The organism is Sphingobium fluviale (assembly GCF_004122115.1).
GTDB classification, from domain to species: domain Bacteria; phylum Pseudomonadota; class Alphaproteobacteria; order Sphingomonadales; family Sphingomonadaceae; genus Sphingobium; species Sphingobium fluviale.
Window position 1 is genome coordinate 1 of the sequence record NZ_SBKP01000006.1, and the last position, 52,887, is coordinate 52,887.

Genomic DNA, 52,887 nt, shown 5'->3' on the forward strand with positions numbered 1-52,887 from the left:
ACCAGTCCGCTTCGACCATGTTTCGGCATAGCAATGATCGCACCCCGGCCCGACCTTGGTACAACCCCACCAGAAATTGACGGTCGCATCAGTCCATTCAATAGTAGTGCGGTCAGCCATCGCTATCACTCCAATCTACTTCCTCATCATCCACAAGGAACGACGGCAATTCCTCATTGGATGGCAGCGCGATCGGCGGGATGACCGCGGCAACGCTAGGCGGAAGCTGATAGGTCTGCTGCGGCCGGCGCGCATAAGCGATGGCTGCGCTGCATGGCGTAAACTGATAGATCGACCCGCCGCCAAGCAGAACCGGCCCCAGCATCACGTCGCCGAACAACAGCTCGACCTGGAGCATCTTCGTGCCGAACCGTTCGATCTCCAGCACTCGTCCTACGAGCGTGCGGTGGCCGAGAGCCTCGACGATGGCATATTCGCCTGCCGGCATGTCGGACGCGGTGATTGGTTGGGTGTCAGCCATTGGCAGCCTCCCGCTCTGGCAAAGGCATCCATCTCAACGGTTGCGGATCCATGTCGCCCCAGCATCAGCCACAACTCCCGTGGTTCGCCCAGCGCCAACGCATGACTTCTCGCGGATCGTCATCGTCATCATTCCACACATATGTGGACTGGCACTCCGCTTCACCGATGCGATCTCCATCATCGACGATTGCGCAAAATCCCTCTTGTAATGGCGCGCTACTGATGTCTTGCCAGTCAACCATAGGAAACGCCCCTCCCCATCACCTGCCCCGACAGCGCCGCAAGTGTCGCCTTGTCGAGATAATCACGCTGCTTCACCTCGCGCGGGCGACGCTCGGCGGCCAAAAGTGCGCGGCGACGTTCCTCGCGTTCGCGCTCGACCTGCTCCACCCGCCGTAGGATCTCGTCGCGCTCATCCATCTTCCGGCGCGTGGCATTGCGGGCAATGGCGTCCCTCCATCGCTCAAAGGTGCCGGGGTTGCGATACTCGTCGATCAACTTCGAGAGATGCCGAAGGAAATCGACCTGCATCATGCCGCCATCAAGCAGTTTGCTTATCAGGCAGGCGTTGATGTTATGCTCGTTGACCATACTCATGGCGGTGGCGATCTGGTTCAAAGACCATCCGGTACGCTTGCGCCATTCGATCAAGCTCTGACGCGCGCTTTCGCTGCGCCGTGCCAGACGGCCATTGAGGTCATTCCAGGGGGTAGAGCCAAGCCCCGTAACGGTGACGCTGTAGTCATAGTCGTTGCCGACCCGCATCGTGGTGAATGTGACCGCGCCCGCCGCGCTCAGCTTGCGCATGTGGTAGCGGATAGCCTCGTCGGTGCACTTCAAGGCCTGCATGGCACCCTCATAGGTAAAGGGTCGACCCTCGTTCACGAGCTTCGTCAGGTGATCGAGCAACATGGGGGACCGGGAGGGGATATTATTCATAGATCGCCCCCGCATCCTTGCCGTAAGACCTCACCATTGTCGCGGTGCCGACGGAGCGGCGAACTCTCCGATCGGGGAGGTTGATCGGCGGAGACCTGTCGCCCTTGAGGTGGACATTGCGCCAATACCGCGCGCTTTCGGTTTCCTGTCTCATGCTGCCGCTCGCTCAAACAGCGACTTGAACCGTTCGCCATAGCTACCGAACACCGCATTCAGCACGGTTTCCAGAGGGAGTGCGTCGGCATCACTTGGAAGGCCAGCTTCCGCCATGCCCTGCCGCGTCCCAGACTCACACGCCCCGGTAATAAGCCGGAAATCGTTGATATGGACCGTGCCGCGCTCCTTGATTTCCTTGACAAGCTCCTCCTCGTCGAAATCATGCTCCATCATCTTGAAGCGGACATCGCGCATGGCCTGCTCAACCGTATCGCCGTGGGCGAAATATTCACCTTGAGCCGCGACGTAACAGGCCTTGAGGTCGGCTATTTCACCGCCGCCAAAGTAGGATGCCGCATAAATCGTGGCGTCGCCCAACACCCTTTCTGATCGGATGAGCATCGTGGAGCCATCGACGTGTTTGAGACGGATGCGCTCGCCGCGATAGACGTGATACTCCTCCGTCAGCCCCCTCAGATCGACGTGGCCACCGTTGGAGAATGTCACGCCCTCGGGCAGCGTGGTCAGGCTGCTCAGATAGACGTGGCCACCGTTGGAGAATGTCACGCCCTCGGGCAGCGTGGTCAGGCTGCTCAGATAGACGTGGCCACCGTTGGAGAATGTCACGCCCTCGGGCAGCGTGGTCAGGCTGCTCAGATTGACGTTATGGAAGCTCTTTACGTCGATCGTGGTTTCAGTGCGATCGTAGACATATCCGCCACGATCAAGAATGGCAGAGAATTCATCCAGAGTCATGATGTTGGGTTTAGGCATTTCTATTCCTTTCCGCCCACCCGATACCCCGGTTGGTGGGCAATGTGCGCCGGGGCGCGTGTTCGGTTAAAACTCGATGCGTACAGCGGGCACTTCTCCCGCCTGAATCGCCAGCACGATCTTGCGGGCGGTTTCCTCGTCGGCGCCGCAGGACATGATGGCTTCCTTGGCGGCCCGGCGGACGGCGGTGCGGTGTTCCTGGTCGGCCTCACGCTTGGCCTTTGCTTCCGCCTCGCGACGGGCCTCAGCTTCGGCGGCAGCCTTCTCGTCGGCAATGCGCTTGCGCTCCGCAGCGGCTTCCTCTTCGGCCTTACGCGCCCGCTCATTCGCGGCGTCGATTTCGGCCTGCTTCTCCCGCTCAATCCGGTTCAATTCCTCCTGATGGGCACGCGCTGCGGCCTCCTCGGCATCTTTCCGGGCTTGCTCAGCCGCGGCGTCAGCGCGTCGCTGTTCCTCGGCCTTGCGCTGCTCCTCAGCCCGACGGTCCTCGGCCTCCTGACGCTCCCGCGCCTCCTGCTCCTCGCGCTCGCGTGCAACCCTGCGCAGACGCTCCAGCTCAGCGCGGTCGGCTTCCTGCTGCTTCAACCGGGCAAGAGCCTCGCCCAGAGCCTTGACCGCATCATCGCGCAGATCGACTGCCATTTCGATGCGCGGGCCGAACAGTTCGTCATTGAGGTTGATGCCCCGAATACGCTCCAGCCTGCGCTCCACATCCTCCGCCGTCTCGTCGGCGCGGACAATGGCTGCGTCGCGCAGGTTGGTGAGGATAAGATCGGCCTCGGCCTTGCGGGCCTCCTCGCGCTCCTCCCAATCGGTGAGCGGCTGGCGCACCCGGAGTTGCAGAGCGGCGAAGCGGTCCACCACCAGCTTGCCGACGGCATTGATGGTAGCGGTCTTGCGCCGGTAATCCTCGGTCAAATCTTTCCGCGTCTTGTCGAACGTGGTTTTCTTGCGGGCGATCTCACTGGCTGTTGACCGGATCCTGTCGCGGCCGGCGGTGGTGGACAGGTCAACCTTCACGCTGAGGGCTTGCTGCTCCACATGAGCGTAATAGGTCTCAAAAACTTGCTCGTCGGTCAGGACAAGCGCGGGATTGTCCTCCACCTGCCGCACGATGTCCGTGGAATCGTTGGCGGGCATGGCGGCTTCTTCTTCAATGCGTCGGGCGCGTGCGGCCATTGTCAGTCTCCCTGATTGCGAAGGATGCGGGCCTCGGCAGCGTCGAGGGCGGCGGTGAGGCGCGCGGCCAGTTCATCGGGCAGCGCGGGCAGGTGCTTGTCGGCTTCGGCCTGCACAAGCGCGAGTTCGTCCATATTCTCGGCGGAAACCGTGAGGCTGATGAGATCGGCGGCTTTGCGCTCGGCTGGATTGCCGTCTGTGCCATCGTGCTGGTCGCCATGCTGCTCGTCGGAGCGGCCGGTTTCGGGTTCGTCGTCGACGATGCCATTGATTCGGCCATACGAGCTGGCGGCAACATAATCCTTGTCCGCAGCTTCGCCATTGGCCTGCGATGCCAGCATGGCCGAGGTGAGTGCGGGGCGGGTTGCTGTTGCTGTCAGACGCCCTCCGTCGACCGGGGGCATCTCCTGCACCTCGTCTGGGGTGTAGACGCCCATCAAGACCTCTGGGGTGTACAGCCGCGCCCATGCTCGCGTGGCGTAATAAGCGAGCTGCTGCTCTGGATCCTGCTTCCACAGCGGGGAATTGCGCGTCGTGATGTTCTTGATCGGCACGCGCCGGGTCTTGATGTCGGGGTCGCCCTTCACAAAGCCGGAGACGACACAGACCAGATCATTGCCATCACCCTCCCACGACACCTTGAGGCGTCCGTTAAGCGCGTTGGACGAGTTGACCACGGCGTTCACAAGCTGGCTCTCGAAAGCCATGCGGTCGTTCACAAAGAACGTCTTGTTGCCAACAGCGAACGGGTCCATGCCCCAGCGCGTCGCCTGCATGACGATCGCCAGACAGTCTCCAGCCTTCGACCTCATATGTGGCGGCACGAAATTGCTGGCGGCCATGAGCTTGGCCAGCTCCATCGCCTCGCCCATATCGCCCGGCAGGAATGTGGAGCGCGGGGTTGTCCCATCGACTGAGGTTGAGCCGATCGACTTCAATACGTCGGCATCGAACTTGCGGAGGGGGTTTTCGGCTTCAACTATTTCGTTCGCCACGATTATTCTCCTGATGCTTGATTCAAGAGGGCCGCCGCTGCGGCGAAGGGATCGGCCGCATGGCCAGTGCCACGGATAGCCTTTGTCGATACGCGCGGGCGGGCGCCCCCCGCTTTGAACATGGCTACCCCACATTCATTCACCAGATGGTAGAACACGCGGGCCGTAGCCGTGATGTCGACGAGAGCGTCGTGCGCGCCAACCAGTGGCTCACCGAAGAAATACTCGTAAGCCTCCTCCAGTTTCGGCGCTTTCGGTCCCGGCATCCCGGTCGCGATCATGCGCGGCGTCGGCGGCAGGTTGATGATGAACTTTGACTTCCACATGGTACAGAAGCTGGGCGCTTCGGCTTCCCACTTGACCGACCTGTGGCGCGCGGAATGTATGCGCATGATGCGACGGTCGAACGATTCGTTATGACCAACCCGCAAGGTCGCTCGATCGACGAACGCCATAAACGCATCCAGCGCAACCAAGGGGTCGCAGCCTTCGTCCATCGCGCGCTCCAGCGTGATACCGTGAGCCTCCAGCGCCTCTGGGGCGATCACACATTCATGGACGCCGGGGCGAACGATGCTGACGAAGCGATCGACCTCATTCCCATCCATATCGTGCAACAGCATGGCGAGCTGGAGCAGGTGGGGCTGGTGGGGTGCATCGGACGGGTCTCCGAAGGAAGGCAGCGAACTGGTTTCGCTGTCATAAAAGAGGATCATTTCATTCTCCTGATGTGGCGTTGATGAGCGCAGCGTCTTGCCGCGATCCGAATTGGTCGATTGTCTTGCGCGCCCAGCCCGGCAGGCCGACCTCTGTGGGCTCGTCTGCATATGCAGGCCACTTGTCGGCGCTCAGCGCCTCGGCAAAGCGCGTGACGGCCATGCGCATCTGGTGCCTGCCCCGCTCGATGTCGGCAGCGGGCAGTGGGTAGAGCGACACGCTGTAGGGAAACTCCTTCTCCACCACGAGATGCAGCCAGTGCGTCGGCTCCTTCCCGTAGGCGTGCTTGATACCCTCGAAATAGAACGCGGCCGCCAGATGGTAGCCGAAGCGGTCGATCGCGCTGGAAAAGCCCGCTGGCGAGCAATATTCCGGCGCCATGAACTTGAGGTCCGTCACCACGCGCACATCGGCGCCCTTGATGACGGGATGGGGGAGCCAGTCAGGACGGCACCGCAGCCACACGCCGGTTTCCTTGTCCTGCCATGCGATCGTCACCTCCGCCTCGCCGTTCGACAGCGCATTGCGGGCAACGGATTGCAGGCCTATCGCGTCCGCCATCGCCAGCACTTTCTGGTGCTGACCGTGAGACAGGATGCTCTTGCCCCTGCTCTCCGCATATTCGACAGCCTCGATTTCCTCGGCCCATCTCCTCGTCGCGGCGCGGCTGAATCCTGCCGGCGTGACATGGTACAGCTTGCTCCACTGGTCCGGCAGCAGCAGCATATCATGCGCGGCGCGGCCCTCGACGAAATGCGGCTTGTCGCTATCCGCTGGCCGTTGCGGGTTCATCGGGCTGTCTGCCCAGAAGTGGAACAGACTGTGCGAGAGGATGGTCTTAGCGCCGCTGGCCGACAGAGAGAAGTCCGGCAACAGGTGCGGGTTGCGGTGATAGTCGGAGTTTGAGATCCCCGAATACGCGCCCGGCTTGGTGATGAGCGGCGTCATTGCTCACCTTCCCCGATGATGAGATTGTCGATCAGGTAGAACAGCCCAGCCAGCAGCGCGAACACGAGGCCGACCAGCATGAAGGGGATGGAGATGGCCCTGCGCAGCTTTTTCATGCCGATTTCCGATCGACAAAAAGCCACCAAACGAACCTGCAAAACAGAATAGTGCAGAATGTAAGCACCAAGGATTTCCACCCCTCGACATCGCTTTGCATGCACGTGCTTAACATCGCCGACATCAGGGCGAGGGCTAGAGCCTGGTAGTATGTCATGCCGCCAGACTCCCGATCTGCCGGGCCAACTCGCGGTGATGGCTGATCGCCTGCTCGATCGTCGGAGCCGCATCATCAAGCCGGGCGTATTCCTCGAATGCCCGCCGCCCAACGTCACCGCCGAAGTCCGCCCATTCGCGCTTGAAGCCCGCCTCGATCATGCGCAGCGTGATCCACTCGGAGCGCACGTTTGCAAGGTTGTCCCACAAGCTTGTGAGCAGCACGCCCGATGGACGCAGGGCAGTCGTATCCTGCGCGGCATCGAATACGGACCTCACCGCCTCCCGCTTGAAGCAGCCAAACGCATGTCTGCACTCGGCAGCAACGGAGCCTTCAAACGCGCCATTCGCGGAGATCGTCATGCCCAGCTTCTCGGCCTGGATCATCGCGGCACAGATGCGCGCCACCAGCAGACAGTCGTTCCAAGGGCGGATTGCGGGCGCGGTCATTGGCCACCCGCCACGGGGGCGATGGGTGCCAGCATCTCGACGATTGCCGAGCCAAGCCAGAGGTAGAACAGGAGGGCGGCGACGATGGCGATGGTCGAAACCCAGCCGCCGTCATCTATTCGGTGATGGGTTTTGAACTGCTCGTGATTTTCGGGTTGGGACACTGTTGCCTCCATTCGGTGATGGAGGTTGTTTATGCGATTATCGGAACAATCGCAAGCTCAAAAATGCGTTAATCGGATTTTTTATCGCATGACGACACTGTCTTTGCTAATAGACAGAAACCCGCGCGAGGCGGGTGAGGAGATTTAGCAATGCTACAAAAGCCGGTGGAAGCTATTTGCGAAGAACCCGCCGCAGATTCTCAGGAGGTTCCGCAGCTACTCGCGCTAGAACAGCGTATGCGCTTTCTAGAGCTGCGTCTTGCGCATCTCGAATCGAAGTGTCGTGGCCTATTGGAAACGCCACCTCAATTCTGATTGCCGGGCCCAGCACGCCGCCACCATCTACATCCGTCAAACGAATCTCTACAATCGACGAAACTGCATCGGTCGCACCAACTTTGTGCGCTATGACACTGCCCACAGCAACACTGGCGATCCCGCGCTCCCTGTAATCAAGCGGCATATCAGCCTTCCGCCGCAATCTTAGAGGTAAACTCATGCCCGCAATGCTTGCATACACTGGCATCTGGCTTCACCAGTTCGGCGCATCGTGGGCATTTCTTGGAGACACCGGCCTTGATTTGGCCCCGCTCCACCTCTTGAGAATCCCCCATGAAAAATGCAGCAACAATGCCAAGCGGGCCGAGCAGGGCGCCTACGAGAAAGCCTGCCACGCCACTGCCGCCGCGATCGCTGGTAATCATCGCCGCTACGCCGCCGCAAATGAGCCAGAATATAACAATCGCAACCATAAAACTCCCCCTACAAACGGCGACCAAACCAAACAGGTCTGCCTATGATACGTGTAGCTTCGTGCTGGATTTCTGCGGGGCTGTATTTTGAGTTACTGGAAAACATACGGACTCGCCCGCCGGGCAACCGTTCAATGTTCTTCACCACATACTCTCCCCATTCACCATCCCAAACTGCGAATGGCCCTGGCTGACTAGGGGATACATCTCGCCGATCTACGAGCAACTGGTCTCCGTGATGAAAGTCCGGCTCCATACTATCGCCACGGATGTTGATAATGACAAAATCTTCAGCCCGGCCCCGCAGCATATCTTCAACCAAAATGCGAGAAATTAGGGCGTTCTGGCTGTCTCCATCTCCATTGCCACCCCCGCCTGCGCCCGCGTATGTAGGCAAAACAGACACCCGGACATACTGATCATCCTCATCTGGCAGGGGTAGATCCGGCTCTGGTCTGTATGCACCAACCTCCATCCTTTTCAGCCATTCACGCGCAGCAAGCAGTTCATGCGCCTTGAACTGACGCTCTCCGGCTTTCGTCTTAGATATCTTGTTTGCTTCTAATCCGAGCGCGTCGGCCAACTCTTTCTGTTGCAAGCCGAGCGCCTCCATACGCTTAAAAACCTCGGCAATCTCTGGCCTAAGATGGAGTTCGGAAGTCATGCCATTATTGGACACGGCCAGCCGATTCTGGCAATCGCGATTATCGGATATTTTGACTTGCGATTTAAGTCCGATTATCGCACATTGCCTCATATGAAAAATTTAGCCGACCAGATCATCGATGCACTCGGTGGAACCACAGCCGTAGCGAAGATGGTGAAAGCGCCAGTCTCAACCGTCCATAGCTGGCGGAAGATCGGAATTCCTACATCACGCATGGCGCACTTGGAGCTGATAGCGGAGGTGAATGGAATCACCCTCCCCTCCACGGAGGCCGCTGCATGATTTACGCGTTGACCTCTCGCTCGTCGGTGGCCCCACATGCTTCGCATGTCCATATTTCGCGCCTGATACCAAGCATCGCCAGCGGTCCAGTTGCCGCAATTGAACTTGTTCGCCGGAGCGCATCTTTCCCGCACGAGGGGCATCTTTGTCCCGGAGAGGTAATTGGGGGTTTTTCCAGCGCAGCCAACCGCCGCTCCATCTCGTCGATACGGTCTGGAGCCGCGCGAATGCGCTTCCATTCGCCCCAGCGATCGAGCGCGGCGAGCAAATCCTGGAGTAATGACAATGGATAACCTCCTCATTTGGCGAATGGTTTTGGCGAATGACGGAACGACTGAGATTCGCGTAGCCCACCACGGTGACGGCGACATCTCCATAAAATTGACGTGCGGCGCAATAAGCGTCGTGGCGGTGGTTTCTGCGTCAGATGCGGAGGCTGTTTTCGGCATAGTCCTCCCCTCCACGGAGGCGGCGTAGATGGTCATCACCTCAATTGATGGCGTCGGCACCCTTGCCATACTTCGATCTGACCTTGAGCAGCGCAAAGAGGGCGCGTGCTTCGGTCTCGACGTTACCATGGTGCCGCATACACCATTCGAGCATTTCGTCGGGGTCGACATGGACCTTTTCGATGCGGCTCGGATCGATGCCATTCGCGCGCAGGGATGTGAGAGCCTGCTGGACGAATTCGAGATAGGTATCGGGAACATCCGCCGTTCCACAGATTTCGAGGAAACGCGGATAGTCTTCTGGCCTAGGCCAGACAACGGCAATGATTTTGTCCATTTGCATATGCTCTCTGTGGTTGCTGCACACTCCACAGTGGCCAAAGCCGGGGCGGAGTCAATCCGCCTCGGCGGAGGGCTGGCCGCATGACCTGTGCCGTCTGCCATAAGCCCCTCTGCCAACACAATGACATGGAATATTCGGGCCTCGCGCCCGCACGCCATGCAGGAAGCCCAACGGGTCGCACCTGCGGGGCTGGCACCTCCACTGCCCACCGGGACGATGCCAGCCCCAATTCCATTGCTGAAAAGACCTCCTTTCATGTCTCCACCTTCAACCAGAGCGAGGCAAATGTCTGTGTCGGATAACGCATTGATTGAGCAGCATTGTGCATCGCAGCAAATTGCGCGGGCTATTGGCCTGTTCATGGGCGCGGGCCGGAAGTATTCGGTGGCCGACGTGTCGCTGGGCACCGGCATCCCCTCGCGCACCCTCTCCAGCTACATCGCATCGGGCGAGGAGCGGCGCACCCCGGCGGCCGACAAGCTGCTCGTGCTGATGCACTTCTTCGGCACCGAGTTCGCATCCAAGGTTCTCGGCTCGATCGGCCTCGGCGCGCATGAGGTTGTGGTGAAGCATGAGCGGCCCGGCGCGGTGATCGCGACCCTCGCAGCCGCCACCTCCATGATCGCCGACATGGCGACGGACGGCTTTATCGACCATCGCGAGCGCGCCCAGCTTGAGCCGGTTGCTGATAACGTCATCGCGACGTTGCAGCCCTTCGCCACGCGCAAAACGGCGGAGTGAGATATGGCGGGGGGCAACGCATCTCAGAATTATCGTTCCACCGATTACGAACGGGCGGACAAGGACTGGTATGCGGAGCCCCATTGGTGTGTCGAGGCACTGGCCGATGCTCTACACATCGTGCCGGGGAGCTATGTTTGGGATCCTTGCTGTGGTGGCGGCACTATACCAGAGGTGTTCGCTAAACGCATAGGCCGCGGCAATGTGTGTGCAACCGATATAGTCGATCGAGGCTTTGGGCAGTTCGACGAGGCGTTCGACTTTCTCAGTTTCGGTGTGCCGATCTGTGTCCCGGTGAACGGCCGGATCAATATCGTGATGAACCCGCCCTTCCGCCAGGCCGAAGCCTTTGTGCGCAAGGCGCTGATGGTCGCTGACTACAGCGTCGCCATCGTCCAGCAACTTTCATTCCTCGCCAGCAAAGGCCGTCACACACTGTTCTCGGAACACCCGCCTGAGCAGGTACTGGTGATGTCGCGCCGTCCTTCCATGCCCCCCGGCCACCTTGTCACCGAAATGGGCGACAAGGCTTTCAAGGGTGGCACCTCCGATTTCTGCTGGATCATTTGGAACAAGTCGTACCGCGGCGAAACGCGGATGCGATGGCTCAACCCGGAGGCCGCATGAACCTGCTCCGCTCCCTCTTTGCCCGCCAGCGCCATTCGCGCCACCCCGCCGCCATCACACGCCGCGAGGAAGCCAAGCGCGCGCACGAGGCCGCTGTGGTGAAGCGCCGTAACGAACTGCGCATCGCCCGCCTGACTGCCGCCCAGCTTATGCCGGGCAGCGCGCCCATCGCGCCGCGCGAGCAGGTGGTGGCCGATGTCCGTCGCAAGCGCGAGGCCAAAGTAATTTCCCCGGCGTCCGGTGGCGCCGAAACAGGGGGGATGGGAGTATGATGGACGCCTCTAGGACGGAGGGAACGCGGGGGGCAACTCCTACCCTGCTGTCCTGCACGACAGCAACCGCGCCGGTGAAATCCCCCTCCACCGGACATCGCTCATGAGCGGCGGGTCTCTCCAGCTTCGGATGTTCCGTCGCGCGATCCGTGAGGGGAAAACCTTGATGACCGCCTGCGCCGAGTCCGGGCTGTCTCTTGCCGAAGCAAAGCTCACCATCGCCGCGGATGCCGCCAATCCACCGCCGGACGACGCCTATGAACTGATTGGCTCAGCGAGAAAGGAAGACGACATGGCACGAACAGCCAAGAAGCAACAGGAAGTGGAGGAAATCGGCAAGCCCGACTTTGAAAGGGCTGTCAGCATCTACCGCAACGACATTAAGCCAGCGCAGGCGCGCGTTGGCGAATATGCCCAAGAGCAGTCGACCGCCTACAAGGAAATTAAGAAGGGCTGCAATGTACACCCCGGCGCCGCCAAGCTGGCGTTCAAGCTCGACGCGATGGAAGATACCAAGCGCGATGACTTCCTGCGCTCGCTCAAGGGGCTGATGTCGGCGCTCAATATCGGCCTGTCGGCTGATCTGGTCGACAAGGCCGAGGGTGAGGACGACGAGGATGTCATTCCCGTGAAGGCATCAAGCCGTCCATCGCTAATGCCGGTGCACTGATGCAAATACTCGCCCTCGACATGTCGAAGGCGCGCACAGGTTGGGCGTCCTGGTCTGATGAGCAGGACCGCCCCACCTATGGCTCGTTCTCGCTCGGCTCGGATATGACCGACAAGTATGAGGTTCTGGTGAACCTGCATAAGCGGTGGCTTGAGCTTACGGCGTTTGGATACCCCACGCATGTCGTCATGGAGGCGCCTGCAAACACACGGCATTGGGATAGGCCGACCAACTTCGACAACGACTGCCTGTTGATACGGATCACCGGGCACCTCGGCTATCTCGCCCGCATTTGCGGCATCCGCTATATCCGCGAAACCGATGGCGCGAAGTGGTTTACCTATTTCAACGCGCAGCCTCGATCAGCGAAGCGCGCCAAGGGTGTAACCACCAAGGACATCACGCTCGAAACATGCCGCCGGGCTGGCTTGAGGCCGCAGAATAACGACGAGGCCGACGCGATCGGGCTCCTCACATACGAGATGAGCAATCTCGGCATCAATGCGCCTTGGATGAATTTCAGAATCCCGCTGCTGGCGGAGGTGAGCGCCGCATGAGCACCCCAGAGGAACGCCGCAAGCTGATCGCCGAGCTGGACCATATCCTGCCCGAAGATCTGAAAGCCATTGCGGCCATGCCGATCATGGATCCGGGCCGGGTCTATCTGCCCGCAGGCAAGATCAGCGAAGCCGAATACCGCGCGCGCCAGGCCCGCATATTGGCCGGAGAACAGCCATGACCAAATCGAAGCCAATCCAGCGGATACGCCTGTTCAACGCGATGGTTGGCCGCGCTCAGGCGGGCAGGCCCGGCCTTACCCTCACCACATGGATGAACAGCCTCGGCTTTGACGACCGAGATCAGGTTATTGATGCGATGGCTGAGCTTGCCGGCACCGGGCACATCCGCGTCGACATTGGCGGCGAGCGTCCGGCCATCGTCTTGCTGCGCGACCGATACAAGCTGCCCGGCGAGCCGCTGGCGCGCCCACTGGTATTGGGCATGGCTCCCCTGCCCACATTCAAGGTGGAAAGCACGCCCGGCAAAGAAGTGCCCGCGTCGCCGCTCACTGATCTCGTTCCCGCCAAACCCGATTATGTGGACGTGGTGCAGGAAATCGCCGCCGAGGTTATGCCGCCGGTCGCGCCGCCCGCTCCGCAGCCCGTTGCCGTCACGTTCGTTCTGGACGCCGACGACATGGAATATCTCTGCGAGCGGCTGGACCAGCACAAGGAGCCGATGAGCCTCGATCACTACGCCAAGGAGCTGTTCGAGGAATATGTCCACCTCCTGCGCGCCGAGGATGGGCCCAAGCATCGCCTCTCCGCCGAAGTTCTCCGGGCCGCCAAGAGCGATGGGCGCCCGCTGCCGGAGTTTGTGACCGCGCTGATCGAAATTGGGCTGGCTGCGTACCGTATGAACGGGGAGGCGGTATGAGTAATCCCGTCACCATCGGCAACGCTGAACTTTGGCTAGGCGATTGCAGGGACATTCTGCCGACCCTAGGCAAGGTGGACGCGGTTATCTGCGATTTGCCCTATGGTACGACACAAAACAAATGGGACTGCCCCCTCCCGCTTGACGAACTCTGGCGGGAATATCGTCGCGTCTGCAGCGGCGCTGTCATTCTTACCGCCGCCCAGCCTTTCACGGCACGCCTTGTTGCATCGAATGAGAGCGGTTTTCGGTATTCGTGGGTATGGCATAAAAGCCGCCCAACAGGTTTCCTGAATGCGAAGCTGCAGCCTTTGCGAGCTCATGAGGATATCTGCGTCTTTTACGACGCCCAGCCAATCTACAACCCGCAATATGGGTTTGGCGCTCCAAACCACGTTAGCAAAAGCGGTAAACCGCGCACCAAAGGGCGATCCGAAAACTACGGCGCGCAATACGAGATAGTCGAGGAAGATACCGAGCGGAAATATCCAACAACCGTTCTGTCATTTCCAGCAATTTCGCCAACCGATGTCCTTCATCCAACACAGAAGCCGGTTGGATTGATGGAATATATGGCCCGAACCTACACGGACTTTGGCGGCGTCATTCTCGACAACTGCATGGGAAGCGGCACAACCGGCGTTGCAGCCGTTCAGATGGGCCGCAAGTTCATTGGGATTGAGCGGGAGCCAAAGTATTTCGACATCGCCTGCAAGCGCATCGAAGAAGCGCAACGGCAGGGTGACATGTTCATCAATGGAGCGGCAGTATGAACGAGCACCAGCAATGGCAGCGCAGGACCGCCCTCGCCAAGCGTGAGCGCGACAAAGCCGAGGCGAAGAACAGCAACCTACCAATGAGCGACGACATGCTGGACGCAGCCGCTGCGGCCTATGTGGGCGCTACAGCGGCACAGGTTAAGGCTTGGAGGAGTGGGCGGTGAGTCGTAAGCAAATAGGTAAAAAGCAGCGTTTTGAGATTTTTAAGCGCGACGGCTTTGAGTGTCAGTATTGCGGCGCCACTCCCCCAGGTTGCATACTTCATGTTGACCATATCATACCGGTCGCCCTAGGGGGCGCGAACGATGAAGACAACCTCATCACCTCTTGCGATTCATGTAATCTTGGCAAGGGCGCGCGAAGCCTAAATGTAGCCCCTCTTACGGTCGAGCAGAAGGCTGCAATCATTCTCGAGCGGGAGGAACAGCTTCGAGGCTACAATGCCGTACTGGACGCAAAGCGCGATCGGATTGAAAGCGATACATGGCGAGCGATTGAATATTGGCAGGGCGACGTTGATAGCGTCCGGCACGAGGTGTTTGCTTCCATAAAGAAATTCATCGAACGGCTGGGCGTTCATGAGGTCTTGGATGCGATAGATATTATGCGTGGTGCCCGCATTTGGGGCACAAGGCGTCAGCTCAGCTATATCGCCGGCGTTTGCTGGAACAAAATCAGGCGCGCAGAGCAATGAGCGGCTTCGTCGCCCTTCATCGTGCAGCGGTCGATCACCCGTTGTTTGCGGGCGATTCCTCGCGCCTGGGCGCATGGTTGTGGCTTGTGACCAAGGCATGTTGGAGGCCGACGAAATACGACCTCAATGGAAAGATAATCACGCTAGACCGAGGGCAATTTGTCGCATCACGCAGCCAGTTGGCGAAGGCGTGGGGATGGTCCGACAGCGCGGTCGAGCGGTTTTTGACCCGATTGCAAACCGAACAGATGATCGGACGGGAAACCGGACAGGGTCGTTCTATCATAACTATATGTAATTACGCCAAATATCAGGATGTAGATCATGATGCCGGACAGGCCACCGGACAGGAAAGCGGACAGCGACCGGACAGCGACCGGACAGCAAAAGAACAAGGGAACAAGGGAACAAGTTTATCCTTAGTCGCTAACGCTCCTAAGGATTCGTCGTCTGGCGACGACGCGGACGGCGATCAGTTCCAATTGGAAATCGAGGAAGATACTCCACCAGACCCTCAGGCTGTCGTGATAGCAAAATGGACGGAGGCCGCGCAGCAATGCGGATGGCCTATCCCCAGAACAATTTCCGCCGATCGCAGGAAGAAGCTCCAGTCCCGTATTCGAGAGCACGGCGTCAAAGGGTTGGCCGAGGCGATAGCCCGCGCGAGCCAATCCAACATGCTTGGCCGCGACCCGCCGCGATGGTGGGATTTCGACTTTTTCGTCCGCAGTCAGGACAGTGTGAACAAAATCTTGGAGGGTAAATATGACAAACAATTTGGCTCCAAGGGAGCAAACGGCGCTGAGCCTGCCGGAATCGGCCGAACAGAGGCGGCAGCGATTGCAGCGATGGATGATGTTGAACGAATCTTCGCCGCTGCCGGAGCGGGCGTTGGAGGACGCGCAGCTGGTGCTAGCCGACATGGACAGGACGTTGGCGCCGGCGACCGCGGAACAGTTCTCGGCCCAGGTGATGCCATGCCTGATGCTTTGCGGCGGGTCGGGAATGCACGCCCATGATCGCACTGAATGGATCAAGGCGGCAGCAATAACCTTGGCCGGGATCCCATATGATCTGTTGGCCAGAGGTTGTGATGTAGCGCGGAAATATGCCGATCACCCTTCCAAGATCGTCCCGACCATCATGAGGGAAATCGAGGAAGCATGGAACTACCGCAAGATTGAGCGAAACAAGCTCAAATTCAGGATAGATCCGCCTTGGAAACTCACCCGCGAAGAAACCTTCGACCCTGCGACCCGCTGCAAGCCGGAGGAGGCTGCGGCCATCCTGAGAGAGTATGGACTGGATCAGCCTGTCGTCCGTGACCTCGATGTTGGCCGCGACTGCTCGAAGCTGCGGCAGCCGACGAAGGAGGAGCTTGAGGCGCTGGCAGCGGAGTTCAAGGCTGCCCACGCCACGAAGCCATCTCAGGACAGCGAGACGCAGGCCGCATGACAGAGATCACACGCCCCCTACTCCGCTGGCACGGCGGAAAATGGATACTCGCTCCCTGGATCATAAGCCATTTCCCTACGCATCGGGTTTATGTCGAACCGTTCGGCGGCGCGGGGTCTGTTTTGATCCGTAAGCCGCGCACCTATGCCGAGGTATGGAATGATCTCGATGGCCATGTCGTAAACCTGTTCCGCGTCTTGCGCAGTGACCGTGCCGACGAACTGGTGAACATGCTTCGCCTGACACCATTCGCGCATGATGAATTCCGCGAGGCATATGAGCCATGTGATGATCCTGTTGAAAAAGCGCGTCGGCTTGTTGTTCGGTCTTTCATGGGGTTTGGCAGCAACGGACATAACCGCTCCACGGGTTTTCGATCAAACTCAAATCGTTCTAGCACAACGCCAGCGCATGACTGGATGAACTACCCCGACTCTTTGTCGAGAGTGATCGAGAGATTGCAGGGTGTTGTTATTCTTAACCGTGACGCCTGCGAAGTTATGGCGGGCCATGACGGCCCCCAGACCTTGCATTACGTTGATCCCCCATATGTGTTCGCGACGCGCGCCGATTTGGCCAAAGATTATGCCCACGAGATGACTGACGACGATCATGTCCGTCTGCTGGCGTTTCTCTCGACACTAAACGGCATGGTTATTCTCTCTGGCTATCCAAGCGACCTATACGACAACGCCCTAACAGGGTGGAGGCGGGTTGAGAGAAAGGCTTTGGCAGACGGCGCTCGCGAGAGAACCGAAGTGCTGTGGATCAACCCGGCGGCAGCATCACACGGGCGCGATTTGTTCTCGGAGGTGGCCGCATGAACAGCCCGCTCGCCCGCTACGCCCATCTCGGCCACGAGCCGGACCCGGACGGTGCCCGCAAGCGCGCTGCCAAGGCGTACCACGATACCGGCTTTATCGCGCTCAACCCCGATTGGATCACATCGTGGGAAGATCGGGCTTACGTTCAAATGGTTGCCGACAAGGTGCATGGCAAAAGGGGGAATAAGTGATGCCGATTGAAGCGATGTCGGGTGCCGACCGTGTGGTGTTCGGGGCCATATCCGAGGGGCTGGCGGACTATCTGGGCCATGTCGAGGATTACAACTCCCTGCTGGAAAAGCTGGTGCAGGCGCGGGCCGCCAAGACGGCGAGCGAGCAGCGCCTGATGTCCCTGCTGGAGCGCGATGCCAAGGACCGCGAGGAGGAGCGCCGGCGCCGCATCGCTCTTGCCGACATGGAGGCTGGGATCGACACGAACGTAGGCGACGCGCTGGTGAGGCCAACGCCGGAGCAACTGCGCGACCCCGCGTTCATCACGCGCAAGGTGGCTGCGAAGCATTGGGCGGATGGTGGGGCAATCGGGTATCGGCGCCTTCACATCGACCAGATCACATACCTGCTGAGCCGGGGCGTGCTGGACGATCAGACATTCGCGGCCTGCAAATGGTATCGCGATCGGTATGAGGCATCCGAAATGGAGCCATCGGCGGCCGTCGCTCAATATGGCGAGACGGTGCGCGGTGATCCGGTCTATGGGCATTTGCCGCGCTCCGAATGGGCGGCGGAAGCGCGAACCGATATCCGCTGGGCGCGCGGCTTCATCCCTGCCGATGTCCTCAGCTTATTTGAGCAGGTGGTGCTGCGTGACGTGGGAATAAGCGAGGTGGCGAAGCAATACCGTGGGCCATATGCGAACGTCCGCGCCGCGTTCATCCACGCCTGCCACAAGCTCTATGATGGCGTGTCGCACCGGCTCGAATCGCGCTTTCAAAAATGATTGTTGACAGAAAATGAAAGTCGACTCATACGGATATGCAATCGATAAGAATTGCCCCTGCGGCAACCCCATGAAAATCAGCCATTTTTCCCTAGCGACTCGGAGCGCGTGATATGGCGCGTCCCCACGGCAACCCTGACGACCTGATCCAGCGGATCGAAGCCGCGCTCAAGGTCGCCAAGCCTGCGGACGTGGTGGGCGCCAACGAGATGTCGGCGATCCTCAAGATGTCGTGGCGGAACCTGCTGGTGACGCATATCGAACCGGACAACAAGTTCCCGGTCCAGAAGCGCGGCATGGAAGGGATGGCGTGGGAGTTCCGCGTCGTCAAAGTGCTCAAGCACATGCTCAAGCGGGCGAACGAGCGCAAGGCGGCGAATGAAGCCAAGGCGCGGCGCTTGATGGAGCTCACCGGCTTCACGGTGCCGGAAAACGCCGAAGCGATGAACATCGCCGAGATTGCGAAGCTGATCGACGTGAACGCCAAGGCGCGCGCGGAGAAGGTGGAGCAGGGCAAGCTGCTGAGCGTCGATGAAACACTGACATTCCTGACCGGCTACAACCGGACGGTGTGCGCGGCGATCCTTAACGCCGGCCAACACCTCGATCCTACGGGATCGCTCCCGCCGGAGATTTCGGAAGCCTTGAAGGACTATCTGCGCGACCATGCCATGAACGTGCATCAGGCCGCCAGCGACTATCTGGAGAAATGGCGTGCGGCTGCTAAGCCTGGAGGAATTGCTTGATCTAGCCGAGGTCATAGCATCCGAAGGGTTTTGTGCCGACATAACCAGCGTAGCGGACGCCGCGCTGATAGACCTTCTCCCACCTGAGAAGATTTCCACGGTCGATTGTGCGGAGCGATTCCGCAAACTGCCCGGCAATGAGGATGGCGCGGTTGTCGCCTACGACCGGCTGCGCACACCTTACAATGTCGGGCCGATGAACAGCCTCGACAATCCGGCGTGTAATCTGCTGGTGATGGTGAAGCCGTCCCGCTCCGGCGGCACCACGGTTGTCGAGAACTATGAGTTCAAGATGATGCGGTTCGGCCCGATGGGGCATATCGCGCACGTGTTGAACAGCGACGAGGCTGTCACCGATTATTGCCGCTCGATCGTCAAGCCGATGTTCGAGCTTAACCCGGAGTTGCAGGAGCGCGTCGGCAAGATGCGCGGCGACGACACGGACAGCTTCAAGCGGGTGGCGAACTATCCGGTTGAATGGCTGAGCGCCAAGGACTCGACGTTCCGTAACCGGCAGCCGATCTTTATGGTGTCGGACGAGACGGACGGCTGGGCCAAGCGATACGCCAAGACGCCCAAGGTGCAGATCGACGGGCGGCAGAAGCAGATCGGCAACCGACGCAAGGGCGCGATCCTGTCTCACCCCGATCTGGGGTGGAACTCCGGCGTTGCGGCCTGCTTCGAGGACACGACGCGCGGGATCTACATCATGCGCTGCGTCGAGTGCGAAAGCTATGCGGCGGCCTATGCGACGAAGTTCTGGGACAATGTGCCAGAGTTCAAGCTGTGGTGGCCGCGCGACAAGGAATTGCCGAACGACGAACGGCTTCGGAGAGCCGAGAGGGAGGCCGCGATGCTCTGCCCGCATTGTGGCGCGTGCCTGACCGACGAGCAGCGCAAGCAGATGGTCGACGAGGCGCTGACAGACCCGCGCTGCGGCACCGACGGTTGGATGCACCGGGGCCAGACGCTCGACGCGCTGGAGGGCGTGCTGGGCGAGATGGAGCACCATCCCAGCCACGGCTACTGGATCCACGGCCTGATGGTGAAGGCCGAGGCGCTGGGCAAGCTGGCGCGCGAATACGAGGCGGCGCTTATCAAGTTCGAGCGCACCAAGGACACGGAAACCTTGAAGGAGTTCATGTCCAAGGCGCTGTGCGAGGTGTTCGAGGGCGCGGCCACCACCGGCGGCGTTTCGGCGCGCGGCCTCAAGCAGCGGGTGCAGGAATCAACCATGCTGCGCGGGGTGTTCCCGCAAGGCCCGCTGTTCATCACGGCGGCGGTCGACACCGGCGGGCGGCAGTTCGATGTGGCCTGGATTGCGTGGGATCTCGAAGGTCGCTCCTGGCTGCTCGACCGGCTGGTTATTCGCCAGCGGGTGCATGACGATGGCATCGCCCGCGACATTCGCCCCAGCGGCAGTGTCGACGACTGGATGGTGCTGCTCAGTCAGGTGCTTGATCGCCGGTTCCCGATTGCGGGGCGGCCGGGCTGGGAAATGCCGGTCGCGGCAATGGCGGTTGATAGCGGTGACGGCAACGTGACCGAAAAGGCCCGCGCCTTTGCACGCCGCGCCGAACGCGCAGGCTATGCGTGGGGCGGCTGGTCGAAGGTGAAGCTCATCAAGGGTGTGGCGGGCAAGCGCCCGATGCTGCCCGACGCGCCGCGCAAGATCGACAAGGATGAGATGTCCAAGCCGATCACGCCGGTCATCTTTGAATATTCGCTTGGCGTCGATCAACTCAAGTCGCTGACGCTGGAGCGTCTGGCGGTGAGCGACGGGACGCCGGGCCAGTGCTACTTCCCCGCCGAATTGGAGGGGAACTACATCGAGCAGTTCTTTGGCGAGAGCCTGATCGACGGCAAGTGGGTGCGCTCCGGGCCGAACGAAAGTCTCGATCTATACGGTTACGCCGAGGCGGCGCGGCTTATGCTCAAGCCTGACCGCCAGAAAGACCCGATACTCTGGGATCAGTCATGTATGCCCGCTGGCCGGACATGGCATGAAGGGTTGCTGCCCATCTGGGCGCGGCCGATCCCCGTCAGCACGGAAGGAGGTGATCCTGCGGTTGGGCGCGAGGGCGCGCCGATACAAGCACCTCCGGCCAAGAAGAATATTTTTGAGCGGTTTGACGCTCTCAATCGCAACGAAGGATAGTCTCACCCATGGCAACTGCCGCTGAAATCGCTGCTGATCTTGTAGATCTGCGCGCCGCGCGCATGGCCCTAGCCAAAGGCGAGCGCATCAAGGACGTGTGGCGCGATGGGCGTCGGCTGATCTTCTCGGAAATCAGTATGGATCAGTTGAACAGCCTCATCAGGATATACGAAAGCGATCTGGAGGCCGCCACTGCCGCTGAGGCGGGACAGCCGCGCCGAAGGGCTATCCCATTGAATTGGGCGAACTGACATGGGTATCATGGACGGGCTACGCTCAATGTTCGGTGTAGCCTCGAAGCAGGCGTACACAGGTTCCCAGCGTGATGCGTCCAGGTACGACTTGACCGAGTTCAGCGGATGGAACCCAAGCCTCGGCTTTGCCGGGTCGGATATGTTTGGCGAGTGGGATGTCATCACCGGGCGCGCCCGCGACCTGGATCAGAACAATGGCTGGGTAAATGCCGGCATCGACCGCCGCGTCGAGTCCGTCATCGGCGGCCAGATACGTTTGAGTGCGCAGCCACAACATGAACTGCTTAACCGCGATTATGAGTGGCGGATGGGATGGACCGCTGATGTGCAGGCTCGGTTCAAGTCATGGGCCAATGACATTGAGCACCGCAATGACGCGCGCCAACGTCTCAATTTCGGGGCACAGGCAAAGCTCGCCTATTTGACATATGTGCGCGACGGGGAATCGTGCGCGGAAATCCGTGACGATGCCCGCGGCATACCGAACACCACAAACGTCCTGTTGATCGAACCGGAGCGGGTCTGCCAGCCTAACAATCAGGCTGAAAGCTCGACGTTGCGCCGCGGCATCAGGTATGATCGGAACGGCGCGGCCATCGGCTATTACGTCCGTAGCGGCAATCCGAACGACCCCGTGCCTGACAGCCAGATCCTGCGCTGGGATTATATTCCTGTGCGGGGCAAGACCGGGCGCGCCAAGTTTGTGCATATCTACTCCCCGCGCCGAGTGGAGCAAAATCGCGGAATTTCGCGCCTCGCCGAGGTCATGCTGCCGGCCAAAATGCTGGACCGGGTGGACCGGGCAGAAGTCAACGCGGCGCTGAAATCTGCAATATTCTCGCTGTTTATCAAGTCGCCAGGAACGACGCAGGATCTTGAGGCAGCACTCGCTCCGTCAGGAAGCGGGGCGACGATGGATCCGTGGATTGAGGCTTACCTAGACCAGCGAAGCAAGAACCCGGTTCGCGTTGAAGGCGCGCAGGTAAACCACCTGCTGCCGGACGAAGATGTTGTTACGCCGGAACGATCGAGCCCGAACACCAACTATTCCGAATTCGCGCAATTCATCCTGCGAAAAATCGCGGGATCGCTCGGCGTCGCGACACCGCAACTTACGGGCGACTGGTCAGCGATCAACTATTCAAGCGCGCGCGCTCTTCTGAACGAAATCTGGAGGTCATTTCTGGAGGATCGTCACTATTTCACCCAGCATTTCCTGACGCCGATTTATGCGGCCTGGTTGGAAATGGAAGTGGCGCTGGGCACAGTGAAAGTGCCGGGCGGTCCCGTAAATTTTTATCGGAACAAGACCGCTATCTGCATGGCTGAATGGATCGGGCCGGGACGCGGCTCGGTGGATCCGCTTAAGGAAAGCAACTCCAACAATCTGGATGCTGCCGCAGGCCGCGCTTCGACGGTCGAGCATATTCTGGAGCGCGGACGTGACCCGTCCGATGTTCTCGCCGAGGAAGCGTGGTGGCTGGAGGAACGCAGAAAGCGTGGACTTGATGCGCCGAACTACAACACCAAGGCCGCTTCTGACGCTGTTGCGGCAGACGGTGGCGATTCCGGCACTGGTACGCAGGATGACCGCGACGGTGATGGACAGCCCAACGAGGCAGAAAAGGGCAAGTCGAAACAGAAGGAACCGGCACAGTGAGGGCAATCGGCACGGGGCCGCGCAGCTTCCCACAAATCGCGCAACAACTGCTTGACCGGCCCCTACTGATCCACCCTCACAAAGCTGAGGTTCTGATCTGTGCGCTCCAGCAAAAGCTGGGCATTGTCAGCATGGATACGATCGACGGCATAACACTTGATGCCAAGGCGATGCTTGATCGGGCCGCGCTTGCCAGAGACGCGGTGCGCGACCGTGCCAACGGCAAGACATTCCATGTCGACGGCGACATCGCCGTCATCCCGATCGAGGGCGTACTTGTCCAGAAGTTCGGCTGGCTGGACCCTATGTGCGGCTTCACCGGCTATGACGCGCTCGCGATAAAGCTGCGCGACGCCATGCGCGACCCGGATGTCTACGGCATCTGGCTTGACATCGACTCGCCCGGCGGGGCTGTCGCCGGACTTTTCGCTTTTGTCGAGGAGTTGGCGCAGTCGGCGATGAGCGAAGGCGGCAAGCCCATCTACGCATGGGTCAACGAAATGGCCTGCTCTGCGGCCTATGCGATCGCAAGCGTATGCGACAAGGTTTATGGCCCACGCACTGCCATGTGTGGATCAATTGGCTCTGTCATTGTTCATACCGAAATATCGGAAGCCCTCGACGAGAGTGGTGTCAAGGTGACGATCATCCGTTCCGGCGAGCGTAAATATCGCGGCAATATGTATGAGCCGCTGGATAAGCAGACCGCAGCGAAGTGGCAGGCGTCAGTCGACGAGGCGGGGCAGTGGTTCGCGAAGCTAGTGGCCATGGGCCGTGGCGTCGATGCTGATGCTGTTATGGCGACGGAAGCGGACTGGTTCGAGGGGGCTGAGGCGGTTACGCGCGGCCTCATGGACGAAATCGTCGCAGAGAGGGAGGCATGGGGCCGCCTGGAGGAAGAATGCGACCGCATCAAACGTGACAGGAGGAATGGCCGATGAGCCGTTTTCACAATTTCAGCCAGCGGCTGCACGCCACTGGCACCGAACTCACGCCGGACGACGAGCCGGAAGAGGATTGCACCACGGGCAAGGGCGACAAGTCCAAGCCCAAATCGAAGAAGAAGGATCCCGACATGAGCGAAGAAACCAGCGCGGAGGCCTTGTCCGCCGCGAAGAAGGAAGGCTTTGACGCTGGCTTCAAGGCCGCGATCGATCGCCAGAACACTGTCATGGCAAGCGAGCATTACAAGGGCCGCGAAGCGCAGGCCGCCACGATGCTTGGCAAGCAGTCCATGAGTGCGGAGGATATTGTTGATGTCCTCGCTAGCAGCCCCAAGGTCGAGCAGTCCGCATTGACCGAGGAGCAACAGCGCGCCGCAGCCGAAGAGGCTGGCCGCAAGGAAATGCGCGAGCAGATTGGCCAACAGGGCAACAGCGGCGTCGACGCCGATGCTGGCGGGAAGGCCACCGAACCCAATCACGGATGGGATGCAATCCACTCCGACATCCGTTCGCGCCGCGGCTGATTGAGCCGCCCGCCTATCCCTTGAAAGGAACATTCACATGACCACTCTCACCGAAGGCATTTACGCCACCGAGTCCTTTATCAGCGAAGCGCCGGGCGATCGTTCGCGCGAGGCTATCGTTGTCAAGTCCGGCCAGAACCTCAAGGCCTGCGCCGTCCTCGCCACCATCATGTCCGGCACCGTCGCATCGGCGGCGAAGTCTGGTGGCAACACCGGCAACGGCACCTTCACGCTGGACGCCACCACCCCGCTCCTGCTGGGCGCCAAGCTCGGCGTTTACACCCTGCGCTGCATCGCTGCGGCGACCAATAACGGCACGTTCCGCCTCGAAGATCCTGATGGCGTCGTTCTTGGTGACATCGTGATGGCCGGCGGCGCGGCTACCGTTGCCGAGCAGATCAAGGGCGCGCTTGCTGACGGCGGCACCGATTTCGTTGTTGGTGATGGCTTTGACATCACTGTCACCGTCGCGACCGAAAAGGAGGTCGAATACAATCCGGCCGGCACTGACGGCTCGCAGATCGCGACCGGCATCCTCTACGGAGCCATCAACGCCACCTCCGCCGACACGCGCGGCGTCGCCTACAAGCGCGATTGCGAGCACAACGCCGACATCGTGGTCTGGAAGACCGGCATCACCGCGACCCAGAAGGCGAAGGGCACCTCCGACCTCAAGCGGCGCGGCATCATCCTGCGCTGATAACCCATCACGACACGACGCAAGGGCGTCGGGGCACTGCTCCGGCGCCCTTTCTCGTGCCTATTTGAAAGGACAATCCCACCATGTTGACCATGGACGTATTCAAGCAGGACGCCTTCTCGGCAATTTCGCTGACCGAAGCTGTCCGCAAATCCCAGACTATCCCCGGACTCATCGGTTCTCTCGGCATCTTTACCCCGAAGCCGGTGCGGACCCGTACTGTTGCGGTCGAGGTGAAGGGCAACACGCTCAACATCATCCAGACCAGTGAGCCGGGCGCCCCGCGCACCAAGCGCGCGAACAACAAGGGTGACATCCGCGACCTGCGCGTGCGTCGCATCGAGGAGTCCTCGACAATCACCGCCGAGCAGTTGCAGGGCATCCGCGCATTCGGTTCGGAAACCGAACTGAAAACTCTCCAGAAGGAGGTTGCGGAACGCCAGCAGGATTGCATCGACGACCTCTCCGCCACGGTCGAGCGTCTGCGCCTGTCGTGCATCAACGGTATTCTGGTCGATGCGGACGACACCACGATCTACGACTATTACGCGACCTTCGGCATCTCCCAACCCGCCGAGATCGACTTTAGTTGGGCATCTCGCACCAAGTGCAAGCAGTTCGTCGCGCAAAACGTCAAGCGGCCTATTCTTCGCGCGCTCGGCGGGCGGGCTGTGCCGGGCATGCGCATCCTCGCTCTCTGCGGCGACGAGTTCTACGACGAGTTGCAGGAAAACGGCGAGTATCGCGACACCTTCAAGAACACCGAGAAGGCCAGCACATTGCTGGAGGATAGTGTTTTTGATGCGGTCGACGCATGGGGTGTGACCTGGTTGAACTACCGCGGCACCGATGACAACTCCAAGGTTGCGATCGGCGTCGACAAGGTGAAGTTCCTTCCCATTGGTGTGCGCGGCCTGTTTCAGGAAGCGTTCGCCCCGGCCCCGACCTTCTCGCTCGTCAATACGATGGGCCAGGAGTGGTACAGCCGTATCGTCGTCGACAAGGACCGCGAGGAGTGGGCCGACATCGAGATGGAAAGCCACCGCCTGCCCATCTGCACCCGCCCCGACGCACTGCTCCAGGGCAACAAGTAATCTCCCCCACCTCAAGGCCGCCCCTCACCGGGCGGCCTTCTCTTTTGCAAGGATTACCGTGATGACCCTCGTAAAATGCAAGGCTGTCCGGGTGTTCACAGAGTTCGTGTCGAATTTCGGCATGGTGCATGGCAACCCCGAAGGCTCTGACGAACGGGCCCGGTTCCCGATGGTTCCCGAAGCTGCGGTGGCGAAGCTCGCTGCCGAGGGCAAGATCGAGACCGACGCGGGTGATGCGCCCCTGCCCCAACTTGACCACGACGGAGACGGCCACCCCGGCGGCAGTGTCTCGGCGACCGGCAACGACATCAAAGCCCTGCGCGCGCTCTATCGCGAGACGTTCGGCAAGGCGCCGTTCAATGGCTGGGATGCGGACAAGCTGCGTGCGCTCATGGCTGAAGCCCGCACCGGCACCGAAGGCGCTCCCGCCTGATGCCAGTCGATCTGGAGTCTCTGACTTCCACCCTGTTTTCCAAGTGCGACGAAAAGCTGGGCGATACCGTGACGATCACGCCGCCCGCCGCCGCGCCCATAACGACCAAGGTTCACGCCGCGCACCGTGACCGCCGAGCCGATTTCGGTCTGTCCGCCGGCACGGTGCAGGACGCCATGCTCGATGTCAGCAAAAGCCTGCTGCCCGGAAAGCCCGGCGTGGGATGGACGGTCACAGTGCCCCTCATCCCCGGCAAGACATTCGAGCCGCGCGATGTCCAGTCCGATGACAGCGGGCGCCGCTGGGAGTTCGGCTTGAAGGAATTGAAGGGTGGCTGACGCGCCCATCACCAAGATCCTCACCGCGATCAAGGCGCTGGTCGAGACGCCATCCCTGACGTTCCACATCAACCGCACGGACGACGAGCCGCTGGATGAGAGCGAGCGCCCCGGCGTCATCGTCCGCGTGCCGCACATGGCGTTCGAGGACTATTCCAATCAGGGGCAGGATCTCGTGCGCGCCACGCTGCACTTCGATTTCATGAGTTCCGGCACGGCTGGCGAGACGATCGACGAGCAGAACCAGACCGGCATCGCCGACACGCTCAAGCTCATCGCGGCTGATCGCACCCTCGGCGGGCGTCTGCACCGCTGGGAAGCCACAGCCGTATCCGGCTCCGAACAGAACGGGGCGGACCTCGGCACCGCCATTCTTGAGATGGAAGTCGTCTTCTTTGTCCTGCGCGACGACCCGCTCCTCATCGTCGGCCTGTCCGGCGTCACCTTCTGACACTTGCATAAAGGAAAGTAACTCTCATGGCGATGCGTTCCCAATTCACCTCGGTAGCGGTCAAAACACAGTCCGCCGTGGACACATGGGGCTCCCCCACGTCCTCCGATCTTTTTCCCTGCGCAAACGTCAACCTGCGCAGCGAATCCATCACCGCTGAAAACCCGGAGTATCTGGGCGCGATTGACCGCCCCGGTGACTTCGTTCTGGGTGAGCGGGTGTCCCTGACCCTCTCGATCCCGATGCGCCCGCCCGGTGGCGCCAGCCCGCCCGCCGCCGACGCCTATATTCCGGGCCGCTTTCTGAAAGCTGCCAACTTCACCGAGATTGTGACCTCGGCAGCGGTCCCCACCTCTCCCGCCGCTGTGTCGGCCGGCACCACCACGAGCGCAACGCTGGGCGCCGCCGCATCCTCTTCCGCGCAGGCTTATAAGGGTTTTGGCCTGAGTCTGTCCGACAACGGCAGCGGCTACAATCGCCAGTTGACGGCGATCAAGGACTATACCTCCGGCAAGATCGCGACACTGCCCGAGACGCTGAGCGGCGCTCCGGCGGCGAACTACCAGATCCCGAAGCAGCTTTCCTACCACAGCGGCGCGACCGGCAACCCGCCCGTCCTGTCGCTGAGCGTCTGGTATGACGCGGTGCGCTTCGACCTCATCAACATGGCGGTCTCCAGCCTGCGTTTCACCTTCCCGGTCTCGACCCGCAACTCGACCGAATACCCGATGATGGAACTGACGCTCGATGGCGACATCTATCAGTGGGCAGACGAGGCCGCGCCGACCGTGGGCGCTCTGGGCGCTATCCCGACATTCAAGGACGGCGATATGTGGATCGCGAACAAGGCGCTGGGCGGATCCAGCTTCTCGGTCGATATGGGCATTCAGGTCGGCTATCCGCCCAACCCGAACAAGGCGCAGGGCAATGACGCCGCGCAGCTTACCCAGACCAAGCGCACCGCGCAGATCACGCTTAACCACAACACCAAGGCGACGATCGACTTCCGCGCGCTGGCGCTGGCCCAAAGCTATCACTCGCTCTGGGCGCAATATGGCTACACCGCCGGGAACATGGTGGGCTTCCTCATCCCCAATGGACGCTTCACCTATCCCAACCAGGATGTCGGCAGCGAGTTCGTCAGCCAGACGATCGACATGCTGATCGACGACGTAAGCCGGTCGGTGAACCTCTACTTCCCGTATTAAACCCCAATCCCCGGAGATACCCCGTGACAAAATATCCCCTCGAAGGCGGGGAGTTGGTCGAATACACGCCCGACTCCCTCGCCTCCATTCCCGTGCCTCCCGTCTTTCTGCTGCGTCCCGTCACCGAACGGGACCGCCGCCGCCTGCGCAAGCTCGCCATTCAGGAGGGTTTAAGCAAGCACAGCCTTGCCGACCTGCGCGCCGAGACACTGACCGGCCTGCAATCCTTGTGGAGTGAGGATGTCTTCGCCGCGCATGAGGGCCGCCTGCGTTCCTATTGGGATGCCTATGACCAGTATGAGCGCGAGATGGAGGGTGTCGACGAGCCTGCCCCGTTCGAGCATCCCGACACGCAGCAGATGATTGAACTGTCGGAGCGCATTACGCGCGCATGGCCGCCGCTGCTCAAGAAGCTGGCCGACAACAGCGAATATGACGAGACATGGCCGAAGCTGATCGCCTCGATCGCCCTTGCCGGATGGAAAAACCTCGACCTTCGCTATGAGCGCGACGAAGGCATTGTGCCGCTCGACTGCATTGACCAGCTTGCGAGCAAGTTGATCGACATGCACGCCGAGGTGGAAGGCAACCTCCCCTCAAACCTGCCGTTCATCCAGGTGCTCACCCGCGCGATCCAGATGTTCACGCTCGGCAAGGACGAGGAAAAAAACTCCGAATCGCCGTCGAAGTCCTCCACCACCCCCAGCACTTCGAGGAAGGCTGGGAAGGTAACGACGGGTGGAAAATCGACGGCGACACCTTCGACCGAAACCCCCGCGACCTGATCGACGAAGAAGACATGGACCTCGTGAACATGTTCCACCGCTGCGACATGGGGATGGCGGGCCGCGTCTGGCCCGATGGCGGCACCCTGCTGGATCAACCAACGAAGCTGGTACGCGCCTTTTCCGTGATCGGTGAGGCGGTGGCGAAGGTGCGCAAGTCGTCATGATAAGCGCCAAGCTGCGGCGCCCCGGACTTGGCGCGTTTCGCGACTATGAGCGGTACGCGATCCAGCGAGCCGAGCGCGCCGCGCTTATCGCCACAGACCGGGCATCGTCCGGCGGCAAAACCGGGATTCGCAGCGATATGTCCGGGGTTGGCCTTGGCCGTCTCGGCTTTGCTCTGGGCTCCGGTTCCGACCTTCAAAAGAATGGCCGGGTCCGGCGCTTTGGCAATAGCGGCTTTAGCGCATCGGGATGGATCTATGTCCGCACCCGCTCCGAACGCTCGCTCGGCGCGCTCAAGATCTACAGCGAAGGCGGCGACATTCTGCCCGTCACCGGCAAGTGGGAGTGGATCGCGACGGACAATGTGCCCAAGCGCATCGGGCGTTATCGTTCAACGCCGCGCCGCTACATGCAATCCGGCCTCGCCTCCAGCGTTGGCCCGCTGGTGTTCATTCCGGGGCGGCATAGCGGCGAAGCCCTGCTGGTCGTCAAGAATGTCACCACCCGCACCGCCGGGCGTCCCAATCCGCGCCGCGCGCCACGCAGCGGACGGGCCCGCGCCGGGCGCGAGGTGCAGGATATGATCGTCATGTTCGTCGGCATCAAGCGCACGAGCCGCGCGCAGCGGTTCGCGCCGAGAGAACGCTACAGGGAGCAGCAGGCCGCGCTGCCTTCATACTGGTATCAAGCCTTGGGGAACGAGACATGAGTGCGCCGACACAGTTTCCGGCATTTCTCAGTATCGAATATGATGGCCGGGGCGGCGGCTTTCCCGCGTTTGAACGGGAAGCGACATCATCCTTTAACCGAGTCGAAGGGCGGATGCGCCAGTTCGCGGCGAACGTCGACGAGGTGGGCCGCGTGGCGGCGAAGGCGATTGCTGGTGGCGTTTCCAGTTCGGGTAGCGTCGATCTTGGTGTTGGTCAGTATCGGGTGGCCGCCGCCGAAGCGCGGGTTTACGAGGAAGCCCTTCGCGAAATGCACGCCGCCGCGAAAAGGCTGGCAGTGGAAACGGGCGACACCAGCCAGGCAACACATCTCTATGTCAAAGCTCTGTCCGCGCAGAGCATCGAAGCGCAGCGCGCGCGGCAGGAGGCGGAGGCGCAGGTTGTAACCTACGCGCGTTTGCAGCAGGCGATGGATGGGGCGTCATCTGCCGGGAGTCGATTGTCGGCGGCGTTCCGCGATGCGCAGAAAATGCGCGAGGCAGCGCAGTTCGCTCAGCAATATGAGCAAGCCCTGTTTGAGATCCGCCAGCAGGTTGACCCCGCCTATTTCGCGCAGAAGCGGTTCAATCAGGAACTCGCCTTTGCCGATCATGCACTAAAGAGCGGCGATATAACCGCATCACAATATGCGCAGCGCCTTACTCATCTCCGCAGTGAAATGGCGCTCAACGCCACCTCGACCCGCCAGATGCGCTTCGCGTCTGTGCAGCTTGGTCAGCAGTTGCAGGATGTGGTCATTCAGGCGCAAATGGGCACCAACGCCTTCGTAATCCTTGCTCAGCAGGGCTCCCAGATGGCGTTCGCGCTGACGGAAGCTGGCGGCAAGGTTGGCGCGCTCGCCCGCATCATGGCGGGGTGGCAGGGCGCTATCGTGTTCGCAGGCATCGCGCTGGTGGGGCAGTTGATTCCGGCGTTGATTGGGACAAGTAAGGAAAGTGACAACGCCAAGCAGTCGACCCTCGATTTTAGTAACAGCATTGTTGCGTCGACGGGGCTAGTTGGGAACTACACTAAAGCGATTGAGCAGCTTTCGCAGGCCACGCGCGGTCTAATTAATACCCAAGCCCTCATCATCGACAATACACAAGCATTTGCCCAAAACGCTGTTTCTCAGCTCCAGTCGCAACTCGCAGAGCTTGATGGCCAAATTGGGAAGTTGAACGCCAAGAGTCCGATCACTGATTTTCTGTTCAACGCGAACCAGAACGCTTTTCAGCTTGCCCGCCTACAAAAAGAGCGCGCGGCGATCTCTGTCAACCTCAGGGACGCACAGAACGCGCTTGCCCAGGCCCAAACCGCCATGGAAGCCCGTAAGGCGAATGAAGCGGCCGACCCAAAGGCTGCGCAACAGGCAAAGATTGACCGTGAGCGTGCGCGCCTTCTTGAGCGGCGGCAGTACACCTTGCAGCAAGGTCCGGTTCCGTTACAGGACGCGAACCAGAACATGCTCATCTCGGAAGCCGACTTCAACCGCGAGATGCAAAGCCTCAAACGGCGTGAAGAAGCCCTCCGCAAGAACGAGAGTGCATCCAAGGAGGTTGCCGCCGCCAATGCTAAGATCAGGCTGGAAGAACGCGGTGAGGATGTGGCCAAGAAGATCGCGAACATCACCGATCGCTTTTCCGACATGCCGCCACAGGTGCGCGCGGTTAACGCGGCCATGCGTGAACTCGATGATCTGGCCGACGACTTCTCGCGCAAGAAACCACCGAATTATGAGGCTATCGTAAAGCAGATCGGTGACGCGAAGAAGGTGCTTGAGCAAACGGCGCCGAATATCCCGGTCGAGGATTATCTGCAAAAGCAGCGCGAACTACTCGCTGTTGGCGAACTTCAGAAACAAGGCCGTATCGTCGAAGCCCAGACGTTGCAGCAGGTCTTGCAGATCCAGCAGCAGCAGGGGGCGCTGTCTGACGACTATCTCAAGAGCGTGCTGGAGGCGAATATCGCCCTGCGTCAGCAAACCCGCGAACTAGAGAAGCAGCAGAGGCGCCAGCAGATACTGCTCAACTTCATCGAGGCGCAGCGCGCCGCCGTCAATGACATGGTGTACAACCTGCTGAGTGGCAAAGGGCTGTCGTCTGTTGGTGGCTTCGTCAAGAGCGTGTTCAACAATTATCTGCGCGCGCTGTCGGATGAGATTACTAACTCGCTGACCGGCGACTTTTTTCAGAAGCAGACCGACCGGATCAAGGGCGAGACGGCGTTGAGTGATGCGGGCAAACGCATGGCTGGCTCGATCAATGATCTCAAGTCTGCGCTCGATTCGCTCACCAAGTCTGTTCAAAAAGCGTCTGGCGAGATTGGTGGCGCGGATGCGAACCCTGCACTGACGGCCGCCAACGACAATGATATAGTGGTTACTGCCAACCGCACTGTTGAACGCACATTAAAGGACGGCCTCAAGGATATTGGCAAGTCCATCTTCGGCGAGAAGAACATGCAGCAATTTGCGCAGGTTCTTGGGCCGCTCATGCAGGGCGCAGCGATAGGCACCGCAACGTCTGGCGTCCTCAAATCCCTCGGCATCAAGCAGAGCACACTTGGGGCACAGATAGGTGGCGCTATCGGCAGCGCGGTGGCTGGGCCGATCGGCGCTGTCGTGGGTAGCGTATTGGGCGGGACCGTCGGCGGCCTGTTCAAGAAAGCGAAATACGGCACAGCCACCATCGGCGCCAATGCGTCGGGCAACCTTGCCGTCCTTGGCTCTGCGGGCAATTCGGGCGCGGCGGTGAAGGCATCAAACACCGCCGGCAACGCCATCGTCGAGAACATCGACTCCATCGCGGAGCAGCTTGGCGGCACGGTCGACGCGAGCCGGGGCAGCGTCTCCATCGGGCAGTACAAGGGCAAATGGCGCGTCTCGACGACGGGGCGCTCAGGGAAGCTTAAGAGTAAATATGGCGATGTCGTCGATTTCGGCAAGGACGGAGCCGAAGAAGCCGCGCGCTTCGCGATGCAGGATCTTATTCGCGATGGCGTGATTGTCGGCCTGCGCAATGGCACACAGGCGCTGCTCAAGAACGCGGGCGACCTCGAAAAGGGCTTGGCCAAGGCGCTCAAGTTCGAGGGCGTATTCCGCGACCTGCGCAAGATCAAAGACCCGGTAGGCGCTGCGATCGACGACTTGAACCGTGAGTTCCAATCGCTCATCAAGATCTTCAAGGAAGCGGGCGCCACCACCGAGGAAACCGCGCAGCTTGAAGAACTGTACAACATCAAGCGCAAGGCGGCGGTCGAGGATGCGATGCAATCGCTCACCGGCAGCCTCAGTGACCTGTATAAGAACCTGACGATTGGCGATTCCGGCTATTCGCTGCGCACGCGGCTGGAGAATGCCAGGGCGGACTATGACCCGCTGGCGGCGCGCGTCGCGGCTGGCGACACCACAGCCTATGACGACTTCGCCAATGCCGCGCAGACGCTGATCGACCTCCAGCGCGAATACAGCGGCTCGGCGCCGGAATATTTCTCTGTGCTCGATCAGGTGAAGCAGCTCACAAAGGGCGAGCTCGACCGGCAGCAATCGCTATTCAGTACCGCGTCTGGCGCGGCCACGCCGTTCGACACCACGCCGATTGTGGACGCGACGCAGCAGCAGACCACGGCGGTCGTGAATGCTCTCTCGGCGGTGAATGATAATGTGTCGCGCCAGACTGCGTTAGTGCAGCAGTATATGGCCTTGCTGGCCCAGGCCGGGCGCGCACCGTTCCCGGCGGCGAGTAATTTCTGATGCACATCCTTGCCGAAATCACCCCGCTCGATCCGGTCGCCGGCACGAGGCCGACGCTGCGCGTGTCGTCGTTGCAAGACCGCGGCGTCAACGGGTTGAATGGCGTGAAATGGTGGCCCGGCATCACGCGCAAGCCATCTATGGGCATAACGCTGTTCGACGGCGATTTCTCATCGGGCGTGAACTCCGGCCAAATCTCGATGGAAATCGCGGTGACGGCGCTGGAGAAGCTGGACGCCAACGCGCGACGCTTCGTGTGGGCCGGGGCATCCATCACCGTATATTCAGGCGCGACGGGGCAGGCGTGGCCGTGGACCAAGATATTCGTCGGCCGCGTCGAGGGATTTCGGGTGCAGGCAAACAAGCTGTCCCTGTCCGCCACGGTCGATGAGGAGCCGTTTCAGGCGAAGGTGCTTTCGGCCACCTATGCCGGGACGGGCGGGCTTGAGGGTGGCGCCGACATCAAGGGCAAGTCGAAGCCGTGGGCATTTGGTGCGCCGAAGAACATCGAGCCCATCCTGATCGACAGCATCAATTCGGTTTTTCAGGTGAGCGCCTATGGCACGATCAAGGCGGTCACGACGCTTTACGAGCGCGGCGCGGCATTCAGTGCATCGTTCGGCAACTATGCCGATTATACAGCTCTGGTGGCCGCCAGCATCCCGGCGGGGCGATGGGCGACATGCCTCGCATCCGGCCTCATTCGCCTCGGTGCGCCGCCTTATGGCGTCATCACCGCGGACATAGAGGGGGATTACCTCAGTTCGACATGGCGCAGGTTGCCCGGTGCCATCCTGCAACGCATCTGCTCGGCGCTGTCCATCTCTGGCGGCCTCATCGACACGACATCCTTGAACGCGCTGGACTCGGCTCTGGCGGCATTGCCGGCGGGAGGCAACATCAGCCTCTATCTGACAGAACAGCAGGAGGTAATCGACCTCGCGCGCGACATCGCGATAAGCTGCAACGCGCAGGCAGGCGTATCGTGGCTGGGGCAGTTGTTCACGACGCGGGTGGCGATCGCCTCTCCCGTCGCCTCGCTCGATGCGCAGGCGAAGTCCATGCCGCGCGTGGTGAGCAATGTCGAGATACAGGTGTCTCCGCCCTATACCCGCATTCAGATGGGTGGAGACAAGTGCTGGCGGGTACAGAGCTTTGACGAGATCGCGTTTCAGGCCGAACTGATCGACAAGGGGCTGTATTCTGCCTCGGTAGTCTATCGGGACGGCAACATCGTTTCGCTTGATGATGGCTCGCGCTGGCTGTTCGTAGGCGCAACGCCGGTTTCGGGGTCGACTCCGACGGACGTAAACACCAATTGGGCGCGGATGACGAATGCGGTGCAGTCCGCAGCCATTGCCGCCGCCCAGGCTGCGGCAGACGCCGCCCAGGCCGACGCCGACGCAGCGCTGACGACGCTCACAAATATTGCTTCGGACAGCCTGCTGACCCCGGATGAGAAGCCGCGCGTCATTCAGGATCGGGACGCCATCGTGGCGGAGCAGGCGGGCATCGATGCGCAGGCCAGCGCCTTTTCGATCACGACCGAGAAGACGACCTACGACACCGCCGTTTCAGCGCTCACCACCTATCTGGCGACGCTGACCAGCCCGGTGCTGTGGTCTAACCTGACCGGCAACACGACAATTGTGGGCAGCACGTTCAGGCAGAAATTCCTCGATGTGTATGCGGCGCGGCAGGCGTTGCTCAACAAGATCGCGGCGGAGGCGGCAAAGCGGGCTGATCTGGCGCTTGGCTCCAACCTTGTCGTCAATTCCGAGTTCACGAACGGGCTGACGGGATGGTCGGCGGGGTGGGACGGAGATAGCGGACTGCCCGTCACGCGCGGATTGAATTTAACTGGCTCCCCCAACAACTGGTTTGGCACCAAAAACGTCGCTTGGGCGAAGGTAACAGGTACACCAGCGGCGGGTAAGGTGTTTGATGCTTACTACAGCCTTGGGCCGGGCGCGACGAACCTCGACAAGGGACTCAGGTGGGCAGTGCCGGTCATGCCTGGCGACCGGCTCTATTATTCGGCGCTGGTGGCTGGCCACCGTTGCAACGTGCTGGCAAATCTACAGTTCTGGGATGGTAACGGGACTTATGTTTCAGAAGTAGCGAGTGCGACCGCGCCGGTTGCAACAAGCACAACAGATTTTAGCGACGGTGATCCGACACAAGCGACACGAGTAGGCGCTTTTGTTAACATTCCGAATGGTTCGGCGATCCGCTTCGCCTTCCTCAATATTCGCGCGGTCTGCCCCGGCGGACAGGCAGACCCCTATATTTTCTTCTCGGATGGCTTCATCGCCAAGGTCGACCCCAACCAGACGGTTCCGCCCGTTTACACAATGGGGCCGGGCGATCGCCGGGCCACCGAGGGCGCACCGTCCGGCACGCTGGTGGCGGGCGTCTCGGCCGACACGGTGGCCACAGCAACGACGAATTTCAACGCCAGCAACGACCGCAACAGCGCGGCGGTAGCAGCGCCGACGGTGGCCACCGATGGCACGGCGGTGGATCACACGCTGCAATCCAACGGCTCGGCCGACATAAGCTTTGAATGGAGCTGGGGCGGCACCGAGGGGGACATAGACGGCTTTCTGGTCTATCTCTATCAGAGCAGCAGCGCATCGGCCTACACCTTTGGCACCACGCCCGCCGCCGAAACAGTCTTCACCCTTCCCGCCAACAAGCGCGCCTTCATCCTGTTTGGCACCGCGCCAGACCAGTATTACAGCTTTGCGGTGCAGGCCTATCGCTCGGTCGATAAGGACATCAACGCCGCCGGCGCGATCAAATCGACGCTGGTGAAGGCGACCGGCGGAGGGGAGAACCCCTATCGCCCATCGGCAAGCGTGGCCTTCGCCGGGGATGTGACGGGCACGGTGAGCGGCGCCTCTGCCGCGACGGTGGCCAGCGGGGCTGGCAAGGCCAACAATGGCCTCGACAGCTCGGGCAATGTGCTGACGGATAAGGTCAATACGAGTTCAGTCCAGGATAACGCCATCACGCTGCTTTACTCGCAGGTCAGCGGCTCCACCTATTATGGCAACAACGCGTGGCAGACTATCGTCACCTACAACATCACCACGACAATGGCGGCCGACTTGCACTTGAGCGCCTTCGTGGCGCTGGGCTTTGCTTCTGGCGCACGCAACTGGGGCATACGCATACTGCTCAACGGCGTGACGGTCGTATATCGCTCTGGTGGGGCATATAACGACGCTCCTTCGTGCGCCGAAAAAGCCTCAGTCGGTGCTGGCACGCACACCATCACCCTCGATTTTCTGGGACAGGATAGCTCGGTTGTGTGCGGCGCTGGCCAGTCATCCCTGATTGCGGATCGCCGCTACAAATAGGAAATATTATGGCACATTTAATCATTCTCGACACCGCCACTGGCGCCGTTCATCAGTTTGGCGAATTTCCGCTCTCTGAGATGCGGTATCAAGACCTTGCGGGCAAGATTTGGTTTGAGTTTCCAGCATCCGGTATAACGCGCGAAATCGTAAACGGATCGACTGTGCTCAGCCTCGATCTCACTCTGCTGCGCCCGGCCCTTTACGCCCGGATCGACGCCGAAGCAGAGGCCTTCTGCAAGGATTTTGTCACGCCGGGCGAAACCCAGATGGTGCGCTATCAACGCAAGGAAGCACAGGCGCGGGCCTATCTGGCGGACAGCAACGCCAGCGTGCCGATGCTGGAGGCGGAAGCCGCCGCGACAGGTGTTATCGTCGCCACCCTCGCCGCGACGGTGGTTGCGATTGCCGACGCATGGGGCGGTATCATGGACGTGGTGGAGGGTGCGCGCATTGGCGCCAAAAAGGCGGTGCTTGATGCCGCCACCGCGCCGGAGGCTGTGCTGGCCGCGCAGGTGGACTGGCAGGCGCTGGTGCCATGATAGCCCGCTTTCGTCTCTGGCTGATCTCGATGATGGTCGCGCTCGATCAATGCGCTCACACTTTTTTCGCCGGGCCGAAATATGTGATTTTTGGCGGGCGTCGGCCAAACACTGACGAGACGATCAGTAGCCGCGTAGGCCGCGCCGCGCTGGCGGGCAAGAGATGGGGGTTAATGTGTGAGGCTGCCATCGACGCGCTGTTTCGCCTGCTGGGCGACGGGCCGGGCCATTGCCGCCGCAATATCGAATGGGATGAAGTTTAGATGAAGACTGGTGCCGAGATCGACTATTTGGGGCCGCAGGGCGGGCTGATGGCTTTGGCCTTCGCGGCAGGGTGCGTCGCCTGTTTCAGCTTCTGCGCGATCGTGGGACGCTTCGTCTGGGCCGCGATCGGCAAGGTAAAGGACGACGAGATCACCCGGATCAAGGCTGAGGCTGAGGCGGACAGGGACAGGTGCGCAGCGATGGAAATCCGCCTTGTCCAGCGCATCCAGCAGCTTGAGGGCATCATCCTCACAATAGCCCCCGGCAACATGCGCCAGCAGGTGCAGGCGGCCATATCGGAAATACGGGTCGAGGACCGGGATCACCCGCAATAGCTCGACGCTCCAGGCAAGGTTTCACAGGCGCTTCGGGCGCCTTTTTTATTGCACGAAAGGATTGTGTATGCCGAAATTTGTCACTCCCCGCGCCGTCGTGTTTGGCGCGGTCGGCGACGACCCTACTTTTGTCGACGCCAGCAACCCCTTGCCTATAGTCGACACCAATTCGGCGGAATCGCTGACGGCGCTGGAAAACATTGAAGCGCTGATGGGGACGCCGGCTACCAGCCTGCCGCCGTTCGAGCTTGGTAAGGTGGGCCGCTATTCCCGCAAGATCATCGACATCAGCAGCTCAGCCGAAGTCGCGCAGATTGCGGCGGTGGCAGGCCAGACCATCCGGGTCCACTATTTCCGCCTCATAACGCCCGTCGCCGCAAATGAATTGGCGGTGTGGAACGGCCCGGTCAGCGACGCTGCACAGCTTGACCTGCTCAACTTCTCAGGCGCGGGAGCGGGCTTCCGTGAGTTCAACGAGGCCGATCCCTTGTGGATCACAGGCAGCAACAAGGGGCTAGTCTTCAAACCCACAGGCTCGGCGCGCATCACCGGCCTGCTGCTTTACACGCAGAGCGCATAACCATGAGCGGGAACATTTTCTATCCGCTCGGCGCGGGCGGCGCCTCCCAGCCCGGTAACCCCAACCACAGCTATGAGCTGGATGATCTTGTGGCAGACGCCATTGCCGTCACCAGCGGCGGCGGCGCGCATGTGCTGGGAAGCTACGTCTCATTGGGCGACATTGATACGGCTTGTTCCGGCCTCATACTTCATGTGGGCGGTGTCGGCACGGCCACAATGCGGTGCCAGTGGAGCCTACGCAAGAACGGCTCCACCATCATCCTTCCCGACCTGCACATCAACCCCGGCACGAATAGCTGGAACCGCATCCCCTTGCCGCTGGCCCTTGCTGCTGGCGATACGGTGGAGGTGGCATTGCGCTGTCAGGCCGCCAGCCAGGCCATGCGCGCCGCAATGGTGCCCTTCGATGCCAACGCGCAGGCCGCGCCCGGCTTTGCCGCCTGCACAGGGGTCAACGTAAGCTCTGGCGGCACTTACCCCCATGCCAGCCCGGTCGGCAACGCAGGAACCTGGGTAGAGATCACGTCCTCCTCCGGCCTGCCTGCTGACATTGGGGCGTTCATCGTCTCCGCCTGCAACGACTCCGTTCCCGCCACAGCACAGCGCAGCCGCCTCGCGATCGGCATTGGAGCGCCGGGCAGTGAGGTCGAGATATATCCAGACATGCTCAACGTGATAACCTTATCGCCTTATCTGGCATCAGCCATATCGCCTGTCGTTCGTAAAGCTCTCCCTGCGGGCACCCGCGTTCACGCCAAGATCACCGCGCCAGCGCCAAACTCCGACACGGCGCGTGTCGGCCTGTGGACCTTCGCATGATGCCGCCTGATGACCAGTGGCTCGCCGAAACAACCGCCCTTCTCGAAGACTCCATCACCAAACTCTCTGCATGGGAGCACTCTATGACATTACTTCTCGCGCAACTGAAAATGTTGACGACGGGATCGCCTGGCGGCGTGGTGCTGCCTGCCACCCTTCAAAACCTCACCCTCTCCTCAAGCAGTGTGCCGGAGAACACCGCGCCTGGCGCGGCGATCGGCCTGCTGTCTGGCCGCACGCCGGGGTCAACTATCACCCTCATCGACGACGCGGGCAATCGCTTCGCCTTGAACGGAGCGGCCAACGGCATTGTGACCGGCCTGACCGCGCTCAACTTCGAGGCGGGGGTATCGCACAGCATCATCGTCGAGGAGACGCTTGCGACGGCAGTGGTGCCAACGCGCCAATCCACGATCGCCATCACGGTCACGAACGTGCTGGATACCATATTGTCGCCGCTCTCGCTCAGCGCCACCACAATCAGCGAAGCGGCAGCGCCGGGCGCTGTCATCGGCGCGCTGGGAGGCACCACAGCGGGCGCCAGCCCGTCGCTTGTGGATGGACACGGCGGACGGGTGGCGCTCATCGGCACAGACCTGGTTGTCGGCGCGACCGACATCGACGCGCTGGCGACGCCCACACTCACCGTCATCGTCCGGCAAACACACCCCGATGCCGCACTGCCCCTCGACACGACATTCGTGATTGATGTCGAGCGCGTGAACGCATCGCTCACCGTTACCGGCACGCTCGATCCGGCGCAGTTCAACGTCGCCTATTCCGACAGCCTCACCGTTTCGGGCGGCACAGTGCCGTACTCGGTCTCCGGCCTGCCGCCATACGGCATCTCTGCCACCATCATTGGCGGCACCATTTCATTCACAGGGACTCCCCGCTGATGGCACGCTATTCCTATCATTTCCGTTCCACCGCTGGCTCATGGGGCGAAGTAACCCCGCACACCTATGTGCTAGTCTCGGATGTGTACCCCACCACCCGCAACGGGATGACGTTTGGCAAGATCGGCACGATCAGCAGTTCGTCCGCCTACACGGCGCCGAACCATTCACGTCTTTCTGGAAGCATTGCCGCAACAGCGGGCGGCGCGGCGTGGCGCATTGATCTGCTCGACGGGCCGGGTACATATCGCATGTATCTTGCCGTGGGCCGCCTGGTCGGCTCGTCCACAACCGGCCTCAAGATATTGAAGAACAGCGACGGCACGGATCTTATCCCCCCAATCGGTAACGCGAGCATCGCGGCAAACCAGGTCAAGGACGCGACCGGCGCGGCCATGAGCGCCGCGGCGTGGCTGCAATCCAATGTCAGTGCCACCGGGACCGCGCAGGCGGGCGGCGTGGACACCATCACGCTGGCGTCTGGCGCTAGCGCGGTCGATGACTATTGCGTGGGCAGGACGGTCCTGCTCACCTCCGGCACCGGATCGGGCCAGTACAAGGAAATCATCGACTACAACGGCACAACCAAAGTCGCGACCGTGCGGGGGAACTGGACGACGCCCCCTGACGCCACGACCGGCTATAGCATCTGCGACGGCGGCGGTGCCTATGTCGAGTTCACCACAACCGAGACTGCGATCAAGTTTCAAGCCGCAGCGTCGCGCATGGACCTAGCCGCCATCGAACTGGAATATATTGTCACCCCCCTGGTCGATGCGGTCATCTCCGAGGAGTATGGCGCGGGCACGCTTTCGACAATCTATGCCAAAGAGCCAGCGGGCAAGAAGATCGGCAAGATCAGTTCGACAGTGGGAGCACAGAATTTCTCGGTTATCGGCGCGGCGGCTACCTATCTGACCGTTGCGATGATTGACGGTGCGCCGTGGCTGGTGGCGACCAGTACGCCGATGCCGGACAATTTCGCGTCCCTCTGCCCCAGCATCACAATCCGGCAGACTACGACGGCCGAGACGCGAGATACCGTTATCACCACGCCAACCGTCGTGGCCGCGCCCACCAAGCCGACGACAGGACGCCTCGCGCTGCTCACCACGCGGACATGGCTCCGTCGCGAACGGATTCGCGCCGTGACGCGCGGACAGTCATGGGCAGGGTATCAGGGGCAAACCATCGACCCGGCGCGTGATTTCACCGCCAACTCCCCGGCGCAGTTTAAGAGCGTCTATCAGGCGATTACGCCCGATGGCACGAGTTGGTATCGCATTCGCTTGCAAAACGGGACATGGACGGGGATTTATGATGTCTCTGGATACAAGGACTTCGGAACTGGAGGCCTGCTGGTTGAGCCAGATGTCGGCCATGACCCCATCGTTGCCGCGCAGTGGGATAATCTCGTGGGCCGAGGCATCCACTGGCGCAACTCGATACTCGTGCCGCTGGGCAACTATTGCTTCAACGGCACGCTTGCCTTCACCGCGTCCAGCTATGCGCGCATTCTGATCGAGGGGAACCGCATCGGCCATATGTTCGTGCCGGGTGAGGTGCAGTCGAACTTCGCGAACTGGAACACCTTCGCGCTGTATCGCTTCTATGAAGAAATCACGATCCGCAACAACATGATCTGGGGCCTGAACTTCGTTGGCTTGCTCAGCGGTGGTCGCATCACCGCCATCAGGGACAATGATTTCATTATGTGGCCGATTGCTGACTTGCTGCGCACATCGAGAGGTGTTCCGCTACAGGTGCCGCGCGGGGTGTTCGCCGACGATGAAACATGGATTGATACGAGCGGCAACCGGCTCATCAATAATCCTGACACCTTCGCGGGCAGGCTGGCCGAAAACATCAACCATGGCGACAAAGTGCAGATTGGACGCGCAGGCGACGGATACCTTTATCCATATTCTGCCTATCCGAATGGCAATACCAGTTCTTCTTGGACCATCAGCCCGCAGACACGCTGCCTCAATAAAGAAGAGAAGAAGATATATAAAGTTGTGGCGCGCGCTGCTGTGCCAGGGTATGCAGCCGGCGTCGCTGTTGGAGGGCAGGGCAACCCCGGCCCTTCGGGTGGCGCGGCTGCCGGCGACATAGTTGATGGCGGCGTAACCTGGCGCTACGAGATAGACTATTACCACGAGGGGCCTATCAATCTTCTTATGGAAGACGAGTTTGGCAATGACGATGGGCTAACATACTCGACAGACGCATCAATTGCCAATGTCATAGCGCCCAGCCATCAGCTCATTATCGCAAGCAGTGCAGGGATGCTCTGTCCGATCGAGGCTGTCGTCATCAACTGCATATACGCAAATGGTGCTGGGCGCGGGCTTGACGCTGGGTATGATGGCATTGCACACGTCGAGTTGACTTCACTGGTCGGCCCGGCTGAACGTCCGATAACGCAGGGCGTGGCGGTCACACTGTCCAATCCATACATTGATGCGGGAACGGTTCGCGCCTTCAACAACGTGATCGGCCACAGCACACAGGTCGCGATTCCTGGTGGGGCCAATCTGCAAGGCGGTGGTGACACCAATCCGGGCAAGGGCGGTATCGCGCATCAGGGCAACATCGTTGTCGACTTCACCAACACGACAGCGAATGGCCGCCGACCGACCGATCTGCTGACCGGCCCCTTCACGCAGCGGTCGGACGGCTCTTACGGCTTCGCACTGGTCGAAGACGGCGCATACCCGATCGACGTTGTGATTTCTGATCTCGCCAAGATCATGCACCCGCTTTCGGGCGATGCCGGTGGGCGTGCGACTGAATACCACACCGTCACAATACAGGACAGCGCGGGCGGCAGCATCACCCGCGCCCTGACGATCACGCCGTAATGGGGGCGGCGCGGCGGCGGCGGGTACGCAATACCTGCCCCGTCGCGCCGAAGCCTAAGATCAGCAATGCCCAGGTGGCGGGCTCGGGGACAGCGGGTTGGGCAATATAATCCACTGTCATCGTCGCATTCAGTGCTCCGATCGACTGAAACGTTCCGATCGAGGCTAAGGAGCCTGGGGCAAAGTCGAAGTTGAAATAGCTGATCCGTTCACTCAGTGGGGCCTTGTATTTGAACAGTCTTAAGGTGAGCGTGTCGGCCTGAGCGGTGGTGGAGCCGTAAATGCTGCTGATGCGGAAGCGTGGATCTATGGTGCTGCCGGCTACCCAATGGCCGAGATTGAACGGGTAAAAAAGGCCTTTAATTCCGTATAGGCCGCCGTAACCGATTTGCAGATATAAAGAAGAAAGAGGGGTCTGAGCAGGATCACTTTGCAGGTGGATGATGGTCGTCCCCCTGCCGCTTGCCCAGGCCTGCCCGGCCACTGTTGAACACACGAATGCGGCCATCGCCGCCAAGCATCTGACGAATCGCATAATCTTCTCCTCCATTGCCCGCGCGCAGCATCGCGTCGGGGCGGCGGAGAGTCGAGTCCTCAAATCCGTCCCTCTTCGGGACTAAATATCCAAAATGGAGGTAATATGACAACCTGGACAGACATCCAGCGCCGCGTTGGCGTGCAAGCTGATGGCGTGCCGGGCCCGGTCACGCTGGAGGCTATCGCGAAGGCGCTTGGCATGAACGCAGCGGCGCCCTCAACCGAAATACCGGACGATTACTGGCCTATGCTCTCGAAGATAGAGAGTGGCGATCGGCCCTACATCAAGGCGGGCAGTTCATCCGCCTCCGGCCTGTTCCAGTTCATCCGCACGACATGGATCGCCGAGGGCGGCAAATGGGGTAACGATCCGGCCAAGGCGTTTGGCGGGCTGATGCCGTCGCGCGAGGAGCAGATCGCCCGCGCCAAGACGTTCACCGCCAAGAACGTCGCGGTGCTGCGCGCCAAGGGCATCCCCATCAACAAGGCCTCGCTGTATGCCGCGCACTTCTTTGGCGCCGGCATGGCGGCGCAAGTGATCGGTGCCGATGTGAACGCGCGGGCAGACCTGATCGCGGGTGACGCGGCGACGCGCGCCAACCCCTCGATCCTTCAAGGCAAGACGGTGGGGCAGTTTCTCACCTGGCTGCATGGCAAGACCGGGGCTTGGGCGAAATGACCGACCCGCTGGACATCATGCCTGCGCCCGCCGCTCAGGAGGCCGCTGATCCCGCCACCGCGCCGCGCGCCACGCCGACGCACATTCCGAGCTGGGCGGTGCTCAGCGTGGCCCTGCTCGCCATATTCGCGTGGATTGCGGTGTGCGGGTGGATATTGAGCCACACGCCGACCGAGGCCGAGCGCGCCAGCATCCAGAAACAGGCCGAGGCGATCAGCATGATGGCGTTTGGCTTTTTCCTCGGCTCCAGCGTGGGCAGCCGCAACAGGAGTGCTGGGTGATGAAAACCGCAGGCATTGCAATCGACAAGTGGAAGTTGGCAATCTTCAAGCGGCATCTCGACGCTGCCGGATATTCTTACACCGAACATCCGGGCCTTACCGCTGACAGCCTGATCCTCAAAGTGAAGGCCGAGTTCGTTGCGCCTTTGCAGAAGGTCGTCGAGGCCGCTCAGATGGAGTGCAAATTGTCATGATCGAACGACTGAAAGGAAACGACGATGCAGTATAAACGCTGCAAATGCGGCAAGGCGGAGCGGTGGGACACGGGTGAGGCTGTTCGCCCCTGCGAAGGATGCACTGAGTGCCAGACCACTTACGCGGGCAGCTCCGCCGATCACAAGCCGCTGGAGCCTCACGACTGGAAGCCCCAGTTTAATCGTGACACCGGCCAAGAGGATGGCGCTGTCTGCACGCGATGCCACAAGCGTAAGCGGGGCGACTGATGCCCGCCATCCTCCTGCGCTTCCTGCCCCATATCGGCATCGTGTGCGCGGTGCTGTTTGGCGTGTGGTGGATCTACGATTCGGGGCGGGATGCCGAGCGGACAGAGGCGAATGCGCGCAACGCCACGCTGCGCGCAGACATGCAGGCCGACGCCCGCGCATCTGAACAGCGGCTTCTCGCACAACTCTCGGCCATCGCGGCCGATGTCGCCACGCAAGGCGAGCAGATCCAGCGCCTGCGCGCCTCCAGCAACACGATCATTCAACGGGAGATCATTCATGACCCGCGCCTTGCCGATCCTGACCTTGGCATTTCTCAGCGCATGTTCGACGCCATCAACGCGACCCGAACGGGCGGCTCCTGTGTCCGCCGAACTGGAGGCGGCATTGTCTGCACCGTGCGCCAGCCTGCCCCCGCTGGCGGACCGATCGAGGGCGGAGATAGCGACGAAGGACAATGACCTCGCCGCGCTCTACTGGATCTGCGCCCAGCGCCATGCCGGCGTGGTGAACGCCTATCAGGCCGCGCGCGAGGCAATAATCCGCTGGAATGAGGGGAAAGACTGATGCCCGCAACCGCATCCCGCATCGGCTTCATCACGCAGGAGTATCGCACCGTCACCGCCGGGCCGGACTCCACCGTCGACACGAAGTACGGCAATCTCGCGCGCAACACGGACGAGCCGCTGCCCACCTTCTTCGACTCGATTGCCGACGCGCAGGCTATTTGTACCGCGCGTCACACGCTGTTGAAGGCCGACCGGCGCCGCTTTACCCAGCAGATCAGCGGGGAGAGCTTCGCGCTTGGGCTGGCCTATCAGCAGACGACGCCCACCGTCACCGTGATCGACACAGAGAGATCCGCCAACCTGCCCGCCGCCGTTGTCGAGATTGCCGTCGACTTCGAGAGCGAGACTTCAACCGTGACCACATGGGGATGATATGCCGCAGCTACCTTTTGTCGTAATCCCGACGCCTCTCGGCACCATCACGACCGGAAACGAGACGGCGACGAAGCCCGCCTCGCACCTCAACGAGTTCATCGATATCGGCATGACGTGGAAGTCGAGCGGGAACACGAACCTTTGGGTTAGGGGGGATTTTGGAGTGGGCGGTAAGAAGGTCGATTTCGTTTCCCTGCTGGGTGCCAACGCGCAGGCGGGAACCACCATCCGATTCCGCTTTGCCGATACGCAGGCCGCAGTTGACGGGACAGCGGACTATGACAGCGGTGTGCAGCCCTTCATCTCCCCGTCGATCACCAGCGACGATGGCCTTTACCATTCCCACTGGTCTTTGCCTTTCGTGCATTTGAAGCGGTGGTGGCGCATAGACATAGGTTCCCACACTGGAGACTTCGAAGCGGCCAATTTGATCCTCGGCCAGAAGGTGACGCCGAGCCGTTATTACTCAGCGGGTTTCGAGAGGGGGGTACTCGATCAGGGCGACCTGTTATTCGGACGATGGGGGGTTGCCGAGAGCACAGACGGCCTCATCATGCGCTCGCTGCGCTTCGAGCTGGGCTGGCTGACCGAGGCCGAGGAAATGACGATGTTCGAGCCGCTGGTGCGCAAGCTGGGCAAGCGCAAGCCCGCGCTTTGGTGTTTCGACCCGGAGGCCACGGCATACAGGCAGGCCAAGACCTATTTCGGCACCATCAAGGATGACATCGCTTCGGTGGGAGGCCGCTTCAAGCCGGGCACCTATAGCCGCGAGTTCACTATCCTGTCGCTTATCTGAGATCCGGCCCTTGGGGAGTCGGTAGGGCGCTGGGCTGGGGTTACGGCTGGCCCAGCGCCCGCATTCCCGCGAAAGGGGGTGGACCAGTTTCGCACGATAGGGGGTGGGCTAGTCCATCTACCAGCGTCCCAGCATGTTCATAACGCCGGGACAAATTCCATTCCTGTTCGCCAATAGCGCACCACGGCGTGCCGCGCGACCCGTCATCATTTAGATAGCCCAAGGGTTCTTTTACGCACTCGACAAGGATCAGATCGCCCACGTCGTTGATCTCGATGATCTTCTGGAGGTCGGTTCCATCCCGCGTCACGATGTCGCCGACTTTGAACGGAACTGCCATCACTCCACCCTCAATACGAGAAGTTGATCCAATATCGCTCGTCCGCCTCCAGCAAGTCGATGAGATGCGACCATCGGTCGGGATTGTCATCCGGCCATGGTGCCGCGCGCCAAGCTGCGAAATCATACGGCCGGTAGCGGGCGTCAATCTCATTGATCCATTCCTGGATATTCGGAAGTCCGCAGATAAGGCCGCAAGCCTCGCGATCGCCAGCGAATTTCCCGTCGTCCCAATCGGGGTGATATGAGCCTTCTGGCGTCATCAGCATGATGTTCAGGCCCATCACTCCACCCTCACCTTCAAATTCCACCCCAGCCGCTTCGCCAGCGCGCGCGGCCCATAGCCCCAGCGCATGAAGTCCATCGCCTCGATGACGCGGGCCTGCTCGTCTCCCTGCGCCAGCACCTTGACGCTGTAATAGTCCTGCTCGCTCTCCTCGATCGTGCGGCCGATGACGACCACGATCCAGGCGCCGCCGCGCGTCTCCCACACCTCGTAATCGGTCCACCGGGGCGCGCTCTTGCTCTTGGCGGAATAATCCCCCAGCAATCGGCCCTCAAAAGTCAGATCCGGGCCTTGGTGCGCCTCTATCTCCTGTAGTTCGTATTCCACTGTTATTCTCCCGAAAGGGGGGATACCCCCAGCCGCACGCCAAGATCGAGCGCAGCAAGGACGCTGACGACCGTGTGAATCGTCGGGTTGCCATCCTTGCCGAACGCCTGATAGAGCGCCTGCCTGTTCAAGCCTGTTGCCTGCGCGATTTTCGTTGCGTCCTTGATCTTGATGCAATGCAGGATGGCGAGCCGGATATAGGGCAGTTCGCCCGTGCCGAATGCGTCTTGCAGCAGTTCAACAAGATCCTCGTCGGTCTTGATATACTTCGTTGCATCGAAGGGGTATGTTTTGACAGTGCCCATAATTCACTCCTTACGCCACCTTGCGCGTTGCCCAGCCGTTGCGCTTGTACTTGCGCCAGGCGTTCGACCGCTCGCGCCGGTATAGTCCCATAGGATCCTTGACGACAACGCCCTCCCCGTCCCGTGCCCATATCTCGGCGGCCATTTGCTCTACGTCGGCCTGGGTGGCGCACCAGACATCGGGAATAATCGCCACAGGAGGCCCGTCAGGCTCTTTGCCATACGTCCCAGCCCTCCAGGTCCACCCGTCATCGTCATCGCTCTGCATTCTCACGAGACGGGTCAGCATGGCCTTGCGCTCATAGAGGGGACGGTCGCAATCGTTCGACTGCCATTCCTCGGCGTGCAACGTGTCGAACAGGTGCAGGGTGCCACCCTCCGGCGCGCGCAGCCCCTGCCCTATGTGCCGCAGCGTGGCCAGATAGCCGCCCGGCGCGATGAACTCACCATCAAAGAACAGTGGCCGCCCATAGGCGCGCTCGATCCCGGCGAGGCGGTGCAGAATATGCCCTACCCCGCCGATCTCGATCCCCTCGCGTGTGCGCAGGGTATAGCCTAAATAATAGGCACGGACGCCATCCATCTTTTGCTCACACATCGCCCCGCCATCGGGCAGGCCGCCGCGCCAATCTCCGGCGAGTTGAACTAGCTCCTTCGGTCGGGCCAAAAGGGATGGGTGCTTCTTCACGTCTGGTTGCCATGATTTGGGTGGAAGCCATACCTGACTTCGGCTTCCAATCTAGCGGACACAGCGTCGGATTTTTTGCGGTAGTAGCCTAATCCTATAGTCCGTCCATCCACGACAATTCCAGCGACCCAGCGGTTGTCACGTTCATTGAAGCAAACTCCTGTTTGCCCACTTTTGTTAGTCCTTCTCAACCTCCCATTTCGCATGTTTTCTTTATGGGTAACGCTGCGCAGGTTACTCAAGCGGTTGTTTTGTGGATTGTGGTCAATGTGATCTATCCAGATTGGATCTTCACCATACGCCATTTTCCACGCAACCCTGTGAGCATGGACGAATTGGCGATTTATGCATCCGCGCAGATACCCGTATTCAGAAATTGCTGTGAACGCTTCGTTACCCGCATTCTTAGTATTCCAAGCCCGGCAATGACGTACTGCCCCTTGTTTGCAATGACTGAACATTTCAATCGAACGTTCGAGCCAATACAGCTTGCCAGTTTCCGGCTCATACCGGAGCAGCTTGAGCAATGTCTCTTGATCAGGCAAAGGGTTTGCAGCCATCGAATCCTCCTTACAGGTTCGGTTGGTTAGGACGGGCCGAGCGCTCCAACGCTCAGCTCGTCCGCTCATACTACGAAACAGGGTATGTGTCATTATCCATCCCCGCGCGACACTCCCCGCCCGGCCCTAAACCGGGAAAGGGGGTGTTTCGCCTTTATTCCTCGTTCTGCCACGGCGTTTCGCGGCTCATGTTGTCGAGTGACAGCGAGGGAAATTTCTCGCCCTCCTCTTCTTCCTCGTCCGGGTCTTCTATCCATACCCATGCGGCAACCCAAGTCCCGCCCTCGCCCGCGCTGGTGGCTGGCTCGTCATCAATTTCGATATCGTCGGTGCCGTATCGATCGTTAGCCGCATCACGCATTCCGGGATCCGCTAAGCCATCGCGCGCATTTGTGATTATGCCGATCGCCACTGCACAAGCGGCGGGGTCGCGGCTCATGAGTGCATCCTGCACCTTGCCGAGGTTGGCAGTATTGATGAAAGCCATGGCTCAGGCCTCCTCATACTGTGGAAAATCGCTGTCGGATAAGCTCCAGCTATGATCGCATTCCGTGCAATCCAGCGTGTCCTCGACCTCAGAGATTTCCCAGCTTTGCGTCATGGCCTGCCAGCGCAAATCCGCCTTCGCATAGATGCCGTTAGTTGTGCCGCAGTTCGGGCATTTCGGTTCGTCGGCCATAGTTCCGTCCTCCAATCTTCCATTCAATCGCCTGCCATCATCAGCGAGCGCGCGGCGAGTGCGCCCGGACGTGCCCCCTTATTTCCACCAAAAGGGGGGGGGGCACGTTTCGGCTATTGTCTCAATTCGGCCAGCAATTCGTCATCGGTCATCGCCGCTATGTCATCGGGCATAGGGCCATCTATGGCGCTTGTTAGGGCCATGATATTGGCATGATGGGCGGCGGTTGCTGCCTTGGCGCGCCGCTTCAAAGGGCCGGACGCAATGCCAGCAACAAGGCGGGCGCTTTCCAGTCTGGCCAGCTCCGATTCGCGAAAGGCGATTGCATCCGCGCGGGATAGTGTGGCGGGATCAATGCGCGTCATGGCTCAATACTCCGTTACAGTTAGGCCATGCGCCGCGCTCAATTCGGCGGCATAGGCGCGCGCTTGTTCCAGCGTGTCGCGGTCAGCGATGCACATTGCGCCCGCCAGCCCATTGGGATCGGCTGGCCATTCTGGCGTAAAGTGGAAATAGACGGACCAAAAGTCCGCGCCCACGCCATCGCTAACCCACTCGGTTGCGTCTCCGTCATCCGTGCAACCGGCTATCTCTATCGCGTCCACTTGTGAGGCAAGGCGCGTTATCTCCGCGCTTTCCTCGGTCCATTCATATGTTGCCATAGCCTGCCCTTTCCATTCAATTCGGCACTAGCGCCACCATAGAGCCGGACGGGCGAACGCGCCCGGCGCTATAAGGCGTTAGATCAACGCGCGATAAGGGAAACGGCGACCGAAAGAGCGGCTAGGCCAATGCCTGCCAAAGCCGCCGCCGCTGTCCATATGGTAGCGGTTAGGTCCGCCTTCATAGCGGCAAGGGATTGGCTCAGCTCCTCTTTGGTCACATGCGTTTCTATAGCGCCTTGCAGCTCTTGCGCCAAGGCCTCGCTTTGCTTGGCAGGCAAGCCCGCCGCCTTAAGCCGGTTCATCGCTGCTATGGGGTTGTATGCGGTCATATCAGAAACGCTCCTATAATGATCGCCGCAAGGGCAAGCGCCGCGCCAGTGTCATGGCGTAGGCAGTGGAGGGCTAGGGATAGGGGGCGGCTCATTGTGCCAGCTCCACGCGCCAAAAGCCGCGCCGCTTATGAGCAATGAATGCACTATAGTCTTTGCCCTTCATCGCTTCATGCACGCGCCTTATTGCAGCAATGTCGCGCCCGAAACTAACGTCTTGCCAATGGCGTTGCGGGAATAGGCCATAAAGCCATATGTGCTGGATAGCTTGCGCTGGCGTCTCATAGATTGCGCCCTTTGGGGCTTTGACGTTGACGTGCATCATTCTTCCCCCTGCCAGTATGTCGCCCACATATAGCCTAGCACGTCACGGGACGGCATAGACGGGCGAGCGGCTTCCATATTGTCAAGCTCTTGGCGGAATTGGCTGGCGTCATCGTCTTGCACAAATACAGACCACGGCGCGCCGTCTTCATTGCCATGATTGATTAGCTCATAAGCCAGGCCATTACCTGAGCTGATAAGCTCATATGGCCCGGCCTTCATGATTGTGATTGATTGCATGTTGCGTCTCTTTCCATTCCATAACCGCTTGGCCGGTTAGTCTGTTTAATGTGCCAGCTTCACAACCTGGCTAGGGGCTTGCCGTCCATCCCGTTTGTCCGCCTAATCCTTCACAAGTCCCTGCGCCTTGCTTTTCCATCCGGCCTGTTATGGCGACAACCTCGAACCGGACATGCCACTATAAATATAAGCGCAATCGTTAAATGCAAGTAAATAATGCAAGGATATATGCAAATAATTGCGGGTCCTACTTCGGCGGTTCTAAAGTAGTAAGCGCATAGGGAGCCCGTTTTTCATCTCTGATGTAGTTTTATTACTTCGCGATTGTTTGGGCTTCGACCTCAGGCACAAAAAATGCCGCACAGAGGCGGCGTAATTCGGCTTCCAAGTTTCTGCTCAATAGGTGGGGCCTATCGCTCCGTCCCCTGTGCAAGATTGATGTTCACATTGGCTGGTGGCCTCTCAAGATCCCCGGCCAGTCGGCTTACCAGCAGATCGAACACTGTCTGGCGATCGGCTAATATGTTCGCTGACTGCCACGCGAGCAACTTGCCGTCCTTGTGCGCCTTCACTGTAGCGAAGGAGCGCTCGCCCACCTGCCACGTCTTGTATGTGCCGGTGAAGCCGTGAGCGCGGGCAAGGTTGCGGAGGGCAGAATCGTCGATCATGGGGAGAGGTTATCATCAGCCAAGCTTATCCTCACTCCCCTATCTGGGCTAGGCGCCTATATTCACCGGACTCGATGTCGTTGGCGTTCAACCGACATGTAACTGCGCTACTGGTAGCACCTGCCCATTCCGCTAATTTGCCTTCTTTCCGCGACTCTGCCGCTGTCGCAAGTAAGCG

At 60.4% G+C, this 52,887-nt stretch carries 78 protein-coding genes (1 of these 78 only partly in view); 47 read left to right on the plus strand and 31 right to left on the minus strand.

Annotated elements, in window-relative coordinates:
* From EQG66_RS07520 to EQG66_RS07575, 14 genes are all read right to left on the minus strand, one after another.
* On the minus strand, positions 1-120 hold a 120-nt coding region (locus EQG66_RS07520), incomplete at its 3' end, for a DUF5131 family protein (protein WP_129403981.1).
* Positions 113-481 carry a hypothetical protein gene (locus EQG66_RS07525; protein ID WP_129403982.1) on the minus strand — a complete coding sequence of 123 codons (369 nt, stop codon included), beginning with the start codon at positions 479-481 and terminating at the stop codon, positions 113-115. The genes EQG66_RS07525 and EQG66_RS07520, both read right to left, overlap by 8 nt.
* A 236-nt stretch (positions 482-717) precedes the next feature.
* A complete protein-coding gene (locus EQG66_RS07530) occupies positions 718-1,422 on the minus strand; it encodes a hypothetical protein (protein ID WP_129403983.1) in 705 nt (234 codons plus the stop codon).
* Positions 1,415-1,576, minus strand: coding sequence for a hypothetical protein (locus EQG66_RS15305; RefSeq protein WP_164975621.1), 162 nt, complete (start codon positions 1,574-1,576; stop codon positions 1,415-1,417). The genes EQG66_RS07530 and EQG66_RS15305 overlap by 8 nt, the downstream gene beginning before the upstream one ends.
* Positions 1,573-2,352 carry a leucine-rich repeat domain-containing protein gene (locus EQG66_RS07535; protein ID WP_129403984.1) on the minus strand — a complete coding sequence of 260 codons (780 nt, stop codon included), beginning with the start codon at positions 2,350-2,352 and terminating at the stop codon, positions 1,573-1,575. The genes EQG66_RS15305 and EQG66_RS07535 overlap by 4 nt, the downstream gene beginning before the upstream one ends.
* A 66-nt stretch (positions 2,353-2,418) precedes the next feature.
* Positions 2,419-3,531, minus strand: a complete 1,113-nt coding sequence (locus EQG66_RS07540) for a hypothetical protein (protein ID WP_129403985.1) — start codon at positions 3,529-3,531, stop codon at positions 2,419-2,421.
* Between the two features lie 2 nt (positions 3,532-3,533).
* Entirely contained in the window at positions 3,534-4,526 is a 993-nt protein-coding gene (locus EQG66_RS07545; protein WP_164975622.1) for a recombinase RecT, read from the minus strand.
* A gap of 2 nt (positions 4,527-4,528) precedes the next feature.
* Positions 4,529-5,242, minus strand: coding sequence for a 3'-5' exonuclease (locus EQG66_RS07550; protein WP_164975623.1), 714 nt, complete (start codon positions 5,240-5,242; stop codon positions 4,529-4,531).
* A 1-nt stretch (position 5,243) separates the two neighbouring features.
* Positions 5,244-6,191 carry a PD-(D/E)XK nuclease-like domain-containing protein gene (locus EQG66_RS07555; protein ID WP_129403988.1) on the minus strand — a complete coding sequence of 316 codons (948 nt, stop codon included), beginning with the start codon at positions 6,189-6,191 and terminating at the stop codon, positions 5,244-5,246.
* Positions 6,188-6,388, minus strand: coding sequence for a hypothetical protein (locus tag EQG66_RS07560; protein WP_129403989.1), 201 nt, complete (start codon positions 6,386-6,388; stop codon positions 6,188-6,190). The genes EQG66_RS07555 and EQG66_RS07560 overlap by 4 nt, the downstream gene beginning before the upstream one ends.
* A 73-nt stretch (positions 6,389-6,461) precedes the next feature.
* The gene (locus EQG66_RS07565) at positions 6,462-6,914 is read right to left on the minus strand and encodes a hypothetical protein (protein ID WP_129403990.1); all 453 of its coding nucleotides are present in this window, start codon (positions 6,912-6,914) and stop codon (positions 6,462-6,464) included.
* Positions 6,911-7,078, minus strand: coding sequence for a hypothetical protein (locus tag EQG66_RS15310; RefSeq protein ID WP_164975624.1), 168 nt, complete (start codon positions 7,076-7,078; stop codon positions 6,911-6,913). The genes EQG66_RS07565 and EQG66_RS15310 overlap by 4 nt, the downstream gene beginning before the upstream one ends.
* A 464-nt stretch (positions 7,079-7,542) precedes the next feature.
* The gene (locus tag EQG66_RS07570; RefSeq protein ID WP_129403991.1) at positions 7,543-7,830 is read right to left on the minus strand and encodes a zinc ribbon domain-containing protein; all 288 of its coding nucleotides are present in this window, start codon (positions 7,828-7,830) and stop codon (positions 7,543-7,545) included.
* A gap of 10 nt (positions 7,831-7,840) precedes the next feature.
* Positions 7,841-8,428, minus strand: coding sequence for a S24 family peptidase (locus EQG66_RS07575; protein ID WP_164975625.1), 588 nt, complete (start codon positions 8,426-8,428; stop codon positions 7,841-7,843).
* On the opposite strand from EQG66_RS07575, the gene EQG66_RS15430 reads away from it, so the two are divergent.
* On the plus strand, positions 8,423-8,779 hold the full coding sequence (locus tag EQG66_RS15430; RefSeq protein WP_220428643.1) for a carph-isopro domain-containing protein: 357 nt from the start codon (positions 8,423-8,425) through the stop codon (positions 8,777-8,779). The two genes, EQG66_RS07575 and EQG66_RS15430, sit on opposite strands and share 6 nt — an antisense overlap.
* Positions 8,780-9,268: 489 nt before the next feature.
* On the opposite strand, the gene EQG66_RS07585 is transcribed toward EQG66_RS15430, so the two are convergent.
* Positions 9,269-9,565 (minus strand): hypothetical protein, encoded by a 297-nt coding sequence (locus tag EQG66_RS07585; protein WP_129403994.1) that lies wholly within the window; start codon positions 9,563-9,565, stop codon positions 9,269-9,271.
* Positions 9,566-9,856: 291 nt separating this feature from the next.
* Here EQG66_RS07585 and EQG66_RS07590 point away from each other — a divergent pair, with 291 nt between their 5' ends.
* From EQG66_RS07590 to EQG66_RS07775, 39 genes are all read left to right on the plus strand, one after another.
* Positions 9,857-10,312: a hypothetical protein gene (locus EQG66_RS07590; RefSeq protein ID WP_129403995.1), complete on the plus strand. Its 456-nt coding sequence runs from the start codon at positions 9,857-9,859 to the stop codon at positions 10,310-10,312.
* Between the two features lie 3 nt (positions 10,313-10,315).
* Complete coding sequence (locus EQG66_RS07595) at positions 10,316-10,939, plus strand: hypothetical protein (protein ID WP_129403996.1); 624 nt, start codon at positions 10,316-10,318, stop codon at positions 10,937-10,939.
* On the plus strand, positions 10,936-11,211 hold the full coding sequence (locus EQG66_RS07600; protein WP_129403997.1) for a hypothetical protein: 276 nt from the start codon (positions 10,936-10,938) through the stop codon (positions 11,209-11,211). The genes EQG66_RS07595 and EQG66_RS07600 overlap by 4 nt, the downstream gene beginning before the upstream one ends.
* Before the next feature lie 103 nt (positions 11,212-11,314).
* Positions 11,315-11,881: a hypothetical protein gene (locus EQG66_RS07605; RefSeq protein ID WP_129403998.1), complete on the plus strand. Its 567-nt coding sequence runs from the start codon at positions 11,315-11,317 to the stop codon at positions 11,879-11,881.
* A complete protein-coding gene (locus tag EQG66_RS07610) occupies positions 11,881-12,438 on the plus strand; it encodes a hypothetical protein (protein WP_129403999.1) in 558 nt (185 codons plus the stop codon). Before EQG66_RS07605 ends, EQG66_RS07610 begins: the two co-directional genes overlap by 1 nt.
* The gene (locus EQG66_RS07615; protein WP_129404000.1) at positions 12,435-12,620 is read left to right on the plus strand and encodes a hypothetical protein; all 186 of its coding nucleotides are present in this window, start codon (positions 12,435-12,437) and stop codon (positions 12,618-12,620) included. The genes EQG66_RS07610 and EQG66_RS07615 overlap by 4 nt, the downstream gene beginning before the upstream one ends.
* Positions 12,617-13,318, plus strand: a complete 702-nt coding sequence (locus tag EQG66_RS07620; RefSeq protein ID WP_129404001.1) for a hypothetical protein — start codon at positions 12,617-12,619, stop codon at positions 13,316-13,318. The genes EQG66_RS07615 and EQG66_RS07620 overlap by 4 nt, the downstream gene beginning before the upstream one ends.
* Positions 13,315-14,091 (plus strand): DNA-methyltransferase, encoded by a 777-nt coding sequence (locus EQG66_RS07625; protein WP_129404002.1) that lies wholly within the window; start codon positions 13,315-13,317, stop codon positions 14,089-14,091. The genes EQG66_RS07620 and EQG66_RS07625 overlap by 4 nt, the downstream gene beginning before the upstream one ends.
* Positions 14,088-14,261, plus strand: coding sequence for a hypothetical protein (locus tag EQG66_RS07630; protein WP_129404003.1), 174 nt, complete (start codon positions 14,088-14,090; stop codon positions 14,259-14,261). The genes EQG66_RS07625 and EQG66_RS07630 overlap by 4 nt, the downstream gene beginning before the upstream one ends.
* Entirely contained in the window at positions 14,258-14,791 is a 534-nt protein-coding gene (locus EQG66_RS07635; RefSeq protein ID WP_164975626.1) for an HNH endonuclease, read from the plus strand. The genes EQG66_RS07630 and EQG66_RS07635 overlap by 4 nt, the downstream gene beginning before the upstream one ends.
* The gene (locus tag EQG66_RS07640; RefSeq protein ID WP_129404005.1) at positions 14,788-15,810 is read left to right on the plus strand and encodes a hypothetical protein; all 1,023 of its coding nucleotides are present in this window, start codon (positions 14,788-14,790) and stop codon (positions 15,808-15,810) included. The genes EQG66_RS07635 and EQG66_RS07640 overlap by 4 nt, the downstream gene beginning before the upstream one ends.
* Before the next feature lie 34 nt (positions 15,811-15,844).
* Positions 15,845-16,246 carry a hypothetical protein gene (locus EQG66_RS07645; protein WP_129404006.1) on the plus strand — a complete coding sequence of 134 codons (402 nt, stop codon included), beginning with the start codon at positions 15,845-15,847 and terminating at the stop codon, positions 16,244-16,246.
* Entirely contained in the window at positions 16,243-17,070 is an 828-nt protein-coding gene (locus EQG66_RS07650) for a DNA adenine methylase (RefSeq protein ID WP_129404007.1), read from the plus strand. The genes EQG66_RS07645 and EQG66_RS07650 overlap by 4 nt, the downstream gene beginning before the upstream one ends.
* Positions 17,067-17,261 (plus strand): hypothetical protein, encoded by a 195-nt coding sequence (locus tag EQG66_RS07655; RefSeq protein WP_129404008.1) that lies wholly within the window; start codon positions 17,067-17,069, stop codon positions 17,259-17,261. Before EQG66_RS07650 ends, EQG66_RS07655 begins: the two co-directional genes overlap by 4 nt.
* Positions 17,261-18,028, plus strand: coding sequence for a hypothetical protein (locus EQG66_RS07660; RefSeq protein ID WP_129404009.1), 768 nt, complete (start codon positions 17,261-17,263; stop codon positions 18,026-18,028). The genes EQG66_RS07655 and EQG66_RS07660 overlap by 1 nt, the downstream gene beginning before the upstream one ends.
* A 113-nt stretch (positions 18,029-18,141) precedes the next feature.
* Positions 18,142-18,774 (plus strand): hypothetical protein, encoded by a 633-nt coding sequence (locus EQG66_RS07665; protein WP_129404010.1) that lies wholly within the window; start codon positions 18,142-18,144, stop codon positions 18,772-18,774.
* The gene (locus EQG66_RS07670; RefSeq protein ID WP_164975627.1) at positions 18,743-20,932 is read left to right on the plus strand and encodes a terminase gpA endonuclease subunit; all 2,190 of its coding nucleotides are present in this window, start codon (positions 18,743-18,745) and stop codon (positions 20,930-20,932) included. The genes EQG66_RS07665 and EQG66_RS07670 overlap by 32 nt, the downstream gene beginning before the upstream one ends.
* Before the next feature lie 8 nt (positions 20,933-20,940).
* The gene (locus EQG66_RS07675) at positions 20,941-21,183 is read left to right on the plus strand and encodes a phage tail protein (RefSeq protein ID WP_129404012.1); all 243 of its coding nucleotides are present in this window, start codon (positions 20,941-20,943) and stop codon (positions 21,181-21,183) included.
* A 1-nt stretch (position 21,184) separates the two neighbouring features.
* Entirely contained in the window at positions 21,185-22,846 is a 1,662-nt protein-coding gene (locus EQG66_RS07680) for a phage portal protein (protein ID WP_129404013.1), read from the plus strand.
* Positions 22,843-23,787, plus strand: a complete 945-nt coding sequence (locus EQG66_RS07685) for a S49 family peptidase (RefSeq protein WP_129404014.1) — start codon at positions 22,843-22,845, stop codon at positions 23,785-23,787. The genes EQG66_RS07680 and EQG66_RS07685 overlap by 4 nt, the downstream gene beginning before the upstream one ends.
* Complete coding sequence (locus EQG66_RS07690; protein ID WP_129404015.1) at positions 23,784-24,314, plus strand: hypothetical protein; 531 nt, start codon at positions 23,784-23,786, stop codon at positions 24,312-24,314. Before EQG66_RS07685 ends, EQG66_RS07690 begins: the two co-directional genes overlap by 4 nt.
* 37 nt (positions 24,315-24,351) lie before the next feature.
* Positions 24,352-25,014, plus strand: coding sequence for a head decoration protein (locus tag EQG66_RS07695; protein WP_129404016.1), 663 nt, complete (start codon positions 24,352-24,354; stop codon positions 25,012-25,014).
* 83 nt (positions 25,015-25,097) lie between these two features.
* Positions 25,098-26,108, plus strand: a complete 1,011-nt coding sequence (locus EQG66_RS07700) for a major capsid protein (protein ID WP_129404017.1) — start codon at positions 25,098-25,100, stop codon at positions 26,106-26,108.
* A 61-nt stretch (positions 26,109-26,169) separates the two neighbouring features.
* Entirely contained in the window at positions 26,170-26,541 is a 372-nt protein-coding gene (locus EQG66_RS07705) for a hypothetical protein (protein WP_129404018.1), read from the plus strand.
* Positions 26,541-26,879 carry a head-tail joining protein gene (locus EQG66_RS07710; protein ID WP_129404019.1) on the plus strand — a complete coding sequence of 113 codons (339 nt, stop codon included), beginning with the start codon at positions 26,541-26,543 and terminating at the stop codon, positions 26,877-26,879. The genes EQG66_RS07705 and EQG66_RS07710 overlap by 1 nt, the downstream gene beginning before the upstream one ends.
* Positions 26,872-27,330, plus strand: coding sequence for a hypothetical protein (locus tag EQG66_RS07715; protein ID WP_129404020.1), 459 nt, complete (start codon positions 26,872-26,874; stop codon positions 27,328-27,330). Before EQG66_RS07710 ends, EQG66_RS07715 begins: the two co-directional genes overlap by 8 nt.
* A gap of 26 nt (positions 27,331-27,356) precedes the next feature.
* A complete protein-coding gene (locus EQG66_RS07720) occupies positions 27,357-28,538 on the plus strand; it encodes a hypothetical protein (protein WP_129404021.1) in 1,182 nt (393 codons plus the stop codon).
* 23 nt (positions 28,539-28,561) lie between these two features.
* Entirely contained in the window at positions 28,562-29,323 is a 762-nt protein-coding gene (locus tag EQG66_RS07725) for a hypothetical protein (RefSeq protein WP_129404022.1), read from the plus strand.
* A 14-nt stretch (positions 29,324-29,337) separates the two neighbouring features.
* Positions 29,338-29,490, plus strand: a complete 153-nt coding sequence (locus EQG66_RS15315) for a hypothetical protein (protein WP_164975629.1) — start codon at positions 29,338-29,340, stop codon at positions 29,488-29,490.
* Positions 29,487-30,197, plus strand: coding sequence for a hypothetical protein (locus tag EQG66_RS07730; protein WP_129404023.1), 711 nt, complete (start codon positions 29,487-29,489; stop codon positions 30,195-30,197). The genes EQG66_RS15315 and EQG66_RS07730 overlap by 4 nt, the downstream gene beginning before the upstream one ends.
* The gene (locus EQG66_RS07735; protein WP_129404024.1) at positions 30,194-33,949 is read left to right on the plus strand and encodes a phage tail length tape measure family protein; all 3,756 of its coding nucleotides are present in this window, start codon (positions 30,194-30,196) and stop codon (positions 33,947-33,949) included. The genes EQG66_RS07730 and EQG66_RS07735 overlap by 4 nt, the downstream gene beginning before the upstream one ends.
* Positions 33,949-37,314, plus strand: a complete 3,366-nt coding sequence (locus tag EQG66_RS07740; protein WP_129404025.1) for a DUF7359 domain-containing protein — start codon at positions 33,949-33,951, stop codon at positions 37,312-37,314. Before EQG66_RS07735 ends, EQG66_RS07740 begins: the two co-directional genes overlap by 1 nt.
* Before the next feature lie 8 nt (positions 37,315-37,322).
* On the plus strand, positions 37,323-37,856 hold the full coding sequence (locus EQG66_RS07745; protein WP_129404026.1) for a hypothetical protein: 534 nt from the start codon (positions 37,323-37,325) through the stop codon (positions 37,854-37,856).
* A complete protein-coding gene (locus EQG66_RS07750) occupies positions 37,853-38,119 on the plus strand; it encodes a hypothetical protein (RefSeq protein ID WP_129404027.1) in 267 nt (88 codons plus the stop codon). The genes EQG66_RS07745 and EQG66_RS07750 overlap by 4 nt, the downstream gene beginning before the upstream one ends.
* Complete coding sequence (locus EQG66_RS07755; protein WP_129404028.1) at positions 38,120-38,455, plus strand: hypothetical protein; 336 nt, start codon at positions 38,120-38,122, stop codon at positions 38,453-38,455.
* 67 nt (positions 38,456-38,522) lie between these two features.
* A complete protein-coding gene (locus EQG66_RS07760) occupies positions 38,523-39,035 on the plus strand; it encodes a hypothetical protein (RefSeq protein ID WP_129404029.1) in 513 nt (170 codons plus the stop codon).
* Positions 39,036-39,037: 2 nt separating this feature from the next.
* Complete coding sequence (locus tag EQG66_RS07765; RefSeq protein WP_129404030.1) at positions 39,038-39,856, plus strand: hypothetical protein; 819 nt, start codon at positions 39,038-39,040, stop codon at positions 39,854-39,856.
* Positions 39,857-39,939: 83 nt separating this feature from the next.
* Positions 39,940-40,755, plus strand: a complete 816-nt coding sequence (locus EQG66_RS07770; RefSeq protein ID WP_129404031.1) for a cadherin repeat domain-containing protein — start codon at positions 39,940-39,942, stop codon at positions 40,753-40,755.
* Positions 40,755-43,619, plus strand: a complete 2,865-nt coding sequence (locus tag EQG66_RS07775; protein ID WP_129404032.1) for a hypothetical protein — start codon at positions 40,755-40,757, stop codon at positions 43,617-43,619. The genes EQG66_RS07770 and EQG66_RS07775 overlap by 1 nt, the downstream gene beginning before the upstream one ends.
* Here EQG66_RS07775 and EQG66_RS07780 read toward each other — a convergent pair.
* Positions 43,609-44,169, minus strand: a complete 561-nt coding sequence (locus tag EQG66_RS07780; RefSeq protein ID WP_129404033.1) for a PEPxxWA-CTERM sorting domain-containing protein — start codon at positions 44,167-44,169, stop codon at positions 43,609-43,611. The genes EQG66_RS07775 and EQG66_RS07780 overlap by 11 nt on opposite strands.
* Positions 44,170-44,259: 90 nt before the next feature.
* Between EQG66_RS07780 and EQG66_RS07785 the strand changes: the two genes are divergently transcribed.
* The 7 genes from EQG66_RS07785 (at position 44,260) to EQG66_RS07815 (ending at position 47,299) form a co-directional block, all read left to right on the plus strand.
* A complete protein-coding gene (locus EQG66_RS07785) occupies positions 44,260-44,835 on the plus strand; it encodes a lysozyme family protein (RefSeq protein ID WP_129404034.1) in 576 nt (191 codons plus the stop codon).
* Positions 44,832-45,116 (plus strand): hypothetical protein, encoded by a 285-nt coding sequence (locus EQG66_RS07790; protein ID WP_129404035.1) that lies wholly within the window; start codon positions 44,832-44,834, stop codon positions 45,114-45,116. Before EQG66_RS07785 ends, EQG66_RS07790 begins: the two co-directional genes overlap by 4 nt.
* Positions 45,116-45,310, plus strand: a complete 195-nt coding sequence (locus tag EQG66_RS07795) for a hypothetical protein (RefSeq protein ID WP_129404036.1) — start codon at positions 45,116-45,118, stop codon at positions 45,308-45,310. Before EQG66_RS07790 ends, EQG66_RS07795 begins: the two co-directional genes overlap by 1 nt.
* A 24-nt stretch (positions 45,311-45,334) precedes the next feature.
* Complete coding sequence (locus EQG66_RS07800) at positions 45,335-45,559, plus strand: hypothetical protein (RefSeq protein ID WP_129404037.1); 225 nt, start codon at positions 45,335-45,337, stop codon at positions 45,557-45,559.
* Positions 45,559-46,020, plus strand: a complete 462-nt coding sequence (locus tag EQG66_RS07805) for a hypothetical protein (protein ID WP_129404038.1) — start codon at positions 45,559-45,561, stop codon at positions 46,018-46,020. The genes EQG66_RS07800 and EQG66_RS07805 overlap by 1 nt, the downstream gene beginning before the upstream one ends.
* 105 nt (positions 46,021-46,125) lie before the next feature.
* On the plus strand, positions 46,126-46,500 hold the full coding sequence (locus EQG66_RS07810) for a hypothetical protein (RefSeq protein WP_129404039.1): 375 nt from the start codon (positions 46,126-46,128) through the stop codon (positions 46,498-46,500).
* 1 nt (position 46,501) lies between these two features.
* Entirely contained in the window at positions 46,502-47,299 is a 798-nt protein-coding gene (locus EQG66_RS07815; RefSeq protein ID WP_129404040.1) for a hypothetical protein, read from the plus strand.
* 40 nt (positions 47,300-47,339) lie between these two features.
* On the opposite strand, the gene EQG66_RS07820 is transcribed toward EQG66_RS07815, so the two are convergent.
* The 15 genes from EQG66_RS07820 to EQG66_RS07890 all read right to left on the minus strand — a co-directional run.
* A complete protein-coding gene (locus EQG66_RS07820; protein WP_129404041.1) occupies positions 47,340-47,639 on the minus strand; it encodes a hypothetical protein in 300 nt (99 codons plus the stop codon).
* 10 nt (positions 47,640-47,649) lie between these two features.
* On the minus strand, positions 47,650-47,922 hold the full coding sequence (locus tag EQG66_RS07825; RefSeq protein WP_129404042.1) for a hypothetical protein: 273 nt from the start codon (positions 47,920-47,922) through the stop codon (positions 47,650-47,652).
* Positions 47,922-48,251 carry a hypothetical protein gene (locus tag EQG66_RS07830; protein WP_129404043.1) on the minus strand — a complete coding sequence of 110 codons (330 nt, stop codon included), beginning with the start codon at positions 48,249-48,251 and terminating at the stop codon, positions 47,922-47,924. Before EQG66_RS07830 ends, EQG66_RS07825 begins: the two co-directional genes overlap by 1 nt.
* A 2-nt stretch (positions 48,252-48,253) precedes the next feature.
* A complete protein-coding gene (locus EQG66_RS07835; protein WP_129404044.1) occupies positions 48,254-48,556 on the minus strand; it encodes an addiction module antidote protein in 303 nt (100 codons plus the stop codon).
* Positions 48,557-48,566: 10 nt separating this feature from the next.
* Positions 48,567-49,244, minus strand: coding sequence for an ATP-dependent DNA ligase (locus tag EQG66_RS07840; protein ID WP_129404045.1), 678 nt, complete (start codon positions 49,242-49,244; stop codon positions 48,567-48,569).
* The gene (locus EQG66_RS07845; protein WP_164975630.1) at positions 49,241-49,804 is read right to left on the minus strand and encodes an HNH endonuclease signature motif containing protein; all 564 of its coding nucleotides are present in this window, start codon (positions 49,802-49,804) and stop codon (positions 49,241-49,243) included. The genes EQG66_RS07840 and EQG66_RS07845 overlap by 4 nt, the downstream gene beginning before the upstream one ends.
* A gap of 154 nt (positions 49,805-49,958) precedes the next feature.
* Positions 49,959-50,291 carry a hypothetical protein gene (locus EQG66_RS07850; protein ID WP_129404047.1) on the minus strand — a complete coding sequence of 111 codons (333 nt, stop codon included), beginning with the start codon at positions 50,289-50,291 and terminating at the stop codon, positions 49,959-49,961.
* A 3-nt stretch (positions 50,292-50,294) separates the two neighbouring features.
* A complete protein-coding gene (locus tag EQG66_RS07855) occupies positions 50,295-50,483 on the minus strand; it encodes a hypothetical protein (RefSeq protein ID WP_129404048.1) in 189 nt (62 codons plus the stop codon).
* Between the two features lie 113 nt (positions 50,484-50,596).
* Positions 50,597-50,848: a hypothetical protein gene (locus EQG66_RS07860; RefSeq protein WP_129404049.1), complete on the minus strand. Its 252-nt coding sequence runs from the start codon at positions 50,846-50,848 to the stop codon at positions 50,597-50,599.
* A gap of 3 nt (positions 50,849-50,851) precedes the next feature.
* Positions 50,852-51,145: a hypothetical protein gene (locus tag EQG66_RS07865; protein WP_129404050.1), complete on the minus strand. Its 294-nt coding sequence runs from the start codon at positions 51,143-51,145 to the stop codon at positions 50,852-50,854.
* Between the two features lie 83 nt (positions 51,146-51,228).
* A complete protein-coding gene (locus EQG66_RS07870; RefSeq protein ID WP_129404051.1) occupies positions 51,229-51,477 on the minus strand; it encodes a hypothetical protein in 249 nt (82 codons plus the stop codon).
* 91 nt (positions 51,478-51,568) lie between these two features.
* On the minus strand, positions 51,569-51,802 hold the full coding sequence (locus EQG66_RS07875) for a hypothetical protein (RefSeq protein WP_129404052.1): 234 nt from the start codon (positions 51,800-51,802) through the stop codon (positions 51,569-51,571).
* Positions 51,799-52,041, minus strand: a complete 243-nt coding sequence (locus tag EQG66_RS07880; protein ID WP_129404053.1) for a hypothetical protein — start codon at positions 52,039-52,041, stop codon at positions 51,799-51,801. Before EQG66_RS07880 ends, EQG66_RS07875 begins: the two co-directional genes overlap by 4 nt.
* A gap of 410 nt (positions 52,042-52,451) precedes the next feature.
* A complete protein-coding gene (locus tag EQG66_RS07885; protein ID WP_129404054.1) occupies positions 52,452-52,709 on the minus strand; it encodes a hypothetical protein in 258 nt (85 codons plus the stop codon).
* Between the two features lie 31 nt (positions 52,710-52,740).
* On the minus strand, positions 52,741-52,887 hold the final stretch of the coding sequence (locus EQG66_RS07890; RefSeq protein WP_129404055.1) for a hypothetical protein. 246 nt of this gene lie beyond the right edge of the window; the window shows 147 of its 393 coding nt (coding positions 247-393); its start codon lies off the right edge, out of view; it ends in the stop codon at positions 52,741-52,743.

Bases quoted from the DNA above. Each gene is read 5' to 3' on its own strand.
- EQG66_RS07525 (WP_129403982.1), bottom strand. From the start codon at position 481: ATGGCTGACACCCAACCAATCACCGCGTCCGACATGCCGGCAGGCGAA.
- EQG66_RS07530 (WP_129403983.1), bottom strand. From the start codon at position 1,422: ATGAATAATATCCCCTCCCGGTCCCCCATGTTGCTCGATCACCTGACG.
- EQG66_RS15305 (WP_164975621.1), bottom strand. From the start codon at position 1,576: ATGAGACAGGAAACCGAAAGCGCGCGGTATTGGCGCAATGTCCACCTC.
- EQG66_RS07535 (WP_129403984.1), bottom strand. From the start codon at position 2,352: ATGCCTAAACCCAACATCATGACTCTGGATGAATTCTCTGCCATTCTT.
- EQG66_RS07540 (WP_129403985.1), bottom strand. From the start codon at position 3,531: ATGGCCGCACGCGCCCGACGCATTGAAGAAGAAGCCGCCATGCCCGCC.
- EQG66_RS07550 (WP_164975623.1), bottom strand. From the start codon at position 5,242: ATGATCCTCTTTTATGACAGCGAAACCAGTTCGCTGCCTTCCTTCGGA.
- EQG66_RS07555 (WP_129403988.1), bottom strand. From the start codon at position 6,191: ATGACGCCGCTCATCACCAAGCCGGGCGCGTATTCGGGGATCTCAAAC.
- EQG66_RS07565 (WP_129403990.1), bottom strand. From the start codon at position 6,914: ATGACCGCGCCCGCAATCCGCCCTTGGAACGACTGTCTGCTGGTGGCG.
- EQG66_RS07570 (WP_129403991.1), bottom strand. From the start codon at position 7,830: ATGGTTGCGATTGTTATATTCTGGCTCATTTGCGGCGGCGTAGCGGCG.
- EQG66_RS07585 (WP_129403994.1), bottom strand. From the start codon at position 9,565: ATGGACAAAATCATTGCCGTTGTCTGGCCTAGGCCAGAAGACTATCCG.
- EQG66_RS07590 (WP_129403995.1), top strand. From the start codon at position 9,857: ATGTCTGTGTCGGATAACGCATTGATTGAGCAGCATTGTGCATCGCAG.
- EQG66_RS07595 (WP_129403996.1), top strand. From the start codon at position 10,316: ATGGCGGGGGGCAACGCATCTCAGAATTATCGTTCCACCGATTACGAA.
- EQG66_RS07600 (WP_129403997.1), top strand. From the start codon at position 10,936: ATGAACCTGCTCCGCTCCCTCTTTGCCCGCCAGCGCCATTCGCGCCAC.
- EQG66_RS07605 (WP_129403998.1), top strand. From the start codon at position 11,315: ATGAGCGGCGGGTCTCTCCAGCTTCGGATGTTCCGTCGCGCGATCCGT.
- EQG66_RS07610 (WP_129403999.1), top strand. From the start codon at position 11,881: ATGCAAATACTCGCCCTCGACATGTCGAAGGCGCGCACAGGTTGGGCG.
- EQG66_RS07615 (WP_129404000.1), top strand. From the start codon at position 12,435: ATGAGCACCCCAGAGGAACGCCGCAAGCTGATCGCCGAGCTGGACCAT.
- EQG66_RS07620 (WP_129404001.1), top strand. From the start codon at position 12,617: ATGACCAAATCGAAGCCAATCCAGCGGATACGCCTGTTCAACGCGATG.
- EQG66_RS07625 (WP_129404002.1), top strand. From the start codon at position 13,315: ATGAGTAATCCCGTCACCATCGGCAACGCTGAACTTTGGCTAGGCGAT.
- EQG66_RS07630 (WP_129404003.1), top strand. From the start codon at position 14,088: ATGAACGAGCACCAGCAATGGCAGCGCAGGACCGCCCTCGCCAAGCGT.
- EQG66_RS07640 (WP_129404005.1), top strand. From the start codon at position 14,788: ATGAGCGGCTTCGTCGCCCTTCATCGTGCAGCGGTCGATCACCCGTTG.
- EQG66_RS07650 (WP_129404007.1), top strand. From the start codon at position 16,243: ATGACAGAGATCACACGCCCCCTACTCCGCTGGCACGGCGGAAAATGG.
- EQG66_RS07655 (WP_129404008.1), top strand. From the start codon at position 17,067: ATGAACAGCCCGCTCGCCCGCTACGCCCATCTCGGCCACGAGCCGGAC.
- EQG66_RS07660 (WP_129404009.1), top strand. From the start codon at position 17,261: ATGCCGATTGAAGCGATGTCGGGTGCCGACCGTGTGGTGTTCGGGGCC.
- EQG66_RS07665 (WP_129404010.1), top strand. From the start codon at position 18,142: ATGGCGCGTCCCCACGGCAACCCTGACGACCTGATCCAGCGGATCGAA.
- EQG66_RS07675 (WP_129404012.1), top strand. From the start codon at position 20,941: ATGGCAACTGCCGCTGAAATCGCTGCTGATCTTGTAGATCTGCGCGCC.
- EQG66_RS07680 (WP_129404013.1), top strand. From the start codon at position 21,185: ATGGGTATCATGGACGGGCTACGCTCAATGTTCGGTGTAGCCTCGAAG.
- EQG66_RS07690 (WP_129404015.1), top strand. From the start codon at position 23,784: ATGAGCCGTTTTCACAATTTCAGCCAGCGGCTGCACGCCACTGGCACC.
- EQG66_RS07695 (WP_129404016.1), top strand. From the start codon at position 24,352: ATGACCACTCTCACCGAAGGCATTTACGCCACCGAGTCCTTTATCAGC.
- EQG66_RS07700 (WP_129404017.1), top strand. From the start codon at position 25,098: ATGTTGACCATGGACGTATTCAAGCAGGACGCCTTCTCGGCAATTTCG.
- EQG66_RS07705 (WP_129404018.1), top strand. From the start codon at position 26,170: ATGACCCTCGTAAAATGCAAGGCTGTCCGGGTGTTCACAGAGTTCGTG.
- EQG66_RS07710 (WP_129404019.1), top strand. From the start codon at position 26,541: ATGCCAGTCGATCTGGAGTCTCTGACTTCCACCCTGTTTTCCAAGTGC.
- EQG66_RS07720 (WP_129404021.1), top strand. From the start codon at position 27,357: ATGGCGATGCGTTCCCAATTCACCTCGGTAGCGGTCAAAACACAGTCC.
- EQG66_RS15315 (WP_164975629.1), top strand. From the start codon at position 29,338: ATGGACCTCGTGAACATGTTCCACCGCTGCGACATGGGGATGGCGGGC.
- EQG66_RS07730 (WP_129404023.1), top strand. From the start codon at position 29,487: ATGATAAGCGCCAAGCTGCGGCGCCCCGGACTTGGCGCGTTTCGCGAC.
- EQG66_RS07735 (WP_129404024.1), top strand. From the start codon at position 30,194: ATGAGTGCGCCGACACAGTTTCCGGCATTTCTCAGTATCGAATATGAT.
- EQG66_RS07740 (WP_129404025.1), top strand. From the start codon at position 33,949: ATGCACATCCTTGCCGAAATCACCCCGCTCGATCCGGTCGCCGGCACG.
- EQG66_RS07745 (WP_129404026.1), top strand. From the start codon at position 37,323: ATGGCACATTTAATCATTCTCGACACCGCCACTGGCGCCGTTCATCAG.
- EQG66_RS07750 (WP_129404027.1), top strand. From the start codon at position 37,853: ATGATAGCCCGCTTTCGTCTCTGGCTGATCTCGATGATGGTCGCGCTC.
- EQG66_RS07755 (WP_129404028.1), top strand. From the start codon at position 38,120: ATGAAGACTGGTGCCGAGATCGACTATTTGGGGCCGCAGGGCGGGCTG.
- EQG66_RS07760 (WP_129404029.1), top strand. From the start codon at position 38,523: ATGCCGAAATTTGTCACTCCCCGCGCCGTCGTGTTTGGCGCGGTCGGC.
- EQG66_RS07765 (WP_129404030.1), top strand. From the start codon at position 39,038: ATGAGCGGGAACATTTTCTATCCGCTCGGCGCGGGCGGCGCCTCCCAG.
- EQG66_RS07770 (WP_129404031.1), top strand. From the start codon at position 39,940: ATGACATTACTTCTCGCGCAACTGAAAATGTTGACGACGGGATCGCCT.
- EQG66_RS07775 (WP_129404032.1), top strand. From the start codon at position 40,755: ATGGCACGCTATTCCTATCATTTCCGTTCCACCGCTGGCTCATGGGGC.
- EQG66_RS07780 (WP_129404033.1), bottom strand. From the start codon at position 44,169: ATGGAGGAGAAGATTATGCGATTCGTCAGATGCTTGGCGGCGATGGCC.
- EQG66_RS07785 (WP_129404034.1), top strand. From the start codon at position 44,260: ATGACAACCTGGACAGACATCCAGCGCCGCGTTGGCGTGCAAGCTGAT.
- EQG66_RS07790 (WP_129404035.1), top strand. From the start codon at position 44,832: ATGACCGACCCGCTGGACATCATGCCTGCGCCCGCCGCTCAGGAGGCC.
- EQG66_RS07795 (WP_129404036.1), top strand. From the start codon at position 45,116: ATGAAAACCGCAGGCATTGCAATCGACAAGTGGAAGTTGGCAATCTTC.
- EQG66_RS07800 (WP_129404037.1), top strand. From the start codon at position 45,335: ATGCAGTATAAACGCTGCAAATGCGGCAAGGCGGAGCGGTGGGACACG.
- EQG66_RS07805 (WP_129404038.1), top strand. From the start codon at position 45,559: ATGCCCGCCATCCTCCTGCGCTTCCTGCCCCATATCGGCATCGTGTGC.
- EQG66_RS07810 (WP_129404039.1), top strand. From the start codon at position 46,126: ATGCCCGCAACCGCATCCCGCATCGGCTTCATCACGCAGGAGTATCGC.
- EQG66_RS07815 (WP_129404040.1), top strand. From the start codon at position 46,502: ATGCCGCAGCTACCTTTTGTCGTAATCCCGACGCCTCTCGGCACCATC.
- EQG66_RS07820 (WP_129404041.1), bottom strand. From the start codon at position 47,639: ATGGCAGTTCCGTTCAAAGTCGGCGACATCGTGACGCGGGATGGAACC.
- EQG66_RS07825 (WP_129404042.1), bottom strand. From the start codon at position 47,922: ATGGGCCTGAACATCATGCTGATGACGCCAGAAGGCTCATATCACCCC.
- EQG66_RS07835 (WP_129404044.1), bottom strand. From the start codon at position 48,556: ATGGGCACTGTCAAAACATACCCCTTCGATGCAACGAAGTATATCAAG.
- EQG66_RS07845 (WP_164975630.1), bottom strand. From the start codon at position 49,804: ATGGCTGCAAACCCTTTGCCTGATCAAGAGACATTGCTCAAGCTGCTC.
- EQG66_RS07850 (WP_129404047.1), bottom strand. From the start codon at position 50,291: ATGGCTTTCATCAATACTGCCAACCTCGGCAAGGTGCAGGATGCACTC.
- EQG66_RS07855 (WP_129404048.1), bottom strand. From the start codon at position 50,483: ATGGCCGACGAACCGAAATGCCCGAACTGCGGCACAACTAACGGCATC.
- EQG66_RS07860 (WP_129404049.1), bottom strand. From the start codon at position 50,848: ATGACGCGCATTGATCCCGCCACACTATCCCGCGCGGATGCAATCGCC.
- EQG66_RS07865 (WP_129404050.1), bottom strand. From the start codon at position 51,145: ATGGCAACATATGAATGGACCGAGGAAAGCGCGGAGATAACGCGCCTT.
- EQG66_RS07870 (WP_129404051.1), bottom strand. From the start codon at position 51,477: ATGACCGCATACAACCCCATAGCAGCGATGAACCGGCTTAAGGCGGCG.
- EQG66_RS07875 (WP_129404052.1), bottom strand. From the start codon at position 51,802: ATGATGCACGTCAACGTCAAAGCCCCAAAGGGCGCAATCTATGAGACG.
- EQG66_RS07880 (WP_129404053.1), bottom strand. From the start codon at position 52,041: ATGCAATCAATCACAATCATGAAGGCCGGGCCATATGAGCTTATCAGC.
- EQG66_RS07885 (WP_129404054.1), bottom strand. From the start codon at position 52,709: ATGATCGACGATTCTGCCCTCCGCAACCTTGCCCGCGCTCACGGCTTC.